40 protein-coding genes and 2 pseudogenes are annotated in these 42,083 nt (G+C 39.5%); 8 read left to right on the forward strand and 34 right to left on the reverse strand.

All coding sequences use genetic code 11. The annotated features are described in order from the left end of the window. Positions 1-300 precede the first annotated feature (300 nt). The gene (locus HT721_RS00300) at positions 301-705 is read right to left on the reverse strand and encodes a hypothetical protein (RefSeq protein WP_173213662.1); all 405 of its coding nucleotides are present in this window, start codon (positions 703-705) and stop codon (positions 301-303) included. Between the two features lie 199 nt (positions 706-904). Between HT721_RS00300 and coaA the strand changes: the two genes are divergently transcribed. The 3 genes from coaA to HT721_RS00315 all read left to right on the forward strand — a co-directional run bounded on the left by coaA (position 905) and on the right by HT721_RS00315 (position 2,693). Further along, complete coding sequence (gene coaA / locus HT721_RS00305) at positions 905-1,825, forward strand: type I pantothenate kinase (protein WP_173213663.1); 921 nt, start codon at positions 905-907, stop codon at positions 1,823-1,825. A 67-nt stretch (positions 1,826-1,892) separates the two neighbouring features. Next, positions 1,893-2,129 carry a 30S ribosomal protein S20 gene (rpsT, locus tag HT721_RS00310; protein WP_001274000.1) on the forward strand — a complete coding sequence of 79 codons (237 nt, stop codon included), beginning with the start codon at positions 1,893-1,895 and terminating at the stop codon, positions 2,127-2,129. A 51-nt stretch (positions 2,130-2,180) separates the two neighbouring features. Beyond that, complete coding sequence (locus tag HT721_RS00315) at positions 2,181-2,693, forward strand: DNA topology modulation protein (protein ID WP_173213664.1); 513 nt, start codon at positions 2,181-2,183, stop codon at positions 2,691-2,693. A gap of 230 nt (positions 2,694-2,923) precedes the next feature. On the opposite strand, the gene HT721_RS00320 is transcribed toward HT721_RS00315, so the two are convergent. From HT721_RS00320 to HT721_RS00390, 15 genes and pseudogenes are all read right to left on the reverse strand, one after another. Next, entirely contained in the window at positions 2,924-3,655 is a 732-nt protein-coding gene (locus tag HT721_RS00320) for an NAD-dependent protein deacylase (RefSeq protein WP_173213666.1), read from the reverse strand. A 228-nt stretch (positions 3,656-3,883) separates the two neighbouring features. Continuing rightward, positions 3,884-4,594: a purine-nucleoside phosphorylase gene (deoD, locus tag HT721_RS00325; RefSeq protein ID WP_173213898.1), complete on the reverse strand. Its 711-nt coding sequence runs from the start codon at positions 4,592-4,594 to the stop codon at positions 3,884-3,886. Between the two features lie 348 nt (positions 4,595-4,942). Further along, positions 4,943-6,226, reverse strand: coding sequence for a chloride channel protein (locus HT721_RS00330; protein WP_173213668.1), 1,284 nt, complete (start codon positions 6,224-6,226; stop codon positions 4,943-4,945). Further along, a pseudogene (locus HT721_RS00335) lies at positions 6,220-6,455 on the reverse strand (purine-nucleoside phosphorylase); the annotation flags it as partial. The pseudogene HT721_RS00335 and the gene HT721_RS00330, both read right to left, overlap by 7 nt. A 291-nt stretch (positions 6,456-6,746) precedes the next feature. Next, positions 6,747-9,494: a thiol-activated cytolysin C-terminal domain-containing protein gene (locus tag HT721_RS11250; RefSeq protein WP_173213670.1), complete on the reverse strand. Its 2,748-nt coding sequence runs from the start codon at positions 9,492-9,494 to the stop codon at positions 6,747-6,749. A gap of 43 nt (positions 9,495-9,537) precedes the next feature. After that, positions 9,538-9,747: a hypothetical protein gene (locus HT721_RS11050; RefSeq protein ID WP_240148104.1), complete on the reverse strand. Its 210-nt coding sequence runs from the start codon at positions 9,745-9,747 to the stop codon at positions 9,538-9,540. Positions 9,748-9,948: 201 nt separating this feature from the next. Then, positions 9,949-10,758, reverse strand: a complete 810-nt coding sequence (locus tag HT721_RS00350) for a purine-nucleoside phosphorylase (protein WP_138702284.1) — start codon at positions 10,756-10,758, stop codon at positions 9,949-9,951. Further along, positions 10,755-11,315: a DUF1697 domain-containing protein gene (locus HT721_RS00355; protein WP_173213672.1), complete on the reverse strand. Its 561-nt coding sequence runs from the start codon at positions 11,313-11,315 to the stop codon at positions 10,755-10,757. The genes HT721_RS00350 and HT721_RS00355 overlap by 4 nt, the downstream gene beginning before the upstream one ends. A gap of 1 nt (position 11,316) precedes the next feature. After that, the gene (locus HT721_RS00360; RefSeq protein ID WP_173228683.1) at positions 11,317-12,528 is read right to left on the reverse strand and encodes a phosphopentomutase; all 1,212 of its coding nucleotides are present in this window, start codon (positions 12,526-12,528) and stop codon (positions 11,317-11,319) included. A 13-nt stretch (positions 12,529-12,541) separates the two neighbouring features. Further along, positions 12,542-13,225: a ribose-5-phosphate isomerase RpiA gene (rpiA, locus tag HT721_RS00365; RefSeq protein WP_173213674.1), complete on the reverse strand. Its 684-nt coding sequence runs from the start codon at positions 13,223-13,225 to the stop codon at positions 12,542-12,544. Positions 13,226-13,522: 297 nt separating this feature from the next. After that, positions 13,523-14,362, reverse strand: a complete 840-nt coding sequence (locus HT721_RS00370; protein ID WP_173213676.1) for an NAD(P)H-hydrate dehydratase — start codon at positions 14,360-14,362, stop codon at positions 13,523-13,525. Positions 14,363-14,376: 14 nt separating this feature from the next. After that, positions 14,377-15,198 (reverse strand): phosphate ABC transporter ATPase, encoded by an 822-nt coding sequence (locus HT721_RS00375; RefSeq protein ID WP_173213679.1) that lies wholly within the window; start codon positions 15,196-15,198, stop codon positions 14,377-14,379. A 136-nt stretch (positions 15,199-15,334) separates the two neighbouring features. After that, positions 15,335-16,192: a bifunctional methylenetetrahydrofolate dehydrogenase/methenyltetrahydrofolate cyclohydrolase gene (locus HT721_RS00380; RefSeq protein ID WP_173228685.1), complete on the reverse strand. Its 858-nt coding sequence runs from the start codon at positions 16,190-16,192 to the stop codon at positions 15,335-15,337. A 153-nt stretch (positions 16,193-16,345) separates the two neighbouring features. Beyond that, positions 16,346-17,080, reverse strand: coding sequence for an amino acid ABC transporter ATP-binding protein (locus HT721_RS00385; RefSeq protein ID WP_173228687.1), 735 nt, complete (start codon positions 17,078-17,080; stop codon positions 16,346-16,348). After that, positions 17,080-17,763, reverse strand: coding sequence for an amino acid ABC transporter permease (locus HT721_RS00390; RefSeq protein WP_173228689.1), 684 nt, complete (start codon positions 17,761-17,763; stop codon positions 17,080-17,082). Before HT721_RS00390 ends, HT721_RS00385 begins: the two co-directional genes overlap by 1 nt. A 190-nt stretch (positions 17,764-17,953) precedes the next feature. Here HT721_RS00390 and HT721_RS00395 point away from each other — a divergent pair, with 190 nt between their 5' ends. The 4 genes from HT721_RS00395 to HT721_RS00410 all read left to right on the forward strand — a co-directional run bounded on the left by HT721_RS00395 (position 17,954) and on the right by HT721_RS00410 (position 21,745). Next, the gene (locus HT721_RS00395) at positions 17,954-18,184 is read left to right on the forward strand and encodes a DUF1797 family protein (RefSeq protein WP_000443570.1); all 231 of its coding nucleotides are present in this window, start codon (positions 17,954-17,956) and stop codon (positions 18,182-18,184) included. A gap of 230 nt (positions 18,185-18,414) precedes the next feature. After that, positions 18,415-20,673, forward strand: a complete 2,259-nt coding sequence (locus HT721_RS00400) for an ATP-dependent Clp protease ATP-binding subunit (RefSeq protein WP_173228691.1) — start codon at positions 18,415-18,417, stop codon at positions 20,671-20,673. 130 nt (positions 20,674-20,803) lie between these two features. Continuing rightward, the gene (locus tag HT721_RS00405) at positions 20,804-21,256 is read left to right on the forward strand and encodes an NUDIX hydrolase (RefSeq protein ID WP_000013084.1); all 453 of its coding nucleotides are present in this window, start codon (positions 20,804-20,806) and stop codon (positions 21,254-21,256) included. A 189-nt stretch (positions 21,257-21,445) separates the two neighbouring features. Beyond that, positions 21,446-21,745: a DUF1827 family protein gene (locus HT721_RS00410; protein WP_000767194.1), complete on the forward strand. Its 300-nt coding sequence runs from the start codon at positions 21,446-21,448 to the stop codon at positions 21,743-21,745. A gap of 185 nt (positions 21,746-21,930) precedes the next feature. Here the strand turns inward: HT721_RS00410 and ezrA are convergent, their stop codons facing one another. The 7 genes from ezrA to HT721_RS00445 form a co-directional block, all read right to left on the reverse strand. Next, entirely contained in the window at positions 21,931-23,658 is a 1,728-nt protein-coding gene (gene ezrA / locus HT721_RS00415; protein ID WP_173213685.1) for a septation ring formation regulator EzrA, read from the reverse strand. Between the two features lie 81 nt (positions 23,659-23,739). Continuing rightward, positions 23,740-25,686, reverse strand: a complete 1,947-nt coding sequence (gene gyrB, locus HT721_RS00420) for a DNA topoisomerase (ATP-hydrolyzing) subunit B (RefSeq protein ID WP_173213687.1) — start codon at positions 25,684-25,686, stop codon at positions 23,740-23,742. A gap of 14 nt (positions 25,687-25,700) precedes the next feature. Then, positions 25,701-26,264, reverse strand: a complete 564-nt coding sequence (locus HT721_RS00425; protein ID WP_173213689.1) for an HAD family hydrolase — start codon at positions 26,262-26,264, stop codon at positions 25,701-25,703. Positions 26,265-26,348: 84 nt separating this feature from the next. Then, complete coding sequence (locus tag HT721_RS00430; RefSeq protein WP_173213691.1) at positions 26,349-26,903, reverse strand: DJ-1 family glyoxalase III; 555 nt, start codon at positions 26,901-26,903, stop codon at positions 26,349-26,351. A 10-nt stretch (positions 26,904-26,913) separates the two neighbouring features. Then, positions 26,914-28,137: an FtsW/RodA/SpoVE family cell cycle protein gene (locus tag HT721_RS00435; protein ID WP_173213694.1), complete on the reverse strand. Its 1,224-nt coding sequence runs from the start codon at positions 28,135-28,137 to the stop codon at positions 26,914-26,916. A gap of 36 nt (positions 28,138-28,173) precedes the next feature. Beyond that, positions 28,174-30,624, reverse strand: coding sequence for a bifunctional DnaQ family exonuclease/ATP-dependent helicase (locus HT721_RS00440; RefSeq protein WP_173213696.1), 2,451 nt, complete (start codon positions 30,622-30,624; stop codon positions 28,174-28,176). 199 nt (positions 30,625-30,823) lie between these two features. Next, on the reverse strand, positions 30,824-31,753 hold the full coding sequence (locus HT721_RS00445; RefSeq protein ID WP_101785251.1) for a peptidase U32 family protein: 930 nt from the start codon (positions 31,751-31,753) through the stop codon (positions 30,824-30,826). Positions 31,754-31,892: 139 nt separating this feature from the next. Here HT721_RS00445 and HT721_RS00450 point away from each other — a divergent pair, with 139 nt between their 5' ends. Beyond that, positions 31,893-32,180 (forward strand): DUF3270 domain-containing protein, encoded by a 288-nt coding sequence (locus HT721_RS00450; protein WP_050390168.1) that lies wholly within the window; start codon positions 31,893-31,895, stop codon positions 32,178-32,180. A gap of 28 nt (positions 32,181-32,208) precedes the next feature. Here HT721_RS00450 and ciaH read toward each other — a convergent pair whose 3' ends face one another. The 11 genes and pseudogenes from ciaH to HT721_RS00505 all read right to left on the reverse strand — a co-directional run bounded on the left by ciaH (position 32,209) and on the right by HT721_RS00505 (position 41,922). After that, complete coding sequence (ciaH, locus tag HT721_RS00455; RefSeq protein WP_173213699.1) at positions 32,209-33,543, reverse strand: two-component system sensor histidine kinase CiaH; 1,335 nt, start codon at positions 33,541-33,543, stop codon at positions 32,209-32,211. After that, on the reverse strand, positions 33,533-34,207 hold the full coding sequence (gene ciaR, locus HT721_RS00460) for a two-component system response regulator CiaR (RefSeq protein ID WP_000590639.1): 675 nt from the start codon (positions 34,205-34,207) through the stop codon (positions 33,533-33,535). Before ciaR ends, ciaH begins: the two co-directional genes overlap by 11 nt. A 108-nt stretch (positions 34,208-34,315) precedes the next feature. Continuing rightward, complete coding sequence (locus HT721_RS00465) at positions 34,316-36,862, reverse strand: M1 family metallopeptidase (RefSeq protein ID WP_173213701.1); 2,547 nt, start codon at positions 36,860-36,862, stop codon at positions 34,316-34,318. Between the two features lie 122 nt (positions 36,863-36,984). Beyond that, entirely contained in the window at positions 36,985-37,425 is a 441-nt protein-coding gene (locus HT721_RS00470; RefSeq protein WP_173213704.1) for an ASCH domain-containing protein, read from the reverse strand. Further along, on the reverse strand, positions 37,422-38,270 hold the full coding sequence (locus HT721_RS00475; protein ID WP_173213900.1) for a putative PEP-binding protein: 849 nt from the start codon (positions 38,268-38,270) through the stop codon (positions 37,422-37,424). The genes HT721_RS00470 and HT721_RS00475 overlap by 4 nt, the downstream gene beginning before the upstream one ends. After that, a pseudogene (locus HT721_RS00480) lies at positions 38,248-38,747 on the reverse strand (NUDIX hydrolase). Before HT721_RS00480 ends, HT721_RS00475 begins: the two are co-directional and overlap by 23 nt. A gap of 9 nt (positions 38,748-38,756) precedes the next feature. Next, complete coding sequence (locus HT721_RS00485) at positions 38,757-39,455, reverse strand: 3-oxoacyl-ACP reductase (RefSeq protein WP_173213706.1); 699 nt, start codon at positions 39,453-39,455, stop codon at positions 38,757-38,759. After that, on the reverse strand, positions 39,448-39,684 hold the full coding sequence (locus HT721_RS00490; protein WP_000142161.1) for a DUF2829 domain-containing protein: 237 nt from the start codon (positions 39,682-39,684) through the stop codon (positions 39,448-39,450). Before HT721_RS00490 ends, HT721_RS00485 begins: the two co-directional genes overlap by 8 nt. Positions 39,685-39,781: 97 nt before the next feature. Continuing rightward, positions 39,782-40,708, reverse strand: coding sequence for an aldo/keto reductase (locus HT721_RS00495; RefSeq protein ID WP_173213712.1), 927 nt, complete (start codon positions 40,706-40,708; stop codon positions 39,782-39,784). Positions 40,709-40,782: 74 nt separating this feature from the next. Continuing rightward, entirely contained in the window at positions 40,783-41,598 is an 816-nt protein-coding gene (locus HT721_RS00500) for a hypothetical protein (RefSeq protein ID WP_173213714.1), read from the reverse strand. A 3-nt stretch (positions 41,599-41,601) separates the two neighbouring features. Next, positions 41,602-41,922 (reverse strand): PadR family transcriptional regulator, encoded by a 321-nt coding sequence (locus HT721_RS00505; RefSeq protein ID WP_000665422.1) that lies wholly within the window; start codon positions 41,920-41,922, stop codon positions 41,602-41,604. Positions 41,923-42,083: the final 161 nt, after the last annotated feature.

Consider the following 42,083-nt stretch of genomic DNA (forward strand, 5'->3'; position numbering starts at 1 on the left):
TCTCCTTTCGCTTTACAATTAGCTTGAACACCTTTATTGTATCGCGTTCGGAGTTTTTTTGGTATAACCTTCGACGCGCACCCGCATAGCGGGTGGTTTTTTGTCTCACACCTAACGGAGCGAGACGGACTAATAGTCACATAACAAAAAGATTGAAGGAAGTTGCTTTACAATAGCTCCCCTTCAATCTCTTTCAACTTTTATAAGCAACTTGTATTTCATCTAGGACTACAGCTATCATTACCATGATAAATCATATAACACAAAGTTTATTGTTTATCATCAGGCGCATTTTTATTACTATTGTTTAACCTTCAGATACTTAATTATCAACAAAATTCCCAACAAAATGTTTAAATAAAAGCCCAACTGATAAGTTTGTGTCAGGATTTCCAAACTTGTCCAAAGTCGTATCAAATCTTCTAGTGACATGCGGAAGAAATAACCCTCTGTAGCAATCCACAAAATCAAGAATAGATAACTTCCAGCAGCAAGCCATTTCGCCCACCGCTTTTTTAGTAAGAAAGCAATCAAGAGCGAACAAAGAAAGACAACTGTTACAATGTCATGTTCCATCAAAAAAGTAAAACCGTAATAGATTTCCACAAAGCGTCTACCATTATCCGCATTGACTCCTTTTATAAAAGGTAAGGCAAAACTTAAAATAAAACAGAGTTCCAATAGGTAACGTTTCAAGATTTTCATAGTACACCTCCTATAAGTTATAAACCCCAAAGCCCCCTTTATAGCTGATAAGTCAGTAGAAAGCAGCTCCTACTTCATCAATAAATTGTTCATCCTCTATCTACTTATATTATATACTATTGACTTACCACATTCAAGAAACCGCTTTATTTTTTTAACTTTTTATGGTATGATAGACAAAATATCTAGGGGAAAACAAATGACCAACGAATTTTTACATTTTGAAAAAATCAGCCGCCAGACTTGGCAATCTTTACATCGAAAGACAACACCTCCTTTGACAGAAGAAGAATTGGAATCTATCAAGAGTTTTAATGACCAAATCAGTCTTCAAGACGTTACAGATATCTATCTCCCCTTGGCTCATCTGATTCAGATTTACAAGCGAACTAAGGAAGATTTGGCCTTTTCAAAAGGAATTTTCCTCCAACGTGAAAGTAAATCTCAACCTTTTATTATTGGGGTTTCTGGGAGTGTTGCCGTTGGAAAATCAACAACCAGTCGCCTACTTCAAATCCTACTGTCCCGTACACTGACAGATGCTACGGTTGAGTTGGTAACAACTGACGGCTTTCTCTATCCCAACCAGACCTTGATTGAACAAGGGATTTTAAATCGTAAGGGATTTCCTGAAAGCTATGATATGGAAGCTCTTCTCAACTTCTTGGACTGCATCAAAAATGGACAAGATGTGGATATTCCTGTCTATTCTCATGAAGTCTACGACATCGTACCTGAGGAAAAGCAAAGTGTCAAAGCTGCTGATTTTGTAATTGTTGAAGGAATCAATGTCTTTCAAAATCCACAAAACGATCGTCTCTATATCACTGACTTCTTTGACTTTTCCATCTATGTAGATGCTGGAGTGGATGATATTGAGAGTTGGTATCTGGACCGTTTCTTGAAGATGCTGAGCCTAGCCCAAAACGACCCTGATAGCTACTATTATCGTTTTACTCAAATGCCGATTGGGGAAGTGGAGTCCTTTGCCCATCAGGTCTGGACCAGTATCAATCTCACAAATCTACAAAATTATATTGAACCAACTAGAAATCGTGCGGAAGTGATTCTACATAAAAGTAAGAACCATGAAATCGATGAAATTTACTTAAAAAAGTAATTTTCCCTTGTCAAAACGTAAGTTTTCAGATATAATGGTATAGTTAGTAAATATGGAGGTAAGAACATTGGCAAACATTAAATCAGCTATCAAACGCGCTGAATTGAACGTTAAACAAAACGAAAAGAACTCAGCTCAAAAATCAGCTATGCGTACTGCTATCAAAGCTTTCGAAGCAAACCCATCTGAAGAACTTTTCCGTGCTGCTAGCTCAGCTATCGATAAAGCAGAAACTAAAGGTTTGATTCACAAAAACAAAGCAAGCCGCGATAAAGCTCGTCTTTCAGCTAAACTTGCTAAATAAGAAACAGTCCATAGAGGCTGTTTTTTTGTCCTCAAATAGGAAAGGTAGAAAATGAAAATCGCAATTATCGGATATTCTGGTGCAGGTAAGTCAACTCTAGCTGAAAAGTTGTCTCACTACCACTCCATCCCAAAACTTCACATGGACACACTCCAATTTCAACCTGGTTGGCAAGACAGTGATCGCGAATGGATGTTAACCGAGATGAAAAATTTTCTTACCAAGCATGAAGCTTGGGTCATCGATGGTAATTATTCTTGGTGTTTCTATGAGGAAAGAATGCAGGAAGCTGACCAAATCATCTTTCTCAATTTTTCACCATTTACCTGTCTCTTTCGGGCCTTTAAGCGTTATCTTAAATACCGGGGAAAAGTCAGAGAAAGTATGGCTAAGGGATGCCCTGAACGCTTTGACTGGGAGTTTGTACGATGGATTCTCTGGGAGGGGCGAACAAAAAATGCTAAGGATAGATACCAATACTTAAACAATACTTACCCAGAAAAGATGCATATTCTCCATTCTCAAGCAGAGATTGATTGTTTTTTGCGATCTTTAAAAAAGTAAACAATATAGTAGCATTTCATTAAAATCAGCATGTACTGATTGACTAAAAAAGGAAGTTTTTCATCCAGAAAGTCTTCCTTTTTTCCTTTTATTCAACAATTAAAAATAACTCGAGCAATTTATAAATCAACAATAAAATTCCCCTAGAAATGAAGAGAATCTTGTTCATAGTTTCTGAGTTCGTGATACAAAAAAACTGAAGGAAGTATAATCCTACTTCTTTCAGTTTTTTATTGTCTCAATTTAGAAAAAACTTCTCCAATCTTACCTTCGATAACTAAATCAGCTTGGCTGTCTTGAGGAGTGCTGGACTTGTTGATAACGACAAGATTTGACCCTGAAAAATAATTGATTAGGCTAGCTGCAGGGTAAACAACTAAGGAAGTTCCACCAATGATCAACAAATCTGCTTGCTGAATGGCTCGAGCTGCGCGACTAAATACATCCATATCTAGCGCTTCCTCATAAAGGGTCACGTCAGGTTTGACCACCTTGCCACAATCTAAGCAGTAGGGAACTGGACCTCCAAGTTCCAAAAAGACAGTCAAATCATAAAAGCGATGACAGCCCAAACAATAATTACGATCTGCACTACCATGCAGTTTCAAAATTTTCTGAGATCCTGCCATTTCATGGAGACTATCGATATTTTGCGTCACAATCGCCTTTAATTTACCTGTTTTTTCCAACGACGCTAGATAATCATGTGCTAAATTCGGCTTGGCATCAGGATATACCAGATACTTTTTGTAGAAATCAAAAAAATCCTCTGGATAGCGCTCAAACATAGTGCGTGAAACCAGTTGCTCGGCAGTAAAATGGCGACCTAGTTTCAGACTATATATACCATCTGAACTACGAAAATCTGGAATATTAGACTCTGTAGAAACCCCTGCACCACCGAAAAAGACAATTCTCTGACTTTGATCAATAATACCTTGTAATTGTTCAATCTTATCCATTTTGTACTCCTAGGAATTTTCAAGTTAAAAAGTTGAAAGTCTTGACTTCTTGTCAACTTGGCTTCCAACTTTATTTGATTATGATTTAGATATTAAACTGACTAGTCTCGGTCCTTTGACACAATTAGGCTTTCTTCAATTTCCTTATTCTTACCTATTTCAGAATTGATTCATTGTTAATAGTTATCATTTGAGAACAAGAGAAATCATTCTGAATATAGCCTACTTTTAGTCTGCAATCAAGGTTTCCAAACCAACCTTCATCATATCAGTGAAGGTATTTTGACGTTCTTCTGCAGTCGTGTCTTCATCTGGATTGACCAAACTATCAGAAATAGTCATGATGGCAAGTGCGTCAACATGGTGTTGGGCTGCCAGATAGTAAAGTGCTGCTGCTTCCATTTCCACAGCCTTGACCCCCCATTTACCAAGCTCGATGTTCTTTTCAAAGTAGTTTGAATAAAAGACATCAGATGACAAAACGTTCCCAACGTGGGTTGTCATACCGAGATTTTTGGCAATATGATAAGCCTTATCTAGCAAATCAAAGCTAGCGATTTGTGGGAAATCGTACTGTGGCCAGTCATTGCGGATGATGTTAGAGTTGGTTGCAGCTGCCTGCGCCAAAACCAATTCACGTACGTGGACATCTGCATTCAAAGATCCTGCAGTTCCCACACGAATCAATTTTTTCACTCCGTAGTCAACAATCAACTCACGCGCATAAATCGAAATTGAGGGCATTCCCATCCCAGTTCCCATAACAGATACACGGTGACCCTTGTAAGTACCAGTGTAACCAAACATGTTACGCACTTCGTTAAAACAAACAGCATCTTCAAGGAAATTCTCCGAAATAAATTTAGCACGAAGAGGATCCCCTGGAAGAAGAATTTTATCAGCAATTTCACCCTGCTGAGCAGCAATATGGATAGACATAGTTAAGATATAAAGGGCGACAGAGAACAAAGTAAAAATAGGAAACTGACGTAGCATCAATGATGCTAGGAAGTTTATCTTTTTTACACAGTTCTCCGTCCGTATTCAGTTCAGCAAATACGGTTTACCCATCCTTTCTTTTATTGTTATGAAAAGTTTTCCGCTCGTGTTCAAATCAAAACACACGCTCTACCTTTCTTTTTTTTATTTTATTTTTATAGCTAGGAAAAATCGGATTCAATCATGACTCCGATAAACCTACTACATTTTTTTAAACAGTTATTGATAAATTGACGATAGTTTTTAATCTTTTAAGATAAATCTTTGATTAGAAGAAACGGTCGTTTTCTATCTTATTACTTTATTCTTTGACTTCTGACACAGTCTGTTAGCCCAAGAAAAGCGGTCTAACATTTTTGCAAATTCATAGGCTAAAACAGCTGTTACTAAGAGATACGGAAGAGAATCCAAACCTAGCCCAGTGAAACCTATTACTAATCCAGTTGCAGACCAGGGAGCCCTCAAGGTCACAGACAAAAAGCAAACCGATCCCAAAAGCAAAATGCTTGGCTGGCTATCCCCACCTAGAATCATTCCAAAGAGAGCAGCTCCAGCCATCCCCAAGGCAAAAGATGGCGTAAGTGTACCACCATAGGCCCCTGCCCACAGAGTAATAAGAACGACCAGTGCTTTTAGGATAAACAAGAGGAATACTGTTTTGCCATTGCTACCATTCAATACTTCCTGAGCCATCATACATCCATTTCCAAGTAGATGTGGAAAATAACTTGCCAACCCAGCAAGAAAAAGAAAAGCTGTGGGCAATGTGAGAAGTATTCGTTTATCTTTTATCCTGTTTGAAGACACTGCTTTACTCAAGCGACCAAAAAGCCAAGCTAGTGGGGTTAAGAAAAGAAGTAATAAGGGAATAATCCACATTTCCTTTAATGACCATGCGATGGCTGGAATCTGGTAGAGAGCCTGATCTGAAATAACCAAGCCTGCTGTATAGGTTGACACATAGGTAGTAAAACCGACTAAGACAACTCGTTTAATAGATAGAGCAATTCCTAGAGTTTCAAAAACAAAGAAGACACTTGTTAATGGAACCTGATAGACAGCTGCTAAACCAGCACCAGCACCACAAGCAAGGAGAAAGATTTGATCCTTCTTAGAGAGAGAACATATTTTTCCAATTGGTCCTGCAAATAGAGTTCCAATCTCTCGTGGCGCAGCTTCTTTACCAATAGGTGCTCCCCCTCCAACTGCAATAATCTGCCAAATTGAATGAAATAGCTGTTTTAAAAAATGAAGTTTGTATTGTGAAGTCTCATCCTTCATCTGTGCTTTAATGGAAAAAATCTGTGATTTGTTTTGCAAGAAATACCAGACCAAGGATGAGCTGACACCCACAATTATTAAACTTAATCCTATCCGCGATGAGGAAACTCCATCTGTCAAGAATACAGTTTGATGCTCTGATTGACCAAAAGCTATCCCCTCTATCATCTTTAAAAGATAATGTATAAAAATACCAGATAAACCTGAAACTATTCCTTGCAAAATGACTGCTAGGAATAATTTAAGATTATAAGGGATTTTCTGAAAAATACTCCTCAATTCTTTTAACATAGTAATAATTCAGCAAAAACGGCTTTAAGTACGCCTTTAAAATCACCTTTAACACACTCAATCACTTCTATAACCTCTTCGTGGTTAATCTCTTCTTTGAAACCAGTAGTATAGTTAGTAATACATAAAATTCCTAGAAATCTCAAACCTGATAGGCTACAACAATAACTTCAGGAGCAGTTGACATTCCGACCACATCTGTTCCAAGCATCTTATAGGTACGAATTTCTACTCGTGTTCAAATCAGAACACGTGCTCTACCTTTCTGTTTATACTCTTCGAAAATCTCTTCAAACCACGTCAACGTCGCCTTGCCGTATATATGTTACTGACTTCGTCAGTTATATCTACAACCTCAAAGCAGTGCTTTGAGCAGCCTGCGGCTAGTTTCCTAGTTTACTCTTTGATTTTCATTGAGTATTAATTTTGTTCTTTCACAGAGAGCTACCTGAGTTCTATTCAAGCTCAGGTAGTACTTCTCTTATGAACTAAATCATCTAACTGTCATTGTATCATCAGATTACAAGACATCGTCATCAGAAATCTTAGAATTTAATGTTGTTCCCCAATGGGTAATTTTACGGTGGGGTTGAGCTAAAATTGGTCTGTTTTCATAGATTGTTTGCCATCTATTCCATAGTAGACCTGTCTTTTTCTCAATCTTAATTCGCAGATTTCTCATATTTTCTTTGATTGGGAGGTTGAGGACAAAACCTGCAGTCTGGTTGCGACCGTTTCCTTCCCAAGAACGACTACGAACAACTTGGTTTCCATCTTTATCTACTGTAACTTCTTCCCAAGTTATAGAGTAGCGAGCAATGTAAGCTCCACTATGTTGAATTGTCAATGTTTTGTCTTTTGCAGGAGTTTGACTGATTGGTTGAACTGGCTTAGAAATTTGTGTCGCCGTCTCACCATTCGTAGCTATAAAGCGGAAAACTTCTACTTCTGCAAGACTGAGGGCTTGATTGTTCTTACGTAGTTGCACACGAACACGGCGTCCCAATTTCCCATTTAATTGAACATCCAAGCTCGTTCCGTCAAGTTTAGAAACATACTGTCTAGCAACTTCTTTCCCTTTTTCATCATATAAAATCACATCAAAGTCTGACAGACGTTTAGAAAGTTCTCCATCCCCACGGTTATGAAGGCGAACAAGTCCTACCTGTTCTGTACGACCTAAATCAACTTCCCACCAAGGCTGGTTTTCAAATTTTGTATGGGTAATTGATTGCTGGCTATAACTACTATTGGTATTACCATCCAAGGCACGACTAGCATCTCCTCCAAAATCAGTAGAACTTTGCTTGGCTTGTTTTTTCCAAGCGATATTCTCAGCACGATATACTTGGACTTCTGCAAGACTGAGGGCATTATAGCCTTCTAGCTCAATTCGAACATAGCGCGCTTTTTTATGGTTAATCGCAATTTGTGCTGATACATCTTTAAGAGATGTTATGCGTTTTCTCTCAATTTCTTTACCAAAACTATCTAACAGAATGACATCAAAGTTTGCCAATCTATCCTGGGCAGTGTCTGTTCGGTTGTAAATATTGATTTGGCGAATGGTTTCTTCTTTAGCCAAATCTACTTGCCACCAAGGCTTGGATTGGAAGTTGGTATGAGTGACAGAATTGTGACCATAGTTACCATCAACTTTGCCATCCACAGCTCTTCTAGCATCTCCTCCGAAAGCTGTCGAACTTTGAGTAACCTGTTTTCCTAAGGCAATATTTTCCATTGGTTCAGCGCTTGGTTGACTAGAAGATTGAGGCAGAGCCTGTTTCTTAAAGAATCGCACTTTATCCAATTTCGGATCACGATAACCATGTTTATCCAAGGTAGCTCGTTTACCAATATTAAAGTTAGGAATATCATTCATTCGACTTTCAAAATAGCCACGAGAACGGTGTTTAAAGCGTGAATTACCTGTAAATGTAACAATATCACGATCATTATGAATCAATGGAGTCACAACATTATCATTATCAACTACATAATGCTTAATTTTTCCACTAACAGCTAATTTACGGCTTTCCAAACCAACATCCCAGAAACCATTCTTAGCATTCCAAACAGTTCTGGAAGTAATCACTTTAGGCGCACTGAAAGTCGTCACTTTCCTCAATACATGGTTATAAAAGTCAGTATATTTTTGGTAAGCTTCAACCGCTGCAATCTGAGCTAGGTAGCCTCCAAGAGAATGACCTGTCATATACAACTTGGTAATACTTTTATCCTTGGCTAATTCCCCAACAACCTTGCGGATATCATCTGCTTGAGCTGGTTTATTTCCACCTAATAAAACCAAATCTGCACTTAAGTCCTTGGCGTCATTAACTCGCGTTCCACGAATAGCCAACATGTGCACCGTTCCATCTTTGAGATAAGGAAGGTCGCTCTTGGTCTCAAATAAGAAAGCATCCAAACCACTATCTGTATGGTAGGCTTTTTTCATTTTCCAGAAAGGAGCCAATTCATTGTGCATGAGTTTGTATTCTTGACGGTCAAGATAGAGACTAGGGAAAGGATTCTTATGATCTAAAATTTTCTCAATATAATCATCGTCTCGATAGGCTAACTCCATAAAGAGAAGAGAATCACGATCTGTGACATACCATTCTTTCTTATTGTCATCTTCTCCATCTGCCAAACCATCCCCATCACTGTCTGCTAGCAAGGGATGACTGTTATATCCTAGATAATCCTTACCATCTTTGTTGTAAACATAAAGTTCATCTTTGTTTTTGATGCCATCTTGGTCATCATCCCCTTCCAAATCAAGAACTTTTTCACCATAGAGAGATTCATCAATCAAATCATTTTCTAAATGCAATTCCCCTTTGGAAATCTTCACCAAATCTTCTGCGGTTAGAGAACGAGTATTTGTTGGTTTTTCTGTCACAACTTCTTCTTTAGTTTCTTCTACAGGAGCATGAACAGGTGAGTCTTGAGCTGGCTCTGTCATCTCTACTTTTGACTCTTCCCTTTTGTTTTCAAGAACTTCACTTGCTTCCGGAAGCGGTTGAGGAGCTAGTCTTGGCTCCTCTCTAAGAGGAGTTTCTAGTTTTGGAGCAACATTTTCCGGCTCTCTCAATTCCTCCTTAGAATCTGGCACTCTTGTTGCCACTTCAGATGTTACATCTTGTTTTACTTCATTGGCTGAAATTCCAGCTGGAGCTAGAAATGCGAAGCCGACTGCAACAGATACAACTCCGATACTTAATTTTTTTATGCCAAAGCGCATAATTCGTTGACCAATTTTCATTATTTCTTATCTTTCTTTTCGTTTATTTATAAGCAGACTCAAACTAAATCTCCTTGTCCCCTATATAAGACAAGGTTGAGAAATTCAGAAAGTAATACTCTTCGAAAATCTCTTCAAACCACGTCAGCGTCGCCTTACCGTAGATATGGTCACTGACTTCGTCAGTCTTATCTACAACCTCAAAACTGTGTTTTGAGCAACCTGCGGCTAACTTCCTAGTTTGCTCTTTGATTTTCATTGAGTATAAATTCATTCTTATCTTTCCTTATCATCCTAGTCTGCTTGGTAGGAAGCTAATGCTAGTATCCTAGAATCTTGTCTTTCACAATGCTAACTGTCAGACTCTTTCAGGTACAAGAGTAGGAAGAACCCCATAGTCTACCTATGTTTCTTCTTTATTCCGAATAGTCAACCATGAAAGGAAAGAGGCATTCCCCCTTTTAAATCTTTTTTCTTACAATTCTGCAAGAATAGCTTTAAGCAAGCCTTTGAAATCACCTTTGACACGTTCGGTTACTTCTACAACTTCTTCGTGATTGAGTTCTTCTTGGAAACCAGCCGCAAAGTTAGTAATACATGAAATTCCTAGAACTTTCAAGCCAGAGTGGGCTGCCACGATCACTTCAGGAACAGTAGACATACCAACTGCATCTGCTCCCAGTGTCTTATAGGCACGAATCTCTGCTGGTGTTTCATAAGTTGGACCAGTTACACCGATATAGACACCTTCATCAAGCTTGATACCCAGTTTTTTAGCTACTTCATGGGCAGTAGCACGGTATTCTGGTGTGTAGGCCTTAGACATATCTGGAAAACGAGGACCAAAGTCATCCAAGTTTTCACCTATCAATGGGTTTTGTCCTGTCATATTGATATGGTCTGAGATAGCCATCAAAGTACCAGGACCAAATCCGATACCACCAGCCGCATTGGTTACAATGACACCTTCACATCCGAGGACTTTCATGACACGAACTGGGAAAGTCACGACTTCCAGAGGATTGCCTTCGTAGAAATGGAAGCGACCTTGAAGAGCCAAGACCTTGCGACCTGCAAGTTCCCCATATACCAATTTACCAGCGTGGCCAACTACTGTTGAACGGCCCCAGTTTGGAATATCAGCATAATCTACTACAACTGGATTTTCGATTTCTTCTGCCAATTCTCCAAGTCCTGACCCAAGGATTAGACCGAACTCAGGCGCTTGGATTCCCTTTTCTTTCAGGAAGGCAGCTGTTTCATTGATTTTATCTAAAAATGTCATTGTGTGTCTCCTTTTTTAGTTTTTAGCATTTGACCGATTTTGTCAAAAGTTTTAGCATTGCGAATGGTAATGTGGCGATAGAAAGGCATCTTGAGCAGATCCTTGTGATAGGCAGTTTTAGAGTAGGTTTCTTCAGAAAATTTCCCCCAGAAAATACCAAGTTTTCCAAAATGAAGAACTTCATCTTCCAGTTTTAAACTGTCTACTTTCTCGATGACTTGATCCACATCCAAACCCTCAGTGTAAAATAGGACGTCTTTTCGTTCCAAGTCTTCGCTCCACCAAGCTGGGAGATTTTCCACTTCTGCTTCATAGTCTTCTTGACTCATTAGGGAAAAACTCTGAATAAATGGATAATGGACTGCAAAGAAAGTCTCTAATTTTTCAATCAATTGGGATTTTGAGTCTGCCGAAGTAAAGAAAATATTGCCACTGTTGATGTAGCTTTCAACCTTTTCCAGTTCCAATTCTGTCAGTTCTTGACGAAGCTCCGCCATGACGACCTTATTCTTGCCACCAACATTAATACCCCTCACCAGCAAAGCATAGTGCGTCATTTTATACCAATTTATCTAAGAAACTTTCCCCAATCATGGCTGTTTCAACACCAAAGTTATCTGCAACAGTCGCTGAAATATCTGCAAAATGTCCTACTGGAATCAAACCATTTCCTTTAAAGGCAGGACTGTAAGCCAAAAGTGGAATATATTCACGAGTGTGGTCTGTTCCTGCATAGGTTGGGTCATTTCCATGGTCAGCAGTAATCAAAAGAAGGTCATCCTCTCTCATGGCTGCGATAATTTCAGGCAAGCGTTCATCAAACTCATGCAAGCAATCACGATAACCATGAGCATTACGACGGTGGCCGTAAAGGGCATCAAAGTCAACCAAGTTTGTGAATGAGAATCCTTTTTCAAATTCAGCAAGGCCCATGGTCTTCAATAGTGTATCAATTCCATGGCTGTTTGACTTGTTGTGGCCCATGTCATGGTTAATACCAGCACCGTTAAATATATCATTGATTTTACCAACAGCATAAGTATCGATACCAGCTTCATTCAATTTATCCAAAACAGTCGGTGCAAATGGAGAAACGGCTAAGTCACGACGGTTGGCTGTACGAGTGAAGTTGCCTGGTTCACCTACATAAGGGCGAGCAATGATACGACCTAGAAGGGCAGGGCGCTCAAGGGTAATTGAACGAGCGTATTCACAGATACGGTACAATTCGTCCAAAGGAATAATATCTTCGTGGGCAGCAATTTGCAAAACAGGATCAGCTGAAGTATAGATAATCAACTCTCCAGTTTCCATCTGACGTGGTCCAAAATCATCGATAACGGCTGTTCCTGAGTAAGGTTTGTTGGCTTCACGAATGACCTTACGTCCTGAAAATTCTTCGATTTTTGTCAAGATTTCTTCTGGGAATCCATTCCAGAAAGTATCGAAAGGCTCAGTAATGTTGAGTCCCATGATTTCCCAGTGCCCAGTCATGGTATCCTTACCAAGGGATACTTCTTCCAATTTTGTTGCATATCCAGTTGGATTGCTTTCTGCCGGTACAGTCTTAAGAGGAGTTTCACGAGGAATATTTCCAAGACCTATTTTAGCCATATTTGGGACATTCAAACCAACTGTTTTTGAAATGTGTCCCAGTGTGTCAGAAGCTCCATCTGGAACCCCTGCATTGACAAAGTTATTAGCATCTGGTGCTGCACCGATTCCTACAGAATCCAGTACCACCAAATGAATACGATTAAATTTAGACATCTTATGCCCCCTTCTATTTTTCTTTTCTTGAGGTTAAAATCTGAACCCCATCTCGTCCAGCAACAATGACCTTATCCACCATTTGGTTGAATAAACCGTGCTCTACGACACCAACGACATGGTCCAATTCTTGTCCGAAAGCAATTGGATCTTCAATGACATCCAAGGCAAGATCGATGATAAAATTCTGCATATCCGTCACAAAACGTTGGCCATCTTTTTCACGGAAACTTGGTTTGTAGCCAGCTCGTTCAAAATGACGAAAGACCTGCTCTGCACCATACTGAACCACTTCTACTGGCAATTTAAAAGCACCTAGTTTCTCGACCAGCTTGCTTTCATCAACTACCCAAATGTATTCTTTAGATGGTGTTGCAACCACCTTCTCCATGAGAAGGGCACCACCACCGCCTTTGATTCCGTTAAACTGACTATCCACTTCATCTGCACCATCAACCGTCACATCGACAAAGTCTACTTGGTCAATAGATTTGAGTGGGATATTAAGGCCTTCTGCCTGTTTAGTGGTCACACTAGAAGTCGTTACAGCTATAATCTGCAATCCTTCTTCCTTGATACGACGACCGATTTCTTCGACAAAATAATAGGCAGTCGAGCCTGTTCCAAGTCCAACGACCATGCCATCCTTGACAAACTCAGCAGCCTTGATACCTGCCATTTTCTTCAGATTTTCCACTCAAACACCTCCATTAAAGAGCTACCTCTATTATACCATGTAAAGGCTTTTATTTCATCTAAAAATACCTTTAGAATACTGCTTATTTATCCTTGAAATTGAATTTTTTTAATAAAAGTAGAGTTCTGACAAATCACTTTAAGTACGGATATAAACCAAATAAACTCTAACAAAAATAGATTTATAAGAGTAAGAAAACGAACAAATTTAGTTTCTCAGTGAGAAGAATGCTAAACGTTCGTTTTTTGTAATTTAAGAATAATGATACAAATTATCAACATTTTTTGTCTAACTATTTTAGACATATCTTTTCATTACTTTAGGAAGACAATTACTAATCTCCGTTGGCAAGACCACATAATGTTCTTGAGCTAGTTCTTGGGCAATAGCTGAATGAAGATGGGTCGCTACTGTCACACGTTCGTAGAGACTGGCCTGTCGGAATTGGCCTGCAAATCCTGCAATCATCCCAGCAAGCGTATCTCCCATTCCCCCAGTCGCCTGATAGGGACCGCCAACCTGTAACTGGTAATAATCAGATTGGCCAGCTTGCCAAATACGAGTAGCTGGACCTTTCTCCACCAAAATTGTTCCTTGAGGGAAGGAAGTTAGGGTACTAGTCGTTGCATCTTCGTTTTGCTTTTCAATCGTAATACCAGACAACTTTTCCCATTCTTTTTGGTGGGGAGTTAGGATAAGCTGGTTAGATGGAAACGACAAACTTGTCCTAGCAAGGATGGTTAAGGCCCCTCCGTCTACAATCAAAATCTGATTCTTTTTTAAGCCAGCAAAGACCTGTTTGACTAGTTCTTCTCCAAAAGCATCGTCTCGTAAACCAGGCCCCATCAAGACAACTTCTGCCTTCTCCAATTGCTCTTGTAACAATTGCTGGTCTTGAAGAGAAAAGGCCATAGCCTCAGGTAAATGACTGTGCAAAGCTGGGATATTTTCTCTATCTGTTCCAACAGTCACCAATCCTGCACCGCTTTTTACTGCTGCCAAGGCAGCCATGATGATGGCACCACCATAAGGATAAGTTCCACCCAGCAAGAGCAGACGACCGTAGTCTCCTTTATGACTTGTACGAGAACGTTCAATAATAATTTTTTCTAGTAAGGTTTGATCAATCACTTTCATCCTTTTTTCCTCAACTATCCTTTATCTGATTGTTTTAAAACAACTTGATAGACTTTCTTAGTCCACTCTTCTAAGTCTTCTCCAGCATAGTCAAGATAATGCACCCTATCTTGTATTTTAGTTGGAATAATATTTTCAAATTGGCTCTTATTATGAGTTGGAATAACACAAATATACAACTCACTAAATAAATTCAACATGTCCTTAATTTTTGCAACATGGTAGCCATCAAAAATATAACCAGTAACTTTAATCAAATCTGTATAGATAAAATGAAAACTCACTCCAGGAATAAACTTGTCTTGTAATTCTTTCTCTGAAGGAGCTCGACCTAATAAACGCTCCATCGCTAATCGATAACCAGAACTTGTATTTGACCACCCTAACATGACATAGTCAAAATAATCTATCGGATCCGATGCAGCATTTCTACTATCCAAAACCAACTCCTCAGCATCTCGCCCAAAGGCTTTCACAGCAGATAAGAGCTGACCTGTTTTAAAGATAGAAATAGCTGCATCTATAGTCGTAGTATGACTACAGTAGTCTGAAGTCACTAACCTCTTATGTAGATCATAAGTCGAGGCTACTATTTTATTTGTAGGGGTAAATGGTGGCAGAAAGGGATGCTGACAGATGTAATCTAAAATTTCTTTTTTTAAACAAGAATCAGCACAGTCAATACTTGTTTGACGTTTATGAAGTTTTTCGTAAGCTATAAATTTAGCAATTTTTTCTAATTCCCACTCTTGAATATTTGGATAATCAATTAGTGCTAAGTAGTATATTCCATCCCATTGTAAACTATATTCCCCATTATAAATTTTTAAAATCATCTAATCACCTCACTCCATTATACAACAAAAAGGAGGCGCAGACCTCCTTTTATAAACTTATTTCTAAAATTTAATACTCATTTCTGCCATTTCAGATATAGCTATAGAAAATACACTCTCTTCAGCGATTTTTCTCTTATTTTCTATCCAATGTCCGAAGTGCTGCCTGATAGGTTTGCTCCATCAGCATAGTAATGGTCATAGGACCGACACCTCCAGGAACTGGCGTGATGTGGCTAGCAAGTGGGGCAACCGCCTCATAATCAACATCCCCACAGAGCTTACCATTTTCATCGCGGTTCATCCCAACGTCAATGACTACCGCACCTGGTTTCACAAAATCAGGAGTCACAAACTTAGCACGACCGATTGCTACTACAAGAATATCTGCTTTAGCAGCTACCTTGGCAAGATTATGAGTACGTGAATGGGTCAAAGTCACTGTAGCATTCTTGGCCAAAAGAAGCTGAGCCATGGGTTTTCCAACAATGTTTGAACGACCGATGACAACCGCATTTTTACCTTCTAAATCAATCCCATATTCATGAAACATTTCCATAATTCCTGCAGGTGTCGAAGGAATCATGACTGGATGACCAGACCAGAGACGCCCCATGTTTAAGGGATGGAAACCATCCACATCCTTTTCTGGGTCAATAGCCAATAGAATCGCCTCTTCATCAATGTGTTTTGGTAATGGCAACTGGACCAAAATCCCATGCCAAGCTGGATCTTGATTGTATTTGGCAATCAAGTCTAATAATTCCGCTTGGGTAATGGTATCTGGAACTCGCACTACTTCACTACGGAATCCTGCCGCAAGGGCAGAACGTTCCTTGTTACGAACGTAGACTTGGCTGGCTGGATTGTCTCCAACCAAAATCACTACCAAACCAGGCACTAGACCTGTTTCTTCCTTTAATCTTGCAGTCTTTTCAGCCAGCTGTCCCTGTAATTTGGCCGCTAAAGCTTTCCCATCAATAATCTGTGTCATATCACTTCTCTTTTCTTACAAATATCTTTAATTATACCAAAAAATACAATGTAGCTCTAACACTTCTTGACTAGGTCATCCTATAGTTTCAAACTATAAGAAAAAGCTCGGGTCGAGCTTTCCATTAATCTTGTCTTGAAATTTTAAAATAGATTATAAAACCTTACTCAAGAAGTCTTTAGTCCGTTGTTCTTGAGTTTGTTCAAAAATCTGTTCTGGTGTTCCGTCTTCAACAACCACACCGTCTGCCATAAAGATGACACGATCTGCCACCTCACGGGCAAATCCCATCTCATGTGTTACGATAACCATGGTCATTCCTGACTTGGCAAGGGCTTGCATAACAGCTAGAACTTCTCCAACCATCTCAGGGTCCAGAGCTGAAGTCGGCTCGTCAAAGAGCAAAACATCAGGTTCCATGGCCAACCCACGCGCGATGGCAATCCGTTGTTGCTGGCCACCTGACAAACTCTGTGGATAAGCATCTGCCTTATCTGGCAAACCAACTTTTTCCAAAAGCTCTTGGGCTCTCTTCTCAGCAACAGCCTTGCTCTCACCTTTGGTCTTGATAGGTGACAAGGTGATATTTTCCATCACAGTCATATTAGGAAAGAGATTAAATTGTTGGAAAACCATGCCCATCTTCTCACGCATGGCAAACAGGTCATTCTTCTTGTCCGTAATATCGACTCCCTCAAAGATAACCTTCCCTTTAGTCGCTTCTTCCAACAAATTCATAGAGCGAAGCAAGGTAGATTTCCCGCTCCCCGAAGGACCGATGATAACGACAACTTCTCCTCTTTTAATCTCGAGGTTGATGCCCTTCAATACTTCATTTTTTCCAAATGATTTATGTAAATTTTCAATTTTTATCAAAGTTTCTGTCATTATTTCTTATCTCCTTGTCCCATACGTTTTTCAAAAGCTTTCAAGGCTACTGTCAAAATAGAAGTCATAATCAAGTAATAAAAGGCTGCAAATAAAAGTGGTGTTAAAGGTAGATAGGTTGTTGTAGAAACTGTTGTAGCCCCGTTCCATAACTCCATAACACCGATAGCTGATAAGAGGGAACTATCCTTGATAATAGTGATAAATTCGTTCCCCAATGCTGGCAAGATATTTTTTATAGCTTGTGGCAAAATCACATAGCGCATCGCATTTTTAGGACGAATCCCTAAAGAATAGGCAGCCTCTAGCTGACCTTTTGGAACCGCATTAATCCCAGCACGAACAGTCTCAGAAACATAAGCACCACTGTTCATAGAGATAATCAAAATCCCTGGAATTAGACGAGAAAGGTCAACACCTAAAATTCCAACCTGAATAGTCGGAGCATTGATGTGCATAAGGGCAAAGGCAATCATAATCTGAACCATCATCGGTGTCCCACGGAAAATCCAAACGTACAAGTTGGCGAACCAAACAAGCGGTTTAAACTTTGAACGTTGCCCAAAAGCCAAGACAACACCCAAAATAGTTCCCAAAAAGACAACACAGATAGAAATGAGAACCGTCACAACAGCCCCATAGTTAAAATAAGGTAAATACTTAGGTAAAAAAGAAAATTTCATAGTTACACTGCTTTCTAAAATAGAATACTGTATGATTATAACATGTATTGAATTAAAATTCAAACTTTTTATCCGATTTATTCAAAAAAACTTTAAGCTAGTAGAATTAGCGAGAAATCTTAGTTTTTTCTAGTCAAGTTGGCCTCCTTTATGGTAAAATAGTAACGATAAGAAATGAAGGAGAATCAAAATGGAATCACATTTGGTTAGAATCATCAACCGCCTTGAAGCAATGGCAAAAGACGGCGGAAATTTAAAACGTAATTTTGAACGCGAAGGAGTTGTTGTTGCAGAAGTTGCATACAGCCACGACGAAGAAAATGGATCAATCTTTACCCTTCGTGATGTAGAAGCTCGCGAAACTTATACTTTTGATAGCATTGATTTGATTGCAATGGAGATTTACGAACTCCTTTACTAATACAAAACAAGCTGGGATTACACCCTGCATGTCTAACCAAAATCCTTTTTGTCTCACAAATAGGATTTTTTTATTCCCTAAAATCTCAAAAATTTTCATTGTAACAACTTCTCAAAGCTTCAATCTTTTTACTTGCTTTACACCCCAATCCTGTTATAATGAGAGTATAGAAATTTGACTATTTTTGACCTTTGAACAGATCAGGATAAAGAAAGAAATGAGGTAGATGTATGCTTTGTCAAAACTGTAAAATTAACGACTCAACAATTCATCTTTACACCAATCTCAATGGAAAACAAAAACAAATTGACCTCTGTCAAAACTGCTATAAGATTATCAAGACAGATCCTAACAATAGCCTCTTTAAAGGTATGACGGATCTGAACAATCGTGACTTTGATCCCTTTGGTGATTTCTTCAATGACCTAAACAATTTCAGGCCTTCTAACAATACTCCTCCAATTCCCCCAACCCAATCAGGTGGAGGTTACGGTGGAAACGGCGGTTATGGTTCTCAAAATCGTGGACCTGCTCAAACTCCTCTACCAAGCCAAGAAAAAGGCCTACTGGAAGAATTTGGTATCAACGTAACTGAAATTGCCCGTCGTGGAGATATAGATCCCGTTATTGGGCGCGATGATGAGATTATCCGTGTCATTGAGATTCTCAATCGCAGAACCAAGAATAATCCTGTTCTTATTGGCGAACCAGGTGTCGGAAAAACGGCCGTTGTCGAAGGTCTAGCTCAGAAAATTGTTGATGGCGATGTTCCACATAAACTCCAAGGTAAACAAGTCATCCGTCTGGATGTGGTTAGCTTGGTTCAAGGAACGGGTATTCGTGGACAATTTGAAGAACGCATGCAAAAACTCATGGAAGAAATTCGCAAACGTGAAGATATCATCCTCTTTATCGATGAAATCCATGAAATTGTTGGTGCTGGTTCTGCGGGCGATGGCAATATGGATGCAGGAAATATCCTCAAGCCAGCCCTTGCTCGTGGGGAACTGCAACTGGTCGGTGCCACTACCCTCAATGAATACCGTATCATTGAAAAAGATGCTGCCCTAGAGCGTCGTATGCAGCCTGTCAAAGTTGATGAACCAACAGTGGAAGAAACAATCACTATCCTCAAAGGAATTCAAAAGAAATACGAAGACTACCACCACGTTCAGTATACCGATGCTGCAATTGAAGCAGCTACAACTCTTTCCAATCGCTACATCCAAGATCGCTTCTTGCCTGACAAGGCCATTGACCTCCTAGATGAAGCTGGTTCTAAGATGAACTTGACCTTGAATTTTGTGGATCCTAAAGTAATTGATCAACGCTTGATTGAGGCTGAAAATCTTAAATCTCAAGCTACACGAGAGGAAGATTTTGAGAAGGCGGCTTATTTCCGCGACCAGATTGCCAAGTATAAGGAAATGCAAAAGAAAAAGGTCACAGACCAAGACACTCCTATCATCAGTGAGAAAACCATTGAGCACATTATCGAGCAGAAAACAAATATCCCTGTTGGTGATTTAAAAGAGAAAGAACAATCTCAACTCATCCATCTAGCCGAAGATCTCAAGTCTCATGTTATTGGCCAAGATGATGCAGTCGATAAGATTGCCAAGGCTATTCGCCGTAATCGTGTCGGTCTCGGTACGCCTAACCGTCCAATTGGAAGCTTCCTCTTTGTCGGGCCAACCGGTGTCGGTAAGACAGAACTTTCCAAACAACTAGCCATTGAACTTTTTGGTTCTGCTGACAGCATGATTCGCTTTGACATGAGTGAATACATGGAAAAACACAGCGTTGCTAAGTTGGTCGGTGCCCCTCCAGGTTATGTTGGTTACGATGAGGCTGGGCAATTAACTGAAAAAGTTCGCCGCAATCCATATTCTCTCATCCTTCTCGATGAAGTGGAAAAAGCCCATCCAGATGTTATGCACATGTTCCTCCAGGTCTTGGACGATGGTCGTTTGACAGATGGGCAAGGACGTACCGTTAGCTTCAAGGATGCCATCATCATCATGACTTCAAATGCAGGTACAGGTAAGGCAGAAGCCAGCGTTGGATTTGGGGCTACTAGAGAAGGACGTACCAACTCTGTTCTTGGTGAACTCGGTAACTTCTTTAGCCCAGAGTTTATGAACCGTTTTGATGGTATTATCGAATTTAAGGCTCTCAGCAAGGACAACCTCCTTCAGATTGTCGAGCTTATGCTTGAAGACGTTAACAAGCGCCTCTCTAGCAACAACATTCATTTAGATGTAACTGACAAGGTCAAGGAAAAATTAGTTGACCTCGGCTATGATCCAAAAATGGGAGCACGCCCACTTCGTCGTACTATTCAAGACTATATTGAGGACGCAATCACTGACTACTACCTTGAAAATCCAAGCGAAAAAGACCTCAAGGCAGTTATGACTAGCAAGGGAAACATTCAGATTAAATCTGCCAAAAAAGCTGAAGTGAAAGCTTCTGAAACAGAAAAATAAATACTATATAAAATAAGTGGAAAATGAAAATTTTCTGCTTCTTTTTTACTAAAATAACTGTAATTTCTTGACAGCTTGCCCTTTGTCCATTATGATAATAATAACGATACTAGATAATGAGGAAAATGCAATGGCAAACCCAACTTTCGGAGAAAAAAAAGCGAATACAGACTATGTTTCACGTTACGGTGTATATGCAGTTATTCCTGACGCTGAACAAAAACAAATAGTTTTAGTTCAAGCTCCTAATGGTGCTTGGTTCTTACCAGGTGGCGAAATTGAAGCAGGGGAAAATCATCAGGAAGCCCTAAAACGTGAATTGATTGAAGAACTTGGATTCACTGCTGAAATTGGTACCTATTATGGACAAGCTGACGAATATTTCTACTCTCGTCACCGTGATACCTACTACTACAATCCTGCCTACCTCTATGAAGCGACTTCTTTCAAGGAAGTTCAAAAGCCACTAGAAGACTTTAATCATATTGCCTGGTTCCCTATTGACGAGGCTATTGAGAACCTCAAACGTGGTAGCCATAAATGGGCCATCCAATCTTGGAAAAAACAGCATAAGATTGACTAATACTCTTCGAAAATCTCTTCAAACCACGTCAGCGTCGCCTTACCGTAGGTATATGATACTGACTCTGTCAGTTCTATCCACAACCTCAAAACACTGTTTTGAGCAACCTGCGNNATTTTCATTGAGTATAAATCAAGCGACTTTATTCAAAAAGTGCTATAATAGAATTAGAAAATCGGAGGAAATATTATGAAGCTTATCAATACGACAAACTCACACTCGCAACTTGTAAAAAGTCAGCTAGAAAGTACCGATGCAACCCTTGTTGAGGTTTATTCTGCGGGGAATACAGATGTTATTTTTACCCAAGCGCCGCTTCACTATGAAATCCTCATCTCAAACAAACACCGTGCTATTCGTGAACCTGAAATCGAAACCATTCAAGAATTTTTCTTGAAACGTAAAATTGATAAGGACTCTATTGATGAAGCCAATATCAAGACACTCTACTCAGAGAAATTAATTGGAATTTCAATCCCAATCAAGTAAGGAAATTGAGTAAAAACTCGACTTGAGCGAAAGTCCAATAAGTCTTTCCATAATAAAACGCATAGTAGCAAGAGTTTCTACACCTGCTATTATGCGTTTTTATCATTTTGAAATCTTTTGCTAAAGATACTACTATAGAAAAAGATTTGATTCTGTTTCTCACACAATCAAATCTTTTTCTTTTATTAAAAACGAATCGTTTCACGTGTTTTCTCATATGAGGTAACAAAGCGATTGGTTACACCAGGCTCTGCCACTTCTAATGCTTGAGAAATCTTGTCAAATGAAGCGTGATAATCAAATTCTTTTTCAAAAATATCTAAAGCTTCGTTAAATGCTTCTTGAATGCGTTCATCAAATGAGCGATAGCGGTTAGAATATTGCAAGAGTTGCTCTGTTAAGGTTGCATATTGTACAATATTATAAGTTTCCGTTTCTAAAGCTTCCATATCATTCGTTGCAATTTCAAGAACTCGGGTAACAGATTCAATGTTAATCATTTTTTGTTCTAACTCAACCATTAAATCCTCGGTATTATTGCTTGCCGTAAAGAATAACTTCAAGAAAGTTTGTGGAATACCTGGCAGATTGCGTTTTTCCATGTATCGCTTGATAGTATGGAGACGATTGACATAAACATTGGCCTTTTGACGTGCATTGATATCATCTTTCTCAATTTGCGTCAGGCGCTCACTAACTGAAATTTGCTCATCTTCAATATCTTTTAGTTGAGTTTGTAAATCCTCAAGATTTTCTTCAAGAACTGAATAAGCTTGGGTTGGTTCTTCTTGATTTGAAGTTACCTCAACAATAGCTGCCTCAAAACTCTCTAATTCTGTCTGAATACGACGAACATGGCTTGCAGCTGTCTCAGGAAGTAAATAGGTCTTGCTCAAACGTGCAATATCTTCTCCCAATAAAGTATTATTCTCTTTCATATGTTGAAGGTAAGTTGGAAGAGTTGCAAGTAGATTTTCCACTACTTTCTGAGCAGCAATTTCTCGAGTAAAAATATCATACAAGGCATTGATTTCCTCTTGTGCCTGTCCATTCTCATATTCGGCATTATCCAATTCCAACTGACGAATATTCTCTTGGTTTTTCTTGAATGCTTCATAAAGCAAGTGGAAACGCGCTTCAATATCCGTTTCAACAAAATGATAATTAGCATCTAAGAGCTTACGATAACCATCTTCTAAATCTTCCAGTTGATCAGGTAGGTCTTTAGATAATGTCGCTACAATTGCTGGTATACGATCAACAATATGCGTTAAAGCCAAAATATGATTTTCAGCATTATCCAAAATCACAGCTGCTTCTACTGGATCTCCAGACGAATTTAAAGTTACAAACTGAGAAAACTCTGATTGGATATTTTCCAATTGTTTTTCAATTTCAGATAAACCTTGGCCATATTCTTCAGAATGATCTGCAACTCGGTGTTGCAACTCTTCAAACAAGTCCAAGGTATGAAGAACACGTCCACTATTTTTAGATTCTTGCTTCTCTAAGTCTGCCAAAGCATTGCGAATTTCAGCAATATCTTCTTCAATCAAAGTAATTTGACTCTCAATTTGGTCAATTTGATGACTGGCCTTGAGAAAACGAAATGAATGGTTATAGCCTTCTGCTTCAAAGAGATTATTTTCAATATCGGCAAAAGAGTTGAGAGATAAATCGACCCATTTTTGATTCCATTCACGGAAAGCCACTTGACTTTGTCCAATCAAGTGCATATTTTTTACAGCTTCTACTTCATCATTTACTGGAAGATTGTATAGTTCTTCTTTTCTTTCTTCTAGCGCCTCTAATCTTCCCTCGTTTCGCTTACGTAGAAAGATTGCCACTACATAAGCCAGAACTAAAATGACTGCAATTGCAACCATTAAATAAATTAGTTGTCCATTAGACATATCAAACTCCTTTTTTACTTGAAACAATCGTAATGATTATATCATATTTTTTAGACCAAGGGAACTACTTCTCCCTATTTTTTAGACATCAAGTGTACTATAAACGGCATTTTCCTCGATAAACTCACGACGAGGCTCTACTCGATCCCCCATCAACATATCAAAGATTTTATCTGCTTCTGCAGCATCATCTACAGAAACTCTAGCCATCAAGCGATGTTCGGGATCCATGGTTGTTTCCCATAACTGATGGTCGTCCATTTCACCCAGACCTTTATAACGCTGAATGGTTGGTTTGGCACGTCCTTCACTATGGCGGGCTAAAGCTTCTTGGAGTTTGATTTCTTGATCTGCACCTGGCTGGATGTATTCTTTAATCTCGCTTCCAACCTTGACACCATAGATTGGTGGTTGAGCGATATAAACATAACCAGCTTCTAGGATTGGTTTCATATAACGATAAATCAAGGTCAAAAGAAGGGTACGAATGTGGGCTCCATCGACATCGGCATCGGTCATCAAAACGAGTTTTTGGTAACGGGCTTTCGAAACATCAAATTCTGCGCCAAATCCTGTTCCCATGGCTGTGAAAAGACTACGAATTTCTTCGTTAGCAAGAATCTTATCCATGCTAGCTTTTTCAACGTTCAAAATCTTACCGCGAATCGGAAGGATAGCCTGAAACTCACGGTTACGACCAGATTTGGCTGATCCACCAGCTGAGTCTCCTTCGACGATGAAGAGTTCTGTTTCAGCAGGATTGTTTGAAGAACAGTCTGCTAGTTTCCCTGGAAGGTTGGAAATTTCCAAACCAGATTTTTTACGGGTGACTTCACGCGCACGCTTGGCAGCCACACGAGCCTTAGCAGCCAAAATCCCTTTTTCCACGATACGTTTGGCAATCTGTGGATTTTCCATGAGGAAATCGGAGAAGGCATCACTGAAGAGACGATTGGTAATCTTGACCACTTCGCTATTCCCCAGTTTGGTCTTAGTTTGTCCTTCAAACTGTGGATTTGGGTGTTTAACCGAGATAACTGCAGTTAATCCTTCGCGGACATCTTCCCCAGTTAAATTGTCTTCATTGTCTTTTAGTAACTTATTCTTACGAGCATAATCGTTGATAACACGTGTCAAGGCTGTACGGAAACCTTGTTCATGCGTTCCACCTTCATGTGTATGAATATTATTGGCGAAACTCATGACATTTTCATGGTAACCCGTTGTATACTGCATGGCTACCTCAACTGTGATATCATCCATCTCACCGTCTGTATAGATTGGTGTATCAAAGATCACATCCTTGTTCTCGTTGATATATTCAACGTAACTAGCAATCCCACCTTCATAATGGTAATTCTTGGTTTGTTCCAAACCTTGGCGCTTATCTGTGATGGAGATTTGAAGACCGCGATTTAGAAAGGCCAACTCTTGGATGCGTTTGTTTAATTTATCAAAATCAAAGGTTGTTGTTTCCGTAAAGATTTCTGGGTCTGGTGTGAAGTGAACCGTTGTTCCCGTTTTATCCGTATCTCCAACCACCTCAAGGTCTGCAACAACATGACCACGACGGTATTCTTGGTAATGAATCTTACCGTTTTTGTGGACATGAACATCTAACTGAGTGGAAAGAGCATTAACTACTGAAGACCCCACTCCGTGAAGACCACCTGAGACCTTGTAGCCGCCACCGCCAAACTTTCCTCCAGCGTGAAGGACAGTAAAGACAGTCTCAACGGCAGGTCGACCTGTTTTTTCCTGAATATCGACTGGGATCCCACGCCCATCATCGACAACAGTAATCGAATCATCTGGCTCAATAAAAACTTGAATATGGCTGGCAAATCCTGCCAAGGCCTCATCGATTGAGTTATCAACAATTTCCCAGACTAGATGGTGAAGACCTTCTTTTGAGGTTGACCCGATATACATCCCTGGACGCATACGAACAGCCTCTAAGCCCTCTAAAACTTGAATTTGACTGGCATCATAATCCTGTGCCTGCAGATTTTTGATTTCTTCTGTCATCTTATTCCTTTTTCTTATATGTCTAATACTTGTCTTAAATTCACGATACTGGTAAACAAGTGGGTATCCAATCCTGCTGCTTGACCTGCTTCGATATCAATCGGTCGATCACCAATGACAAGACCTGAGCTAATCTGATACTTTTCTCTTAAATAAATCATGGACTCAGGGTTTGGCTTTCTCTTAAAGCCTGAGCTAGAAGTCACTACTTCCGTAAAATAGGTTGTTATAGAAGTTTTTTCTAAAATTTCTAAGACCTGATTATTTCGATGAGAGACCAAAAAATGACGTCCACCTTGTTTTGAAATGTCTTCCAATAGGTCAGAAACTCCTTCAAACAAAATCGGGTGTTCAAGCTCTCTGGCTTCATTTTCCTTGTATTTTTCTAAAAAATTCTCTAAATTGGGAGCGAATATCTCAATCGCAAAAGGAGTAGAAACCTTTAAAGCCTGATAGACACTGTCATGGTCTTGTGTGATACCATACAATGCCAATGTTTCAACAAATGCAGCTGTTGAAGTTTCATAATTATCCAGTAAAGTTCCACCTAAATCCCAGATATAATCGTGATATTTCATACCCTTCATTATAGCATTTTTTTATGAAAAAAGCGATGATTTCCCTGATTTTTCCACATAAAAAACGAGAGAATAACTCCCGTTTTACTGATTTTTACCAAAGACATCTCGATAGAGCATTCCTGTTCGTAAACTCTCTGCGTCCCCTCCTAGTTGCTCCACCAACTCGTAGGCAAAGGCAAGAGCTGTCGAAGGGCCTCGACTGGTTGTCAAATGACCATCTACCACTACTGTTTCCTTTACATATTGACCATCAAGGATTTGCTCTTGAACGCCGTCATAACAAGTGTACTGCTTGTTTTTCAATATCCCTGCTTGATTGAGGGCAATTGGCGCAGCACAAATAGCTGCCAGTTTCTTCCCTTCTCGTTCGAAGCTTTGCAACTCTTGAATCAAGGCCTGATTGTCTCGCAAATGTACAGAACCAGGCATGCCGCCAGGAAGGACAATCATGTCATAGTCTGATAAATCACCATCAAAAACACGATCTGCACTTACTTGGATTGCATGCGACCCCATCACTTGCTTTTCAAAACCAACCATATCACAAGTAATATTGGCACGACGCAAGATATCTACAACTGTCAAAGCTTCAATTTCTTCAAAGCCCTGAGCTAACATAACTGCTACTTTAACCATGATTTTCTCCTTATTTAATTTGTTTTAATACAACCTTTTTCCGTTTGAATGGGACTTTTCCGCTCTTTTCTTCAGCTAGATTAGTCTGGTAACTCATCGATAAAAGCAAGCCAACACCAATCAAATTACTGATAATAGCCGATCCTCCTTGCGAAATGAAAGGCAGTGGAATCCCGGTCAAAGGAAGCAAGCCCGTTACAGCACCGATATTCTCAAAGATGTGGAAGAGCAACATCATAATCAAACCTGTGGAAATATAGGTGTAGAACTGGTTATTTGATTTGAGAGTAATCTTCAACATACGATAAATGAGCATGAGATAAAGGGCGATAACAAGGACAGAGCCAATAAAGCCAAAATCTTCTGCAATGACCGTGAAAATCATATCCGACTCTCGAACTGGGATAAGCAGATTCGAAGCATTAAAACCTTGACCAAATAAACCACCGCTCCCAATGGCAATCTGCCCTTGAGCCTGCTGGTAAGTCGTTGTTTGGGCAAACTCAAAGGGATTGAGCCAAGCCAAAATCCGATTGATTTGGTAGGTCGGCATTCCAATCTGGTGAAGAAAAGCCCTTCCGTCCTTGCTAATAAAGATGGCTAAGAAACCAGCAACTCCTGTTACAGCAGTCACAAATACTGGGATAATAATTTTCCAAGAAACCCCTGATAATAAAACGATTCCTGAGAAAATGGCTACAAAAACCAAAGCTGTCCCCAAGTCACTTTGAAGTGCTAAAAGAACTAGTACTGGAATAGTAAAGAGAATCATCCAGAAAATCAACAAAAAGTCCAGTGGAACTGTGCGTCTCCATTCCTTATGTTTTTTTGTAAATTGGACAATCACACGGGCCAACATGAGAATATAGGATATCTTCATAAATTCTGACGGTTGGAATAGGGTAATTCCATTTATTGATACCCAGTTTTTGGCACCCGTTGATGCAACTAGGCTTGGATTATAAAAGACAATCGGCAAGACCATAAGTCCCAAGCCTAAAATATACAGAAAGGGGGTCACTTTCCAAAGAAATTCTGTATTAAAGAGCATGACGATAAAACCAATCACAAGCCCCAAGGCGATCCAGGCGACCTGCTGCCCTAAAATGGGCAGAATATTATTTGGATAATCATGACTAACGGCTATATAGATAGCCACCACACCGATGACCAGTAGAAAAAATACTGGCAATAGCAAACTATAATCGACTCTAGAGTCGAGAGAACGTTTCATATACACTAACCTTATACTTTCATACAATACTATTTATCAAAGTTCATTTAAAAATTTATCAACAGCTTCATCAACTTCGGATCGAGAGACGGTTTTAACAGTCGCTTCTTTTGCTAGAGAAGTCACTATTTGCTTGCCGTATCGTTTTCCGACAATTCTCCTATCCAAAATAAGAGTTAAAGAACGTTGGTGTTCACGTCTCATACTTCTTCCCAAAGCCTGTTTTAAACGAATAATAGCCATTGGCAATTGATAATCATAAAAGGCATTTTTCCCTTCTTGAATTAGTTCCTGATTGATCTTTTTCGTCAAGGGCTCTTGAGGATTTTGGAAAGGAAGTCTTGGTACAACTTGAATTACAAAAGGATGACTTGAAAAATCAACTCCTTCCCAGAAACTTGCTGCGCCAAGCAGGATTTGTTGTTCACCTTTTTCAAAGCGTTTCTTTAGCTGATGAACATCCCCATTTTTATACTGGGCCAAGTGGCTAACTGGAAGTAAATCCGATACTGCTAGAAGCATGTCTTTAGCGGTAAAGAGAACCAAAATCGGTTGCTGGAAAGCTTGAACTCCCATCAGTAAATCAGCTACCTCTTGGGCATAAACTTCTAAGGAAGTTTCTGTTACTAGAGGAAAATCTTTGACCAAGACCACTTCTTGATCCTGTTTTTTACAAGCTTCAATCTTAACAAATTTAGCTTCGGGATAGCCTAACAGGTCTGCCAAAGAAACTCTTTGACTAATCTCAAGAGTGGCCGACACTCCCAAGACTTGACATGAATCAGGCACTAAGGAAGATAGAAGAATACGGCCTGATTTCGTAGAAGAAATCTGAATTTTCTTTTGACTCGTTTCAGTTGCTTCAAGCCAGTAATCTCGGTCAGCTGTAAAATAGCGAACCAGCTCCTCAAAGCCTTCTACCTCTAATTCTGAAAAATACTGATGGAGATTGACCAGAGAATCTAAGATATTTTTCCTAGATTTTCCAGACTGAAATTGTTCTATCAAGTAGAAGCACTCAAAGCGAATACTTTCTAGTATTCGTTGTTGGACCTTATTTTGCTCCTCCAGTAGAGCCTTATCAAGCAAATTGATAATAGACTGGATATCGTAGGTCTCTTGAAGCAGATTTTCTAGAGCTAACAAAATCTTTTGAACTTCATCAATAATCAATAAACGGTCACTGACAAATTCAGGATTATCTTCCAGTCTAGTTACAAGATAGGCATGATTGGTCACTAAAAGCTTGCAGGTTTGTGCCCTTTCTTGACTACGTTTCCAAAAATCTTCCGTCACAAATAAGCTATGAGATGATAAATTCCCATCATGACAAAGATCTGTCAGAAAATGTTGGTAACGGTAGAGTTGCCCAATTTCATCCAAATCTCCTGTTTCTGTCTCTGTCAACCAGACCAAGAGTTGCATTTTAAAACGTCTAAATAAGCGATTTTCATCATTTTCCTGCAAGGAACGATAAAAGGTATCCAACTTCAGATAATTGTGTGGTCCCTTTAAAGAATGAATATCTGTATGAAATACTTCCTTGAGACGTTTACCTTCTTCTTCCATGATTTGATTTTGAAGAATCTTTGTCGGAACACTAAGGACAATCTGACGATTTTCCACTTGGGACAAAGCGGGTAAGAGATAGCCATAAGTTTTCCCAATCCCAGTCGGCGCTTGAATCAGAGAGACAGGCTCATCTTTCAATAGCAAGCCAACCTCTTTAGCAAAACTTTCTTGTTCCTCCCTCACTTCAAGGTTCAACAAAGAAATATTTTTAGAAAAATCTTGAGATAGTTTTCGTAGCTCCAGGGGAGCTGTAGTTTTCTTGAAATACAGTCCTTGAACTTGGACCAAGTTTGGTGAACTCAGGATAGATTGACTTCGATAAATTTCTTCAATAACCAGATAGGACTCATATAAGAGAGCATCAGCCATTTCCAGCAAGCGTTCCAAGAGACCTTTAGGAAGTTGGGCCATCTTTTCCCGTAGAAATAAGAGTAATTCAGCAGTAGCTTGGGCATCTGAAAGGGCTGTGTGAGCGTGCTTAAGAGGAATTCCTAATTCCTGACACAAAATCGGCAAACTATATTTTTCCAGTTCTGGGAAAAAGACTTGAGCCAATTCGACCGTGTCCACACGAAGATTTCTTAGTTCATAGCCTTCAAAAAATAAATTCTCCGCCAAGAGATTAGCATCAAACTGAACATTATGGGCTACAAAAATCCCATCCTCCACCAAGTCAAAGATTTTTCTAGCAACTTGCGAAAAATCAGGTGCTTGCGCCAGACGTTGGTCTGTCAATCCTGTCAGTTCTTTGATATGAGCATCTAAGGGTTCATGTGGATTGACATCCGTCGTATAGTGATCGACGATTTTTCCGTCCTCAATCACAACAATTCCCACTTGGATAATTTTAGCCTTACTACCTGTGCTAGTTGCCTCTAAATCCACCACAACATAGCGATTACCAATCGTTTTCATTATAAAAAATTATACCAAAAAAAGGGCCATTTGGCACCTGCAAACATAGGATAATTTTCAAACTCAAGAAGGTTACTTGCCTTAAAAATCCCAGCAAACAGAGCATCCTAGCCTACTTATTTTTTTGAAAATATTGGAGAATAAGAAAAATTGAGAGAAGAAATATTTGCATCTTCCTTCTCTCAACGAATCATTTACTTTATTTAACCATGTCAGGATCGTAATCATAAAATCCTGTATCAAGGAAACGGTTTTTAGGATGTAACTTGCGCACTTCTTCATCCAGCAAGAAGGCTTGGTCATGACTAAAGTTGCCCTCTTGGATCAAGCTACGCGCTTGGATAAAGAGTTTTGCAATCTCAACAAAGTTCTGACCAGGTGTATAGAGACCTTCTAATTTCCAGTGAGTAAAGCCATGCTCCACCAATTCTGTTAATTTGGTCATCAAATCAAGGTCATTGTTGGCAAAGATGTGGGTACCATGATTGTCTTCAAAAATAGAATAGTGGCTCTCTGGGTCACTTGGCTCAGCCAAGAAGAGGTCACGCTTGCGAGTCTTTTCATCATCAATATGCGTAAAGTTATAGTAGTTTTGCAAGAGCGGACGTTTAGAATGATGGATGACACTAGCACCGTAAACCAAAACTTCAGCAGGAATTTCCAAAATCTCTGGCATTTTGAAAAGTTCAGCTGATGGAATTTCACGCGCCAAAACAGCCTCAGATGCGCCAGCCTTTTGTCCCCAGAAGTTGATCTGACGACTGCTTGTCACCATAGTTGAAGCATCATAAATGGTCTTAAATGAATAACCATCGCGGTTGACTACGTAAAAGACACCTGCATCCCCAATCGTAATGTAGTCTGTCTTGATTTCTTCCAAAAAGTCTAAGAAAGGTTTGATACGGTCCATCATATCTTGGTGCATGAGGGCATTGACTGCAACAATCAATTCCTTATCAGCATCATGAACCAGCTTAGCGATTTCACGCAATTGGTCATGACTAAAGGTTGTTGGCAGACGAAGGCCAAAATCTTTCTCACCGACATAGATACGGTCTACGCCAGCTTCGAGCAGTTGTTTAACTTGTTCAATACTTTCAGCAGTTGCTGTAATGATAATCTTTTCCATAAGAAAAATTATACCACATTTCTCAAAAATCAGCTATGCTTTGAAAATGAAAAGGGACTTTATTCTTTTTGTAACCTTTCTGTAATAATTCTCTGCTGAAAAAATGATAAAATAGGTATGTACTGTTAAGGAGAGAATCATGCCCGTAAGAAAATTACAATCCTATGAGGTAGACTATCAAGAAGAATTAAACCAGCAACTTCCTCATTATCAAGCTTATACACCTGAAGCACAAACTGATAGCAATCTCAAAGAAATTTTATTTTTTGTCAATATCGCTGTTTTTTGTATCTGCATTGCCATCTTTAGTTTTATCTTTTTATCATTAAAATTAACAACTGTGCTCGCCTTACCTGCAGCAATAGTATCCAGCTTACTTGTTTTAAAAGTCCAACGCTCTGTTATCAAACGAAAACTTAAAAAATAAACATATCGCCCCATCCGGAGCGATATGTTTATTTTTTCTTTTTAGATGGTGTGTGGATGGCAATCTTCACTTCAAAGATTGTTCCCTTGGGTTTATTATCTTTAACAGTAATGGTTCCTTTTAAGGCGTCTACAATTTGCTTGGCCAGAGATAATCCTAAACCAAAACCACCTTTTTGTCGGGTTCTAGCCTTATCAACTCGATAAAAGCGGTCAAAAATTTTCTTCTTATCTTCTGTCGAAATACCGACTCCATTATCAGAAACAAGTAAATACAGATTGCGATCGGTCGCCGAGATAAGAAAATCAATTTCACCATCCTCTTCAGTATACTTGACAGCATTATCAAATAGGATAGTCATCAACTGCTTCAAGAGAAGCTGATCTGTGACAATCGTGCGATGGATCCGATTTTCAAAACGGAAGACACGATCATTTTCCGAAGCAATCATCTCATAGTTTGTGAAAGTCGTATTAAAAAAGCTAGTTGGAACTTCTGCAAGTTCTGGCTTAATCCCATCATCTCTACGAGCTAAGTTCAGCAAGTTTGTCGTCAAAAAACGCATATTTCGGACTTCTTCCAAGCTCGATGCAATGCTTTCACTCACATCCATAATGGTAGCTTCTGGCTTACGAAAAAGGGTCTCTAAGCGATTTTGCAAAACTGCGAGTGGAGTTCGTAACTCATGACTGGCATTTTCCACAAAGGACTGTTGCTTCTGCATGCTCTCAAGCAGGGGCCTAACACTAACCCTAGCTAGATAGAGACTGGCAAGCAAAGACAAAATCCAGAAACTTGCCATCACAATCACAATCAATTTCTCATGCTTTTGACTGGCCTGCTCTAACTGACTGGTATTTATCAAGACAGCAGCATACTTGATATTGGTTGAAACCGAACTAATATTGGTTTCCATCAAAATCATACGATAGATTTCTTCCTGCCCATAGCTATTAAAAACCTGAATCTGATAGATATGGCCTAGTTCTTTCTTTTCTAACTTAATCTTATCCAAGCCCAAAAATCGATTTCCAGAAAGAAGTTGAGTAAAGTTCTTATCAAAGAGAATGACTTCCGTATTGGAACTGACATTGGGTTTTATCTCAGTCTTGCTAGTATCTGTAGCGGCATTTTCTAAATCTTTAATCTCTTCTGTTGCCCTATTTACTGCCAGCTGAATAACTGCTTGAGGATTTTCACTCAGTCCGTGGAGCTTATCATCCACCGAAGTATAAAGACTCGAATGCATGACTTGTAAAATAATCAGAGTCATGGTAGAGAAAATCAGAGTGAAGACACCAAAGTTGCGGATAAAATAACTAAAGTCATCCGCACACCATGTTTTTTTTAGTTTACTGAACATCTTTTAAAATATACCCAACACTGCGCAAGGTTTGCAAATTCTCTGCAAAAGTGGTTCCTTTTAATTTCTTACGGACTTTTGAAACATAAACTTCGACAACCGAAATCGTTGTATCACTATCAAATCCCCATAGACGATCAAAAATCTGAGTCTTAGGCAAAATAACATTTTGATTTTGAAGGAAATAAACTAATAAATCAAACTCTTTCCCCAGCAATTCGACAGGAGTATCTTCGACTTTAACGGTATTGGTTGACAAATTAACCACAATATTTCCATAAGTCAAGGTATTTTCATTAAACTTACCTGAACGTTTGAGAAGGGCTTGAATCCGCATTTTGAGTTCTTCTAGGTAGAAAGGTTTAGTCAGATAATCATCTGCTCCCAGTTCAAATCCATGTCCCTTGTCATCCAAACTTTCCTTGGCAGTCATAATCAGAACTGGAGTCGTAATCCCCTTTTCACGCAATTCTTTCAAGACTTGGAAGCCATTTTTTTCAGGTAACATCAAATCGAGCAAAATCAAATCATAGACGCCACTTTCAGCTTCATAGAGACCTTCTTCTCCATCAAATACCTGCATGACATCCGCAAAATCGTCTAAAAAGTCAAATACTGAATTTGACAGGCCTAGGTCATCCTCAACTAATAAGATTTTTATCATGAGAAACTCCTCCTTATTAAAACCATTATACCAAATTTGCCTTAAAAAAAACTCAACTCTCTGCATTTTACATGAGATAGCTGAGTTTTCTTTTTATTTTAGGCTTGTTTATGCATTTCCGTATTGAAGAACGACTGCTTCCACTGCAGCTTTTTCACGGTTAATCAAGTCAACACGCGCTGCAATTTCCTTGATTCCCATACCGATGTTACGGCTAAGAGCAAGGTCAGAAAGTTGTGGCTCAAAGAATTCCTTGTACTCTGCCAAGCGTTGCTGAGTCTTAAATACGTGTGCAGGAAGGATAACAAAGCTATCAAAGCTCATATCTCCACCAAGGGCTGCCTTAATCCAAGCCCAGTTTTCACGCGCCCAAGACCAAGCTGTTTCCTGAGTTGCTTGATGACCTAAGAATTGGTAATACCAAGCAGACAAGTCCTGCGGTTTGACCACAAATTTGTCCTTCCAAGAAGCAATCAAGGTTTGGATATTGTCCGCATCTTTACTATAGGCAAGAGCTGCTGCCAACTGACGTTTAAAGACAGCATCTGTTGCGTGAGTATAAGTATCAAGATAAAGTGCTAACAAGTCTTTAGTCTCATGATGTTTCATCTCATTGATCAGAACTTGTGAGCGAATTGCTGCTGGGAGTCCTGCAAGATTCTCCTTGTGAGCCGCGAAGATTTGGCTAGCGACTTGGCTAGCTTCTGCATCATTTGAGCGAATCATCATAGAAATGGCTAACTGACGAACCAATTCATCCTCATCTGATTCTCCGTCTTTAGCTTCAAAACCAAGACGGTCATAGTTGTGACGAGCCAATTTAGCAACCAAGGCTTTGAAGGCTATTTCAGCTTCTGTTCCTTCATCGATAAAGCGCTCGAGGGCAGAAATTACTTGAGAAATGGCTGAAACGACAAGGTAAGATTCTTCCTTAGCAAGTTTATCAAGGACTGGGAGCAAGTCAGCATAAGAAATGTGCCCTGCTTCAGCAAGCAAACGACGTTCTTGAACGATTTGAAGTTTACTTGTGTTATCAAGATTAACTAGGTCAGCAAGAACTGCATCCAACAAGTCTCCTTGATAGTCGGTAATGTAGTGGGCTGTATTTTCAGTATTGAAACGAAGAGCTCCGTCATTTTCAGCAAGAAGAGCTGCGTAGCCTGGAATTTCGATGCTTTCAGTTTCAAGTGTATCTGGCAAGCCTTTCCAGTTGCTATTGAGTGGCACAACCCAGAGACGGTTCTTGTCTTCGTTCTCACCGATGAAGAATTGTTTTTGTGAAATCTTCAAGACATCATTTTCAACTTTGACAGTAAGAACTGGGTAACCAGGCTGTTCTAACCAAGAATCCATAAAGGCTGCGACATCACGTCCTGACGCTTGACCAAGGGCATCCCAAAGGTCACGACCAATTGTATTGCTGTACTGATGTTTTTCAAAGTAGGCATGTAAACCTTTGGCAAAATCGGCATCACCTAGCCAACGGCGAAGCATGTGCATGAGGCGACTTCCTTTGGCATAGACGATAGCTCCGTCAAAGAGCGTATTGATTTCATCTGGATGTTTAACTTCGACGTGGACAGACTGAACGCCATCAGTAGCGTCACGTTCAAGAGCAAGAGGTACTCCACCTGTTTGGAAATCTTCAAAGATATTCCAGCTTGGTTCAATAGCATCCACACAGACGTACTCCATCATGTTAGCAAAGCTTTCATTGAGCCAAAGGTCATCCCACCATTTCATAGTTACGAGGTTACCAAACCATTGGTGAGCCAATTCATGGGCAACAACAAGGGCAACTTGTTGACGGCTAGCAAATGTAGAGTTCTCATCCACAACCAAGTAAACTTCACGGTAGGTCACCAGACCCCAGTTTTCCATAGCACCAGCTGAGAAATCAGGAAGGGCGATATGGAGAGATTGAGGAATTGGGTACTTAACTCCATAGTAATCTTCGTAAAACTCGATAGAGCGAACAGCGATATCCAGTGAGAAATCAAGATTTGAAAGTGGATGTGCTTTGGTTGAGTAGACACCTACCAGGGTACCGTTTTTAGTTTTAGCCGTCACACCTTGCAAATCACCCGCAACAAAGGCTAACAAGTAAGAAGACATGCGAGGTGTTGTCTCAAACTTCCAGATACCTGTTTCCTTACGGTTTTCAACATCGATTTCTGGCATGTTAGACAAGGCCAATTCATCTTCTGCTTGGTCAAAACGTAGAGAGAGGTCAAAAGTTGCTTTGGCTTCTGGCTCATCCACACATGGAAAGGCTTCGCGCGCAAAATGGCTCTCGAACTGAGTAGACAAGACTTCCTTCTTGACTCCATCAACTGTGTAATAAGAAGGGTAAATCCCTGTCATGTTGTCTGTGATTTTACCAGAAAAGGTAAGAACCACTTCAACTTGACCAGCCTCAGCCAATTCGATATGAAGGGCTTCATTGTCATGGTCAACTGTAAATGGACGAGCTTGACCTGCAACTTCTACAGAAGCGATTTCCAGGTCTTTTTGGTGGAGGGAAATACGGTCACTCTGTGCTTGACCAGTGATGGTCACCTTCCCTGAAAACGTCTTGGTCTCACGACTCAAGTCTAAAAATAAATCATAGTGTTCAGGAACAAATTGCTTAATAAAATGTTCAACTGCTTGCATAGTTTTCTCCTATTCTAAGTTTAAGAGCTAGAGCTCTTCTTCAAACAAACTTATTATATCATGTTTTGTCTAAGAAAAAAGGATTGGACAGCGATTTCTAAAACTTTCTTCCGTCTAACAGTCTACAGGGGGTAGACCTTGCGAAATTCTTCTAAAACAACCTTGCTGTCAGGTGTAAAAGTCTGTCCTGCCTCCCTCAGCCACTCGGCGAAACAATCCTCATGAACCTGACGCCAATAGGCTAAAGATTTGTCACCTTCCCCTTCTTTAAAGGCATGATCAGCAGAAACTTGATTGAAGGGTTCAACAGAAACCTTTGTAATTTCGACAATACAGACAGCTTGATCTTGGCTATTTAAAATGACATCGAAGGTCCCTTCTTGCGGAAGGGGTTCATCTTCTAGTGCGTAGAGGTCGTAGGCTGAAGCTGTTGCTGTCTTTTCTCCTTTTAAAACCAAATCTGCCAAGAGATCGGCTTCCACTCCAAAAGCCCAAGCATCGATTTCATCTCCGATAGAAGGATTGATTTGTTTGTATTTATTCCACATTTCTTGCGGTGTCATGGGTTTCTCCTTTGTAATTTTTTACTTTCTTCTTTTACACGTTTGAGGTGGTCTGGATGGTCAATTTCTAAATCAAAAATCTCCGGAATAGAGCTGTAATGGAGAATGCATTCGATATCCATCTGATTTATTTTTTGTATGAAAGAAGTATTCAGATAGCCTGCTACAGCAAAATCAATCTTTTTCATCCTTACTTTATCCTGCATATCTCTTAGCATATCTAACATTATTGGACTTTCCATATCATGCCATTGACTGTTTCTCACGGTCGCAAAAACAAAAGAAGTCAAATCATTCATTCCAACTACAATCTTTGAAATGCCCGTTTCCAGTATCCTATCCAAGTCAAAATACGCTGACGGTAATTCAATCATCGTTCCGACTTTCCCAGTAAAACCATGCTGATGTAATACTCTAATAGCTTGCTTTAATTGATCGGCATCATTGACAAAAGGAAAAATAACAGACAGATTGGGATTGGTTTGATAAACTTCTGTAACGACATTTGCCTCAGCCTGAAATTCATCCGAACACGCTAGTAAACGTCTAGTTCCTCTATAACCAAACAAAGGATGACGTTCATCAAAATACTCTTTAGTTCCCTCTAAACAATTGGCTTCTGTATTCGTTAATTCTGAAAAACGATACCAGACCTCTTCATCCGAGTACAAGGAACAAATAGTGTCTAGATAATCTTTTACAAATTGCTGACAACTTGATAACAGGATGTTTTGATTGAGCTCTCTCAATAAATATTCCCCACGAATCATGCCAACATGATGAAATAGTTGTGGGTAAACTTTTTCATCAAGTTTTTCGCCACTAAGAGCAAGTTGATTTTTCATCATTCACCTTCCAATTCATGTAAGAAGTATTGCCCAGTTCTGGAAATCCTAATAACTCTGCTTTGACCTTCAAGACTAATAGCGATGCATTTCTTCTGTAATCTCTTGAATATCCATCCAAACATATCCCAGTGAATCATTCGCACCATCAGATACAGCTTCCGAAATCGTAACTTGAGGTGCACTCTCATTCATTTCAACATCATACAAGGCCATGATATGGTGAACCATAAAATTTTTTAACTCTTCCCTGACGAAAACATCGTAGATTCGAGGATTAGAGTAGCTTCTAACAGTAAATCCCGTCTCTTCCATAACTTCTCTAGTCAGCGTTTCCGTCAGTCCTTCACCAAGTTGCTGACTGCCTCCAGGTAGATCATACCGATGTTGATAAGGGCCTCTCGTTTTTTCAATGCAGAGTAACTTCCTATTTTCAAAGCAAACAGCGTAGACTCCAAAGTGTCTTTTGATTTCCATCAGATCCTCCTACTTCAAAGACCAGCCACCATCTATTGTCAAAATTTGTCCCTGCATGGCAGATGCCTTTCCACTGGCCAAAAAGAGACTGACTTCTGCCACTTCCTCTGGTTCTATCCAACGTTTGATGGGTGTTTCACTAGCCACCCAGTCAGCCAATCCACCTGGCTCAAAATCTGCAGCGGTCATAGCTGTCTTGACTGCTCCTGGAGCAAGCCCAAATACCTGAATCCCAGCTTCTGCATAGTCTAGAGCCAACTGCTTGGTAAAGCCTGCCAAGGCGTGCTTCGAAGAAGTATAGGCGTGTCCACCGCCACCTGCTAGGCTAGAAGCGATGGAGCACATATTGATGATGATTCCCTTTTTATTTTCCAACATTTGTGTCAAATAAAATCGAGTCAACTCTACTGGAGTCACGTAGTTAATTTCAAAAATTTCTTGAATTTCCTGCGCTGTCTGTTCCAACAGTGGTTTATAATCATCCAAAACTCCAGCAGTATTGCACAAAATATCCACCTGTGGACACCAGTCAAAAATAGGCTCCAAGCCCAAGGTCAAATCTCTCTGTAAAAAGTGGAAATCACCCTGTAAGAGTGGATATTCACCTTGGTCAACTCCATAAACTTGATAGCCCTTCTCTAAAAAGAGGCTAGCTTGAGCCAGACCAATTCCTGAACTAACGCCTGTAATGAGTACACATTTAGTCATGCACTTCTACCCAATCCGTCGCCAAAACATCACAAGGTGTCGGACTCCACATGGAAAAACCTTCTCCTTCTCCAGACACGTTGATTAGGAAATAGGGCGTCACTTCAAGTGCAATCCCGTTTTGTTCAATAGTATCAAAGAGTTGGACATAGTTTTCAGCGCCTCCCCAACCAGTTCGTACATATTTTTTCTTAGCCTTTAACCCAGGCAGCATTTCTTCAAATGTCATATTTTTCTCCTTTGATTCTACATTCTTCATTTAATTATAACAAAAAAACCGCTTTACAACGGCTTTTTGACCGTGATTTATTTACATCTGCTTCTACTTATGGCAAATTATTCCCTGCTGCAAGATAAATTTCATACCATTCTTTTCTTGTTAAATTAAAGTTTGTCGCTTGGCTAGCTTCTATCAAATGCTTAGGATTTGTTGTACCTACGACTGCCTGCATTTTGGCTGGGTAGCGTAATATCCAAGAAATAGCAATAGTTGAAGAAGTTACTCCATATTTAATAGCTAAACGCTCAAGTACTTGATTTAAAGCTTGAAATTTCTCATTGCCAACAAAATTCCCTCTAAAATACCCGAATTGTAAGACAGACCATGCTTGAATGACCACATCGTGTAATTTGCAATATTCAAAAATGCTGCCATCTCGCATAGCTGCTTGACTATCTTCCATATTAACATGAAAACCTGATTCGAATCCTGGAGTAAAAGCCGCACTCAATTGTAGCTGATTAACAGTTAGCGGCTGCTTGACATCTTTTTTAAGCAACTTCATCATCATAGGATTTTGATTAGAAACTCCAAAATTTCGAACCTTACCTTGTTTATAAAGGAGATCAAAGGCTTCTGCTACTTGGTCAGATTCCATCAAAGCATCTGGTCGATGAAGAAGCAAGCTATCTAGATGATCAATCTTCAATCTTTGCAAAATACCGTCTACTGATTTTATAATATAGTCCTTAGAAAAATCAAAATAGGTAAATTCTTCAATGCGAATGCCACATTTTGACTGAATCCACATCTCTTCTCTTAAATCTGGACGATTTTTTAGGACAAGACCTAACAGTTCTTCACAACGACCACGACCATATATATCAGCCAAGTCGAAAGCATTGATTCCAACAGAAAGTGCTGTTTCTACAAGCTCTTCAACTTCTTTTACAGACTTATCTTCTATTCTCATCATTCCGAGAACAATTTCTGATAATTCTTTATCATCTTGACCAAGAGTTATGTATCTCATCAAATTTTTCTCCTTAAATTTCTAACATTCTTCTCTTCATTATAACAAAAAACCGCTTTGTAACGGCTTTTTGACTATATTTCACTCCATTTTATCTTCTTAAACCCACGGAACAAGACAAAGATTCCAATAAAGAGAACTGCTAAAGGAATAATCTTTGTGAGGAAAACATTTGAAATGCCCATCCACGCATAATAACGGAGCAGAGAGCCTACAATAAGATGGGCAACAATCATACTGACAAAGGGACGAAAGACCGCTTCTTTCCAATTCCAAATACTGATGACTAGAGAAAGCGTAAAGACAAGGAAACTATACCAGGGAGCAGGAAGATAAAAGGCTCCTTCTTGTATGAAACTTCCTATTCCTACATATCCTAGAACAACTAGCAGAACTATAGTCCCAACGACAACATAAGTGCCAATTTTCATCTTAGGATAATCTTGGACTAGCCCCCAACGTAAGATTGTGGCCACAAGTCCAAAACCAATCAGAAAAAGAAGAAGTTGCCCTAAAAATGTGAGCAAATTGACTGTTAAGAGAGGACCTTTAGAAAAATCACTTAGTAGTTGATAATAACGTAATACCGCTAGGACAAGAATTGGCGTCAAAAGGGACTCCTTGATAGAACTACGTGGCGCTTCCTTGAGCATCTCTTTCATTAATTTTTTAGGATCCTTACCTAGATAATCCTCTGCACTCATGCCATCTCGTTCTGCTTCTGAGAAATCTAACATCATCAAATAAATCTGCTCTCTGAGATAGTCCTCATCATAGAGAAATCCAGCAAGATTAAAACTATCCCACAGTTCCTCAAAATACTGCTGATTCTCCTCAGAAAACTCATGCAGCAAAGCGCTTGTTTCTTCGTAATACTTCATTTTCTTCATGGTTTAACCCCCATTCTTAATTCCTTCTACTTTTTGACTCAAATCGTCCCATTGTTGCCAAAAGACCGAGACACGCTCTTCTCCTTCTTTAGTTAACGAAAAATACTTCCGATCTGGACCATCTGGCGACGGACGCATGTCGCCTCTTATCCATTGATTTTTTTCTAACTTTTGCAACAAAGGATAAATAGTTCCCGGAACAATGGTGTCAAATCCAGCCTCTCGCAAAGTTTGAACCAACTCATAACCATATCGCTCTTTTTGACCAATCATATCCAAGACACAACCTTCAAGAACACCTTTTAATAGTTGAGTTTCCTTCATCACTTCTCCCTTCTAATCTATTTTGTAATACCTACTAGTAGCTCCACCTATAGTATACTACTTCTATACTAGTTTGTAAAGCATAATAGTTAATACTCTTCGAAAATCTCTTCAAACCACGTCAGCGTCGCCTTACCGTATGTATGGTTACTGACTTCGTC

The organism is Streptococcus sp. 4094, from assembly GCF_013277125.1.
In the GTDB taxonomy this organism is placed as follows: domain Bacteria; phylum Bacillota; class Bacilli; order Lactobacillales; family Streptococcaceae; genus Streptococcus.

Bases quoted from the DNA above. Each gene is read 5' to 3' on its own strand.
- HT721_RS00300 (WP_173213662.1), bottom strand. From the start codon at position 705: ATGAAAATCTTGAAACGTTACCTATTGGAACTCTGTTTTATTTTAAGT.
- coaA (WP_173213663.1), top strand. From the start codon at position 905: ATGACCAACGAATTTTTACATTTTGAAAAAATCAGCCGCCAGACTTGG.
- HT721_RS00315 (WP_173213664.1), top strand. From the start codon at position 2,181: ATGAAAATCGCAATTATCGGATATTCTGGTGCAGGTAAGTCAACTCTA.
- HT721_RS00320 (WP_173213666.1), bottom strand. From the start codon at position 3,655: ATGGATAAGATTGAACAATTACAAGGTATTATTGATCAAAGTCAGAGA.
- deoD (WP_173213898.1), bottom strand. From the start codon at position 4,594: ATGTCTATCCATATTGCTGCTCAGCAGGGTGAAATTGCTGATAAAATT.
- HT721_RS00330 (WP_173213668.1), bottom strand. From the start codon at position 6,226: ATGTTAAAAGAATTGAGGAGTATTTTTCAGAAAATCCCTTATAATCTT.
- HT721_RS11250 (WP_173213670.1), bottom strand. From the start codon at position 9,494: ATGAAAATTGGTCAACGAATTATGCGCTTTGGCATAAAAAAATTAAGT.
- HT721_RS11050 (WP_240148104.1), bottom strand. From the start codon at position 9,747: ATGAATTTATACTCAATGAAAATCAAAGAGCAAACTAGGAAGTTAGCC.
- HT721_RS00350 (WP_138702284.1), bottom strand. From the start codon at position 10,758: ATGACATTTTTAGATAAAATCAATGAAACAGCTGCCTTCCTGAAAGAA.
- HT721_RS00355 (WP_173213672.1), bottom strand. From the start codon at position 11,315: ATGACGCACTATGCTTTGCTGGTGAGGGGTATTAATGTTGGTGGCAAG.
- HT721_RS00360 (WP_173228683.1), bottom strand. From the start codon at position 12,528: ATGTCTAAATTTAATCGTATTCATTTGGTGGTACTGGATTCTGTAGGA.
- HT721_RS00370 (WP_173213676.1), bottom strand. From the start codon at position 14,362: ATGAAAGTGATTGATCAAACCTTACTAGAAAAAATTATTATTGAACGT.
- HT721_RS00375 (WP_173213679.1), bottom strand. From the start codon at position 15,198: ATGATTTTAAAAATTTATAATGGGGAATATAGTTTACAATGGGATGGA.
- HT721_RS00380 (WP_173228685.1), bottom strand. From the start codon at position 16,192: ATGACACAGATTATTGATGGGAAAGCTTTAGCGGCCAAATTACAGGGA.
- HT721_RS00385 (WP_173228687.1), bottom strand. From the start codon at position 17,080: ATGACAGAAACTTTGATAAAAATTGAAAATTTACATAAATCATTTGGA.
- HT721_RS00390 (WP_173228689.1), bottom strand. From the start codon at position 17,763: ATGAAATTTTCTTTTTTACCTAAGTATTTACCTTATTTTAACTATGGG.
- HT721_RS00395 (WP_000443570.1), top strand. From the start codon at position 17,954: ATGGAATCACATTTGGTTAGAATCATCAACCGCCTTGAAGCAATGGCA.
- HT721_RS00400 (WP_173228691.1), top strand. From the start codon at position 18,415: ATGCTTTGTCAAAACTGTAAAATTAACGACTCAACAATTCATCTTTAC.
- HT721_RS00405 (WP_000013084.1), top strand. From the start codon at position 20,804: ATGGCAAACCCAACTTTCGGAGAAAAAAAAGCGAATACAGACTATGTT.
- HT721_RS00410 (WP_000767194.1), top strand. From the start codon at position 21,446: ATGAAGCTTATCAATACGACAAACTCACACTCGCAACTTGTAAAAAGT.
- ezrA (WP_173213685.1), bottom strand. From the start codon at position 23,658: ATGTCTAATGGACAACTAATTTATTTAATGGTTGCAATTGCAGTCATT.
- gyrB (WP_173213687.1), bottom strand. From the start codon at position 25,686: ATGACAGAAGAAATCAAAAATCTGCAGGCACAGGATTATGATGCCAGT.
- HT721_RS00425 (WP_173213689.1), bottom strand. From the start codon at position 26,264: ATGAAATATCACGATTATATCTGGGATTTAGGTGGAACTTTACTGGAT.
- HT721_RS00430 (WP_173213691.1), bottom strand. From the start codon at position 26,903: ATGGTTAAAGTAGCAGTTATGTTAGCTCAGGGCTTTGAAGAAATTGAA.
- HT721_RS00435 (WP_173213694.1), bottom strand. From the start codon at position 28,137: ATGAAACGTTCTCTCGACTCTAGAGTCGATTATAGTTTGCTATTGCCA.
- HT721_RS00440 (WP_173213696.1), bottom strand. From the start codon at position 30,624: ATGAAAACGATTGGTAATCGCTATGTTGTGGTGGATTTAGAGGCAACT.
- HT721_RS00445 (WP_101785251.1), bottom strand. From the start codon at position 31,753: ATGGAAAAGATTATCATTACAGCAACTGCTGAAAGTATTGAACAAGTT.
- HT721_RS00450 (WP_050390168.1), top strand. From the start codon at position 31,893: ATGCCCGTAAGAAAATTACAATCCTATGAGGTAGACTATCAAGAAGAA.
- ciaH (WP_173213699.1), bottom strand. From the start codon at position 33,543: ATGTTCAGTAAACTAAAAAAAACATGGTGTGCGGATGACTTTAGTTAT.
- ciaR (WP_000590639.1), bottom strand. From the start codon at position 34,207: ATGATAAAAATCTTATTAGTTGAGGATGACCTAGGCCTGTCAAATTCA.
- HT721_RS00465 (WP_173213701.1), bottom strand. From the start codon at position 36,862: ATGCAAGCAGTTGAACATTTTATTAAGCAATTTGTTCCTGAACACTAT.
- HT721_RS00470 (WP_173213704.1), bottom strand. From the start codon at position 37,425: ATGACACCGCAAGAAATGTGGAATAAATACAAACAAATCAATCCTTCT.
- HT721_RS00475 (WP_173213900.1), bottom strand. From the start codon at position 38,270: ATGAAAAATCAACTTGCTCTTAGTGGCGAAAAACTTGATGAAAAAGTT.
- HT721_RS00485 (WP_173213706.1), bottom strand. From the start codon at position 39,455: ATGACTAAATGTGTACTCATTACAGGCGTTAGTTCAGGAATTGGTCTG.
- HT721_RS00490 (WP_000142161.1), bottom strand. From the start codon at position 39,684: ATGACATTTGAAGAAATGCTGCCTGGGTTAAAGGCTAAGAAAAAATAT.
- HT721_RS00495 (WP_173213712.1), bottom strand. From the start codon at position 40,708: ATGAGATACATAACTCTTGGTCAAGATGATAAAGAATTATCAGAAATT.
- HT721_RS00500 (WP_173213714.1), bottom strand. From the start codon at position 41,598: ATGAAGAAAATGAAGTATTACGAAGAAACAAGCGCTTTGCTGCATGAG.
- HT721_RS00505 (WP_000665422.1), bottom strand. From the start codon at position 41,922: ATGAAGGAAACTCAACTATTAAAAGGTGTTCTTGAAGGTTGTGTCTTG.